Genomic DNA, 56,308 nt, shown 5'->3' with positions numbered 1-56,308 from the left:
GGGGCTCAATCTCGGGTTTGGGGATGCGATGAATCTTGGCTGGAAGCTGGCGTCCACGATCCGGGGCAGCGCGCCGGCCGGTCTGATCGACAGCTATTTCAGCGAGCGGCATCCTGTGGGCGCGCAGATCCTCGACTGGTCACGTGCCCAGGTGGCGATCATGCGGCCGACCGCCAGTACGCGCGCGCTCGAAGCCATCATCCGTGATCTCATCGATACCCGCGACGGTGCCACCTATTTTGCCGAGCGGGTGTGGGGCGTGTCGCTGCGCTACGATCTTGGCGAGAACCACCAGCTGGCGGGGCTTAGCGCTCCGGACTTCGAATTGGCCGACGGGACAAAGCTCGCCGAGCTTCTCAGGATGGGCAAAGGCGTATTCCTGGACTTCGATTCCCAGCCGCAGCGTCGAGCGCTTGCATCTCGTTGGAGCGATCGGATCACCTATGTCGCTGGGGACGCCAGTGAACGGCTCGGGTTGAGCGCCGTGCTGGTGCGCCCCGATGGCGTCGTCGCTTGGGCCACCGAGGTCGCCTCGGACCATGAGGAAGCTGCCAGGGCCATGGCGCGATGGTTCGGTGACCCCCTTGCGTGACGATAGCCCATTGTCGCCGGCCGCCCGCATGGGCGGCGGGTGGCATGCCTGGGATAGTCGCGGCGGTTATTCTCAGATCCGAGAATAGAGGCTCTCGGCGTGTTCGTGTTCATTCAGCACCAGCTTGTGCTCAGCCGGGGGGTGGGCGCGCTGCCCGCAGTCGAGGCGCGGGCAGATGCGGCAGCCTACGCCGATTGCTACGGCCTGGCCGGCATTGGAAACGTCCATGCCATCGGAATAGACCATCTCGGCGGCGTGGGAGATGTGGCAACCCAGGCCGATCGACAGATGGCGTCGTGGGGCATTGTGGCGATGGCCACCCTTTGTCAATGACTTTGCAATGCAGAAATAGCGTGTGCCTTCCGGCATCTGGCTGATCTGGATGTTGATCTGGCCCGGCAGCAGGAAGGCGGCGTAAACGTTCCAGCGCGGGCAGGCGCCGGAATGGCGCGGAATGTGAATGCCCGAGAGCGAGAAACGCTTGGAGATGTTGCCGGCGATGTCGGTACGGATCAGGTGCAGCGGGATGCCGCTGGCGCCGGGGCGCTGCAGCGTGGTCATGCGGTGACACACCTGCTCGAAGCTGGTCTTGAAGCGCCGGGCGATCCTGTCGATGTCATAGCGCGTCTCGCGGCAGGCGGCGAGGAAAGGCTGATAGGGCATGATTACTGCGCCGGCGAAATAGGCGGCCAGGGCATGGCGGGCCAGGGCCGGGGCATCGGCCGGCAAGGCGCCTTCGGTGATAAGATGCTCGATCTCGCGCGAGGCGGCAAGCAGGCCCAGGCGGTGGGCCGCCGTGAAGGTGGCGCTTTCGGGCGAAAGTACGTCCGCGGTCTCGAAGGTTTCCTCGTCCCTGCCGAGGCGCCCGGCCAGGCCCTGGGGCAGGGGAGCCAGCCGCCATTGCACGCCGAACACGTTGGAGAGGTAGAGCTTGAGGCCGGGCTCGAAGGAATCGGAGAGATTGTCGATCTCGCCGCGAATGCGCTCGGCCTGGGCCTCCAGTGCCGGGAAGTAGTTGGCGTTGGCCTGCAGGAAATCGGAGACCGCATCGGTGGCGACGTGATAGCCCGCTTCCTGGGCGGACGTGGCGCCCTGGTTGGCATTGCGCAGCGAACGGAAGCGATCGAACAGATGCACGATGGCCCGCCCGATCTGCGGGTTGGAGCTGGCGAGATCGCGCACGTCCTGATTGGTGACGTCGCTGTCGGCAAAGAGATCGTCGCCGAACAATTCCATCAGGTCGCCAGCCAGGCGCGAATCGTCGTTCTCGGCGAGCTCGGTGGCGTCGACGCCGAAATAGCTGGCCGTCTTCAACAGCAGGGGCACTGTCATGCGCCTGCGATTGTGCTCGATCAGGTTGAGATAGCTCGCCGAAATGCCGAGCGAGCTGGCGAGTTGCGCCTGTGAAATCCGGCTCTGCCGGCGCAGCCTCTGAATCTTGCCGCCGATACGCGGGTCGGCCTCTTGCATGGCGCCTGTCATGGTTCGTTTCCGGTCTCGTCGCTTTGTAAATCTTTACACGATTTACAACATTACAAAATTTTCTTTACAGCACTTTTCCGGTTGACGCCCAGGAAATGCGATACGCCTTGCTTTATTGCGCCGCGGTGTCAATCATTGACTTAACACGAAACGCGGCACGGAGGAACGTGTTATGGACCAGATGCGCCAAAGCAACGATCACGACGAATTCATCACCATCATCGGCGCCAGCATGGCCGAGATCAACGCCGAGTACCACGCTCAGGGCCTGGCAGACCGGGACTTTTCGATCGTGCACAAGATTGGCCGGCATCGCTTCACCCGCGTGGGTGGCGGCGCTTCCGAACACATGTTCGACGGCCAGTCGATGATCGCCGCCACCTTCACCCGCAGCCGGCGCAATTGAGCCGTGGGATCGCCGGCATCGCAGTCACGCCCGCGGATGGTCGTAGCGACAGCCGGGCTTTCCTTGCCAACAGGTGAGGCAGCACCACAGCAATCAAGGATGCTGCCGCCGTCAATGTCTTTACACGTCTACACGTTAGGAATTTTGTGATGCTCGATACCCAGAAGAACCGCCCCGCCGATACCTTCCCCGCCCCCGAATGGGCGCCGGATCGCTGGCGCAACGTCCGCCGCAACTACACGCCGCGCGACGTGGAGCGGCTCGCCGGGTCCCTGCCGATCCGCAATACGCTGGCCGAAAATGGCGCCAGGCGCCTGTGGGAACTCCTGCATAAGCGTGACTATGTGCCGACACTGGGCACCTTCACCGGCAACCAGGCCGTGCAGCAGGTCAAGGGCGGCCTCGAGGCGATCTACCTGTCGGGCTGGCAGGTGGCGGCTGACGCCAACACCTCGGGCAACATGTATCCCGACCAGAGCCTTTACCCGGTCGACAGCGTGCCCTCGGTGGTGCGCCGTATCAACAAGGCCCTGCAGCGCGCCGACCAGATCCAGACCATGGAGCGCGTCGATGGCAAGGGCGGCGAGCAGCTCGATTATTTCGTGCCTGTCATCGCCGATGCCGAAGCCGGCTTTGGCGGCCAGCTCAACGCCTATGAATTGATGAAGGCGATGATCGAGGCCGGCGCCGCCGCGGTGCATTTCGAGGACCAACTCGCCTCGGAGAAGAAGTGCGGCCATCTCGGCGGCAAGGTGCTGGTGCCGACGCGCACCTTCATCAAGACGCTGAACGCGGCGCGCCTTGCGGCTGACGTGATGGGTGTGCCCACCCTGATCATGGCCCGCACCGACGCCGAGGCCGCCCGCCTGATCACCTCCGATGTCGACGAGGCCGACCGGCCCTTCATCACCGGAGAGCGCACGCCGGAAGGCTTCTATGTGCTCAAGGGCGGCTTCGAGGCGGCGATCGCCCGCGGCATTGCCTATGCGCCCTATGCCGACCTGATCTGGTGCGAGACCTCGACGCCGAGCCTGCCCGACGCCAAGCGTTTCGCCGAAGCCGTGCGCAAGGAGCATCCCGACCAGATGCTGGCCTATAACTGCTCGCCCTCGTTCAACTGGGCCAAGCATATGGATCCGGCGGCGATGAAGGCCTTCCAGCGCGAGCTGGGTGCGATGGGCTACAAGTACCAATTCATCACGCTGGCCGGTTTCCACAACACCAGCTTCACCACCTTCGACCTCGCCCGCCGCTACAAGCAGGACGGCATGGCCGCCTATTCGCAGCTCCAGCAGGCCGAGTTCGCCGCCGAGGCCCAAGGCTTCACCGCGACGCGCCACCAGCGCGAAGTCGGCACCTCCTATTTCGACGCCATCGCCACCATCCTCGGCGAAGGCCAGAGTTCGACGACCGCGATGGAGCATTCGACCGAAACGGCGCAGTTCTAAGCCTGAAAACAAGCACAAGCCTCGGCCGATCCCATCGGTCGAGGCTTTTTGCTGTTGGTGATACTGGCAATGCCGTGGTCACCCGGACTGTGGGCCGAAACGGGAGCTGCGGCGCAGAAGGCTCAGCCTTGCCACTCGAAATCGGCGGTGACCGGCAAGGCGTCCTCGCGATCCTGGCTCGCCTCGTAGCCCCGCACGCGCAGGAGCCCCATGGCCGGATTGGCCTCCACGGCCAGACGGGTGATGTCGTAGCGTAGCGGCGGCTTCACCCAGGCGAAGGGAGCGGTGCTCGCGCCAGCGAAGGAGGCGATCGAGGCGCGGCGCTCTGCGCTGTCCTGGCGCGTATCCTCATCCTCGTTTGCGCCCCAGTTCTTGGCTGTGGCGCCGTAATTCCAGGTATTGGCCGCGGTGCTTGGGCCAAGATGGGTGACGAAGTCGCGATGCTTGCGCTCGATCACGCAGGTCTGCCCGGCCGCCGGGCCGACAAGGGTGAAGATGGTCTCGGCCGCGATGGGGGCCTTTTCCAACTCGCGCCGCGCCGTGTCGAAATCCGCCGCCGTTTCGAATACTTGGCGCAGCACATGCATCGGGGGCGGCAAGCCGCCGCCCAATGCAGCGAAATTCGGTAGGCCCATGCCGCCCCAGCCATCCGTCGACGGGCCCTTGTTGATGGAGGCGGCGAAGCGCCCCGGCGCCATGGCCGTGAGAACGCCGACGGCGCCGGGCCAGGTCACGTTGTAGAACTCGCCGGCGGGCCCGCGCTGCCGGACCACCTCGACATGTCGGCCTAGCCCATCGAGATTCCAGTCGAGAGTCCGCAGCAGATGAGCATGGCGCCCGTCCGGTGATGGAGCGGCCAGCGTGGTGCAGCCCCATTCATAGGAGGTGTTGAGCATATAGACACCACTCTCCTTCAGGAGCGCGGCAATGGCATCCAACTCGCCGACATAGGGAGAGCCGCTGGCGCGCAACCAGGAGCGCGCGGCCGAATCGATCCCCGAGGCGCCCCACCGCGCCGTTACGGGCAATGAGGCAAGACAGGTCTGCAACAATTTGCGCATGGTCTCGACGTGCGCCCGCGCATGTTCGACCGGCCCGCCGTCGCGGGCATCGAAAAGCGGGATGTCGGGCAATCGTTCGGTTGCCTCCGCCGGCATGGCGGCAATACCCGCGATGCCGCACCCGATGCCAAATCCTGCTTTGAGAACGTCTCGGCGGTGGAACGGGGACATATGGAGGCGACTTCCTTTTCGAGCGCCGGACAGAAAGGTGGGACAGCAGGCGCTTGCACCTATCGTAACCTAAGTATCTCCCGCCTCGAAACTCGCGCGGTTGATGCCGTATTTCTGCAGCTTGTCGTAAAAGGTCTTGCGCGGGATGCCGAGGGTTTCCAGCGTGGTCCGCACGTCGCCTTTGTGCTTGGCGAGAGCCTCGCGGATCAACTCGGCCTCGTAGCGATCGAGGCGTTCGGGCAGGGAGGCGGTCTCGCCAGCCGGAGACGGCATAGCGGGCCGGCTGGCGGCCAGATCGATTTCGGCCAGGCCCAGCGCCACCCTTTCGGCGAAATGCACGATCTCGCGCACATTGCCCGGCCAGTCATGGCTGGCGAGGTGCTGGCGCATGGCCGGCGTCAGCATCGGCGCCTCGCGCTGGAAGCGCCGGCAGGCCCGGTCGAGATAGACGGCGAACAGCAGGGGGACGTCCTCGCGCCGTTCGCGCAGTGGCGGCAGGCGCAAGGTCACCACATTGAGGCGATGGAACAGGTCCTCGCGGAAGCTTCCCCGGTGCGCGGGGGACCCGAGGTCGCTCTTAGCGGCGGCAACTACGCGCAGGTCGACCTGCCGGGCCGTGTTGGAGCCGAGCGGGGTGATCTCGCGCTGCTCCAAAACGCGCAGCAGGCGGGCCTGGGCGCTGAGCGGCATGCTCTCGATCTCGTCCAGGAACAGGGTGCCGCCGCTCGAATGCTCGATCAGGCCGACGCGCTTCTTCAACGCGCCGGTGAAGGCGCCGCTCTCATGGCCGAACAGCTCGCTTTCCAGCACCGTCTCGGGCAAGGCGCCGCAATTGAGGGCGACCAGACGCCCGCTGCGCCGGCGGCCGAGATGGTGGAGCTGGTCGGCCACCAATTCCTTGCCGGTGCCGGTTTCGCCCACGATCATCACGTCGACATCGGCATCGGCCACGGCTCTCAGCGTTTCACGCAGGCGCTCCATCGCGGGGGCATCGCCGAGCAGAGGCGAGGGGGCGTGGGCCTCTTCCGCCGCTTGGCGCAGACGCCGGTTCTCCATCACCAGCGCCCGCTTTTCGGTGGCGCGCCTCACGCTCTGGATCAACCTGTCGGAGGCGAAGGGCTTGGGCAGGAAATCATAGGCTCCCTCGCGCATTGCCTCGACGGCGGTGGCGATGTCGCCATGGCCGGTGATCATGATCACCGGCAGGTCGGGATCGCGGGCGCGCAGCGTGCGGAACAACTCCATGCCGTCGATACGCGGCATGCGCAGATCGGTGATCACCACACCCGGAAAGCGTTCGTCGATGGCCTTGAGGGCTGCGACGGCGGATTCGAACAGGAAAGGCTCGAAACCGGCAAGCCGCAGCGTCTGCGCATTGGCTTCGCGCAGGACGGCGTCGTCGTCGACGAAAGCAACGGGTGGGGGAGAAGGCGAGGTCATAGGGAGGTGTCCCCGATCGGCGTATCGGATGCGGCCGCAATGGGTTGGCTTGGCGGAATGAAACGCGACCAGCCTTCTCCACGAAGTGGGGACGGTGCCCAAACAAAGTTTGGGCGGATGGGGTGCGGGCCGCTAGCACCACGAATCCGGCTAGGTCGCGATAGCGGGCCACACCCCATCCGTCGGCGCTTCGCGCCGCCACCTTCCCCACTTCGTGGAGAAGGCTGGTCGCACCTAGCCTCAAGCGCGATATGTGGCGTCAATCGATCACTCATCCTTCTTTCTCCGCGCGCTTCAGTGTCACCAGGAAGCGGCAGCCCTGGCCCGGCTGGCTTTCGACCTCGAGGCGGCCGCCGAATTCCTCCACGATATCCTTGGAAATCACCAGGCCGAGGCCAAGACCGCCAGGCTTGGTGGTGGTGAAGGGCGTGAATAGGGCGGCCGTCACCTCTGGTGCGAGTCCGGGGCCGTTGTCGGAGACGGAAAGCCGGACCAGCTCTCCTTCGCTGGTTATGCCGATATGGATAGCCTGGTCAGGTTGTTCTTCCATTGCTTCCAGGGCGTTCTGGAGGAGATTGACCAGCACCTGCTCGAGCCGCACGCGATTGGCTGCCACCCGCAGACCGTCCACAACCGGATCGACCTCGATCTCGGCGCCCTGGCGCCGAGCCCGGATGCCGACCAGCAGAAGCGCACCATCGAGCACGTCGCGCAGGGCGACGGGACCGACATCACCGCTGGCCTTGCGGGCGAAGCGGCGCAATTGCGCGATGATGTCGGCGATCTTCTCGGTCAGCCCGGCAATGATCGCAAGGTTCTGGCGCGCCGGCACCGGTTCGCTGCGATCAAGAAAAATGGCGGCGTTGTCGGCGAAACTGCGTATGGCGGCGACCGGCTGGTTCACCTCATGGGCCAGGCCGGCCGTGATCTGGCCGAGCAAGGCAAGGCGATTGGCCTGCGTGAGTTCGTCTCGCGCGGTTTGCAGCTTGGCCTCGACCTTGCGGCGTTCGTCGATCTCAGCGGAGAGGAGAGCGTTGCTCTGGCTGAGGTCGAGCGTGCGCGCCTCGACGCGATGCTCCAGTTCGATCTGGGCCTCGGTGAGTTCGGCAGTGCGCGCGATCGCGCGCTGGCGCCGGTGCAGGAGAATACCGAGTAGAACCAGCGTGGCGCCGACCAAGGCGAAGGTGATGGAGCGCAAGGTTGCGGCACCCGCGGCGAGGGCGCGCGCGGCCGGCTGGAGAAGGTGCAACTGCCAATTCGTTGAAGGAACCTCGCTTACGCTGGCAAGATGCAGCCCGCTGCCGCGCAGGGAGACGAAGTCCGCGCCCGGCGTGGCCTGGCCGCGCCGGATCGGCAGTACGGCCAGTGGCGAGTCGCCGAATTGCAGCGAAGTGCGAATGTTCGCTGCTTCCTCGGCGGGGATTGAAGCCTGCGCCATGAAACGCCATTCCGGTTGGCTGGTCAGCAGCACGATGCCGCGAGGGTCGGTGACGTAGACGATGGCGCCTGAGCGATGCCAGTCCTCCTCCACCGAGAAGAACTCCACCTTGACCACGATCACGCCCTGCATGCCGCCCGGCCCTTCGATGCGGCGGGCGATGTAGAGGCCGGGGCGCTGACTGACCGTGCCGAGGGCGAAGTGCTCGGTGTCTCCCTTGGCCACTGCCTCGGTGAAATAGGGGCGGAAAGCGTAATTGGTTCCGACGAAACTGATGTCCTCTTTCCAGTTGGAAGAGGCGATCGCCAGGCCCGTGCGGTCGATCAGATAGATCACGGCCGAGCGCGCGCCGGCATTCAGGCTTTCTAGCTTGGCATTCATGGCGCCAATATGGGACCCATCCGGCGCGCTCAGGGTGGCGAGCACATCAGGATCACGCGATAGCACCAGGGAGAGCGTGCGCTGCTTCTCCAGTTCGCTGCGCAGCACGGCGATATCCAGCGTAGCGCTGCCGGCGGCCTGGGCCCTGAGCGCCTCGGCCGCCTGGCGCGTGCCGTAATTGCCGGCGAACCAGACGGCGAGCGCCAGGCTTACCAGGCTCAGGCCGGCGAAAATCAGCCATTCGATCCGTCGCCTCTGCCGTCTTTGTGTTGCTCCGCTCATCGGTCTCCTGCTGCCATCGTTCACAGTCAAGCATGTGCGGAAATCCGCACATGGGCAAGGCCGCTGTGCGGACCTCCGCTCAGGTGGGGCTGGCGATGCCACTGGACGCGAACTATGAAATCAAGCAATATCAATAGCATAAGATCTTGGCACGAGACTTGCTGTCTATTGAGCAGCCGCTAGCAGAATGCGGCGTCGAGGAAACCTTTGGGCCAGGCCGCTTGCCGAGGCCCCACGGAGGAACAGATGATCTCCCTCAGCGAGATGCCCAAGGCGGAAGCTCCGCGCAAGCGCCCTTTCTATGCAAACCTCTACTTCCAGGTCCTTGTCGCGATCGCGCTGGGTATCCTGCTCGGTCATTTCTACCCCGATCTCGGCAAGTCTCTGAAGCCGCTGGGTGACGCCTTCATCAAGCTGGTGAAGATGGTGATCACCCCGGTGATCGCTCTCACCGTGATCACCGGCATTGCCGGCATGAGCGATCTCAAGAAGCTCGGCCGCGTCGTCGGCAAGGCCTTCATCTATTTTCTTACCTTCTCCACCCTGGCCCTGATCATCGGCCTGCTGGTCGGCAATATCGTGCAGCCGGGCGCGGGTCTGAACATCAATCCGGCCACGCTGGATCCCAAGGCGGTGGCGGATTATGCCGCCAAGGCGCACGACCAGACCATCACCGGCTTCCTGATGAACATCATCCCCAACAACCCGATCAGCGCGCTGGCGGGTGGGGACGTGTTGCAGGTGCTGTTCTTCTCGGTGGTGTTCGGTATTGCGCTGGCCCAGATCGGCAGTGCAGCCGAACCGCTGATGGTCGTGCTGAACTCGGTCTCGCGGGGCATGTTCCGGCTGGTCGCCATCCTGATGAAGGCCGCGCCCATCGGTGCCTTCGGCGCCATGGCCTTCACCATCGGCGCGTATGGCATCGGCTCGGTCGCCAATCTCCTGATGCTGATCGGCACCTTCTATCTGACCTCGCTGCTTTTCGTACTGGTCGTGTTGGGTACGGTCGCCTGGTATAACGGCTTCTCGATCCTCGCCTTGATCCGCTACATCAAGGAAGAACTGCTGCTGGTGCTCGGCACTTCCTCTTCCGAAGCAGCTCTCCCCAGCTTGATGGACAAGATGGAGCGGGCCGGCTGCCGCAAGTCGGTGGTGGGCATCGTCATTCCCACCGGCTATTCCTTCAACCTCGACGGCACCAACATCTACATGACCCTGGCGGCGCTGTTCATCGCGCAGGCCACCGGTATCCAGCTGAGCTGGGGCGACCAGATCCTGCTGCTCCTCGTTGCCATGCTGAGCTCGAAGGGCGCGGCCGGCATCACCGGTGCTGGCTTCATCACGCTGGCGGCGACGCTGGCCGTGGTGCCCGCCGTTCCGGTTGCCGGCATGGCGCTCATCCTCGGCATCGACCGCTTCATGTCCGAATGCCGCGCGCTCACCAACCTGGTCGGCAATGCCGTCGCCACCATCGTGGTGGCCCGCTGGGAGGGCGAACTCGACAAGGCCCAGCTCGCGGCCGCGCTGAGCGGTGACGACGTGCCGCAAACGGTGGCCGCCGCGGCCTGAGATTGCTCGACCGACAAGACAGGAAAGGGGCGGGCCGGTGGTCCGCCCTTTTTTATGACAAAGACGCTGCGCGTTCGTTCGTCACGGGATGATCCTCAGACCTGCAATTCCAGGTCTGCGGTGACAGGGGTGGCGTCGCTGCGATCGAGTGTTGCTTCATAGCCGCGCACACGCAGGCTGCCCTGGCGAGCGTCGGCTTCGACGGCAAGGCGGGTGATGGCGTTGCGCAGGGGCGGCTCCACCCAGGCAAAGGGCGCCATGGCCCGGCCGGCATGGGCAGCGATCGCCAGACGGCGGCTGGGACTGTCGCTTTCGGACAGCGCACCATTGTTCCAGCTGGGCGCGTTGGCCCAATCATTGGCGGCCGCCACTGGGCCGGACTGCGTGACGAAAGCCTCTGGTCTGCGTTCGATCACGCAAGTCTCGGCAGGCGAAAGGCCGGTCAGCGTGAAGATCGTCTCGGCGGCGATCGGTATGCGTTCCATGAGATCCCGCGCGGTGGCGAAATCGGGAGCCTCCTCGAAGGCGCGTCGGAGCAGGTGCATGGCGGGCATCAGGCCACGCCGCACACCGGACAGATCCGGCACGGTGGCGCCGCTGGCGCTTGCCGCGCCGGCCGGCGCTGGGCCCTTGTTGATCGAGGCGGCAAAGCGGCCTGGCGCCAAGGCCGTCAGCACGCCCACCGCGCCCGGCCAGGTCACATTGAGGAACTCACCAGCGGGACCACGCTGCCGCACGACTTCGACAAAACGGCCGAGGCCGTCAAAATCCCAATCGAGCGTCCGTAGCAGCCGGGCGCTGCGTCCGTCCGGCGCCGCCGCTGCCAGCGTGGTGCAGCCCCATTCATAGGCTGCGTTGATCAAGAAAGCGCCCGGCATCGGCAGGAGCGCGGCGATCGTCTCGATCTCGCCGACATAGGGCGAGGGGCTGGCGAGCAGCCAAGCGCGTGCCGCATGGTCGAGCAGATCCACCTCGCCATGGGCGGCGGCCGGGATCGAGACCAGACAGGATCGAAGCAAGCCCCGCATCGCTTCCGGGCGAGCCCGGGCATGGGCGACGGGACCGCCCTCGCGCGCGTCGAAAATCGGAATGGGTGCAAGCGTTGCCCGCTTACTTTCCGGCAGGCCGGCGCGTGGGAAAGGGATGACGCTCATGGGCCCCCCTGAGAACGATCGCCGAAAGTATTCAGGCTTTCGCAGGCATTGTCATCCGGCAATCTTGTTACCGGGCTTCAAAGCCCCGCGACCGCAAATAGAGCGGCCGCCGCCAGGCGGCGGTCGGGAGGATCTTGCATGGGTAAGGTTTTGTACCTGGTAAACCATGTCTCGATCTTGAGTTGACGTAAAAACCCACTGTTACAGGAACGCAACAACCTTGCTGAATTGAGACATCGGCGTGACAGAATCGCGATGAAACGGCGGCGTTGGCCGTTACGAAGGGGTCAATATTCTGGTACGAAGAATCATGAGTTCTAATGAGCCATCCGCAAGCAGTGCTTACTTGCTCGTGGTCTGACAAAAGCAAAAGGCGGCTGAGATTACACAGCCAGACCTGCCCTAACGGCGGGTAATGATATGGGGGAACGAATGCAAAGAAAGACCCAACTCGCATTCCTGCTCATGGCCGGCATTTCGCTTACGGCGAGCCAGGCCTATGCCGGCTCTTTCGCCCTACGCGAGCAGAGCACGATTGGTCTTGGCCAGGGCTTTGCAGGTGTCGCGGCGGGATCGGGCGGTCTCAGCTCCATGTATTGGAACCCTGCCACGATGACCGCCATCCCCGGCTGGCAGTCCCAGTGGTCGGTGAGCGGCATTTTCCCTCAAGTCGACATCACGCCGACGACCGGAACGACCTTGCCTGGTAGGGCATCGTTTGGCGACATCGGCCAAGATGGCATAATCGCAGCGGGATATACCTCTTATCAGGTCAACGATCGCCTGTGGATCGGCCTTGCCACCAACACGCCTTTCGGCTTGGTTACCAAGAATCCTTATGGGTCGCCGGCCCAGACTTACGGGCGTAGTTCGAAGGTCATGTCTTTCGACGTCAATCCGACCATCGCCTATAAAGTGACGGATTGGCTTTCAGTTGGCCTCGGCTTTCAGGCAATGTATTTCAAGACACGCCTTACTTCGGCGCCGTTTCCTGGCCCATCCAATGCCATCCTGAAAGGTGATAGTTGGGGCTACGGCCTAACGGCGGGCGTCATGATCACGCCTATGGAAGGAACGGTAATCGGCATTGGCTACCGTTCTTCCGTTAAGCAAGATTTGGACGGCACTATAGATCTTCCTGCGGGAACCGGATTGCCGGCTGGCCGGTACAAGGTAAACGCCGACCTGACCCTACCGGACCAGATCACAATCGGCATCCGGCAGACCGTGACGCCTGACCTTACGCTCTCGGCGGGCTTTGAATGGACGAAATGGAGCAATCTTGGCGTAATTCCGGTTATCGGAAAATCGAGTGTAGCGGCAGGCCAACAGGTCACCAGCTTGCCGTTTCAATATGACGATGGCTATTTTGCTTCCATCGGTGCGGAGTATTCCTGGAGCCCGGAACTGACGCTGCGCGCGGGCCTCGGCTATGAGTGGTCTCCGATTTCGGATCGCAATCGCGACGTGCGTCTGCCCGACAGCGATCGTATCCATGCGTCGGTTGGCCTTGGCTACAAGATCAACAACAAGCTATCGGTCGATTTTGCCTACTCGCACCTGTTTGCGGTGAACGGAGATATCAAGCTCGATCCCAACAATACGCATTGGAACCCGCGGGTACCGGTTCGCTTCTTTGGCAATGTCGACGCCTCGGTCGACATCGTCTCGGCCAGCTTGACCTATCGCTGGGATGATCCGAGCGAACCCAACCGGCCGGGTATCTTCAAGTAAGACACGGGTACGTCAATAAAAAGCCTTCGCGCAGGGTCCAACCGGCGCGAAGGCTTTTTTGCGTCGTGCTGCAGTTTACGGCTTTGACATCCCGGCACTCTTCGTCTTGTCGGGCAGCGAAGGGCGCCGGGCATTTCTTCTAGCCGGTTGAAAAGTCTCAGGCGCTCCAGGCCACGGTGGTCTGGCGCTGATCGCCGAGCTTCTCGATGCCGAGCGTCATGACATTACCGGGCTTGAGGTAGCGTGGCGGCTTCATGCCCATGCCGACGCCCGGAGGCGTGCCGGTGGTGATGACGTCGCCGGGTTCCAGGATCAGGAACTGCGAGATGTAGTGCACGATGTGGGCGACACCGAAGATCATCGTCTTGGTCGAGCCGGTCTGCACACGCTGGCCGTCGACATCGAGCCACATCGAAAGGTTCTGCACGTCGCCGACCTCGTCGGGCGTGACCAGCCAGGGGCCGAGCGGACCGAAGGTCGGGCAGCCCTTGCCCTTCATCCATTGGCCGGAGCGCTCGATCTGATAGGCGCGCTCGGAGACGTCGTTGCAGACGGCATAGCCGGCGACGTAGGAGAGGGCATCCTTCTCCTCGACATAGGAAGCACGGCTGCCGATGATGATGGCAAGCTCCACTTCCCAGTCCGTCTTCTCCGAGCCGCGCGGAATGACGACATCGTCATTGGGGCCGACCACGCAGGACGGTGCCTTGTTGAACAGCACCGGCTCCTGGGGGATCGGCATGTTGCTCTCGGCGGCGTGGTCGGCATAGTTCAGGCCGACTGCGATGAAGTTGCCGGGCTGGCCGACGCAGGAGCCCAGGCGAGGATTGCCGGTGACTTCCGGCAGCGAGGCTGGCGAGAGAGCGGCGATCCGGGCCAAAGACTGTGGAGACAGGGCATCGCCCTTCCAATCGGCGATATGCGCCGACAAGTCCCTGATCTTGCCATCCGCATCGATCAGGCCGGGCTTTTCCGAGCCCGGCTTGCCATACCGTACCAGCTTCATAGTGGAGTCCTTTGGTCGAGAGCTGCAGCCCTTCGGGCTGTCCTTGAAATCATCGATCATGAAGGCCGGTCTGTATCGGGCGTGCACCCTCGACCGGCCGGGGCGGATCATGCCCGAACGAGGGGACCTATCGCAAGTATTGTCTGAGAAATGCGCGTGATTGTTTCACGGGTGCGCTGGCGTCTTGCCCACTCTTCCTTCTTCCAATGGTGCCCTTCCAAGAGCAGGCTTCCAGCCTATGAGCGCTACCTTTGGGTGGTGGCACCAGATTGGAGGGTCGATCTCCAGATCGACCATCTTGGAAATGTGGAGCCAGATAGAGGACAAAGGTGGTCGATCTCGCTCCATCAATTGATGGAGCTGTGGAGATCGACCCTCCACGCTACCTGCGCCTCCATTCGCAAAAGTTAGCGCCTATGGGCAAGATGCCTGCGCACCCGGCAATAAGAAAGCCCGCGCAGATCGAGCTGCGCGGGCCTCGTCATTATTCGTGGAAAGGACGCCTGGCCTATCAGGCGGAATGGCTGTCGCCGCCGTTGCGAGCGGTGTTGCGCTCGGCCATGAAGCGATCGAACTCTTCCTTGTCGCGGGCGCGGCGCAGATTGGTGACGAATTCGCCGAAGGCGCGGCCTTCTTCCTCGAGGCGTCGACGTTCCTCTTCCAGGCGTCGCAGCGTCTCGCGGCGATAGTCGTCGAAAGCGGCATTGCCCGTGGCTGACCAGCCATGGCCGGCATAGCTACGCTGATCGCGGCCGAAACCGGCGAATTCGGCCTTGGCTCGCTCGAAGCCCTCACGTACCTTTTCCCTAGGGAAACGGTCGCCCCAGATGAAATAGGCCAGCGCCGCCAGGCCGAGCGGCCACCAGATCAGAAACCCGGCGATCACCGCCACGACATGCAGCGGATGCCAGCGGCTACGTGTAGAACAAGAGGTCATTATCCTCTCCCATGTTGCAACCCAGCAATCGAGCAATTGGGGGTGGCGAGGGGCGGCTTCAAGGGTACAAGCCGAAGTTGTGTCCGATTTAATCTTGGCGATCGTCGCAGCCGCGACGGCCCCGTCCCATTCATTGCCTGGCAAATTCATTTGGCGGCGATGGTCTGCCGCAAAGTTGCCGCGATCGAAAGCTCTGTGGGAGTGCGTGCTGGGCCGGGCGCAATCCTTGAGGTGTGGAATGAGTGGCGCTTGCACCGAAGGCGTCGACACAGGCTTTATGACTTTGGGGGTGGCAAAGGTCGCTTTCCTCGGCGTCGTCCAGGGTATCACCGAGCTGATGCCGATTTCCTCGACGGCCCATATGAGACTGGTGCCGGCCCTTCTTGGTTGGCAGGATCCGGGATCAGCCTTCTCCGCGGCCATGCAACTTGCGGCCTTGTGCGCCGTGGTCAGTTATTTCTGGAGGGATATCCGATCGATCACCAGCGGATCGCTGGCGGCCGTGCGGACAGGGGATTGGATGTCGCCGAAATTTCGCCTGGCGGTGGGCGTGGTGCTGGGCACTATCCCGATCGTGGTGGCTGGCTTGCTGCTTGCACCACTTCTCAACCGGTGCGACAGCCCCTTGCGCGCCCTGCCGGTGATCGGTTTTGCCTGCCTTGTCATGGGCGGCCTGCTCGCCGCGGCGGAACTCATGGCCCGTCATGGGCGCAGGGTCGAAGACATGCGGTTGCGCGATGCCCTGATCGTCGGGCTTGCGCAGGTCGGCGCGCTGATCCCCGGTGTGTCCCGGTCCGGCTCGACCCTGACCGCCTCGCTGTTTCGCGGCTTCTCGCGGGATGAGGCCGCGCGCTTTTCCTTCCTTCTCGGCATTCCCGCCATTGCCTTGGCCGGCCTGCACGAAATCACCACGCTTTTGCGGGCTCACCTCTCCACGGAGGGCTGGCTGATCTTGCTGGTCGGCCTGGTGGTCGGAACGATTTCGTCCTTCGCGGCCCTGTGGGGGCTGATGCGTATCCTCGAGCGCTTTTCGACCTGGCCTTTCACCATCTACCGCATCTTGCTCGGTGCCGTCGTGCTGTGGGTCGCCTATCACTAGAGTAGGGGGCGTTCATGAGTGAACGCTTGTTTGCTCTAGTTCTTTGTTTCGGAGCGTCTATGCCATTTGAGGTGATTCAGCCTCCGCGCAAGACGCCGTAAGAGAAAAGGGGACGAAAGAGCATCGATGTCCCATCGGACATATCGCCTGTCATAAAACCATGAACTGAATCGTGTTTGTGACAATCAGGATGCGTCGTCGATTTCGCTGATGTCTGCAGCAAAGCGCATCAAAGCAAGCGCTCTATGCTCTCTTGCTTGTTTCGACGATACGTTTTGGGCCGGTTGAGGATGGTGCCATGAACAGCGAAAGCGAAGGCACGCGCTATCGAGCGCTCTTTATCTCGGATGTGCATCTTGGGACGCGTGGTTGTCAGGCCGATATGCTGCTCGACTTCCTGCGCGCCTATGACGCCGAGACGATCTATCTGGTCGGCGACATTGTCGACGCCTGGCAGCTGAAAAGTGGTTGGTACTGGCCGCAGGCGCATAACGATGTGGTGCAGAAGCTGCTGCGCAAGGCCCGCAAGGGCGCGCGCATGGTCTATATTCCCGGTAATCACGACGAGTTCTTGCGTGATTTCCCCGGGCATCATTTCGGTGGCATCGAGGTGATCGAGCAGACAGTGCACGTGGCTGCTGACGGCAAGCGCTATCTGGTGATGCATGGCGATGCCTTCGACGTGGTGGTGCGCCACGCCAAGTGGCTGGCCTTGCTTGGCGACTGGGCCTATGTCACGGCCTTGGGTGTCAATACCTGGCTGAACGCCATTCGCCGGCGCCTCGGCCTGTCCTATTGGTCGCTGTCCGCCTGGGCCAAGCTCAAGGTGAAGAACGCCGTCAGTTTCATCGGCCATTTCGAAGAGACCCTGGCCAAGGAAGCCAAGCGGCTGAACTGCGACGGGGTCATCTGCGGCCACATCCATCACGCCACGCTACGCGATCTCGATGGCGTCACCTACATCAACTCCGGCGATTGGGTCGAAAGCTGCACGGCTATCGTCGAGCATTTCGATGGTCGTTTCGAACTGGTGCGCTGGAGCGAACTCGTTCGTCAGGCCAACAAGCCGCCGGAACTCCAAGGCGAGACGCTGGTCCCTCAGCGTGCCGCCTGAGCCGGTCCCGTGAAGATCCTGATTGCCACCGACGCCTGGCGCCCGCAGGTCAACGGCGTTGTCCGGTCCCTGGAACAGACGGCTGCGGCAGCCTCGCGTCAGGGCGTTGAGATAGAATTCCTGGCGCCGGACCGCTTCTGGTCGGTGCCGATGCCCTCCTATCCGGAGATTCGGCTTGCCATGCCGCCGCTCGGCGCCATCGAAAGGCATATCGAGGCCGAGAAGCCGGACTATGTCCATATCGCCACCGAGGGGCCGATCGGCCTGCTCACCCGCCGGGTCTGCCTGAAGAAGGGCCGCCCCTTCACCACCAGCTATCACACCCGTTTTCCTGAATATCTCGCCGCGCGTGTCCCGGTGCCGCTCGACTGGAGCTATCGTTGGATCCGGCGTTTCCACAATGCCGGAGCGGGTACCATGGTCTCCACCCCGGCCCTGGAGCGTGAACTGGCTGGTCGCGGCTTCAAGCGGCTGATGCGCTGGTCGCGAGGGGTCGATGCGGAATTGTACAGGCCCAGGCCCGTGCGCGTTTTCGACCTGCCCGGACCCATCTTCCTCTATGTCGGGCGGGTTGCGGTCGAGAAGAACATCGAGGCCTTTCTCGGTCTCGAGCTGCCTGGTTCGAAAGTGGTGGTGGGGAGCGGCCCGGCCTTGGAGATGCTGCGCTCACGCTATCCGGACGTGCACTTCGCCGGCATGCTGGAGGGAGAGGACCTGGCAAAGGCCTATGCTTCGGCGGATGTCTTCGTGTTTCCGAGCCTGACCGACACATTCGGCATCGTCCTGCTCGAAGCGATGGCCAGCGGCCTGCCGGTGGCAGCCTTTCCGGTGACGGGGCCGATCGACGTGATCAGCACCGGCAAAACGGGCATCCTCGACAACGACCTCGCTCGGGCGGCGCTGGCGTGTCTCGAGCTCAAGCCCGCCGATGCGCGTGCAGAGGCGCTGAAATATTCCTGGGACGCTTGCGCCCGCCAATTCGTCGCCAATGTGGTGGAGGCCTGCGGCCGGGCCAAGACCACGCCCGCGCCGTCCGGAGCTGTCAAGCAAGGGCAGGCCAGGCTGCCGGCCTGATCCCAAGGCCGGTAATACCGGCCAGTATTGAGCTCGCAATGATGGGCCAGCAAGTCAAACTCAATGCAGATTGGTCGCGGCCACGACCCCATCCGAATCGCAATACCTCATACCCGCGACAGCAGCAGGCGGATACCGGCGAAGCCGAAAAACAGCGCCAGCGTGGCTTCGATCCAGCGCCGCGCCCTCTGATAGAGGCGAACCATGGGCCGGGCGGAAAAGATCAGGGCATAACCGCCGAAGGTGGTCAGTCCGATCACCGCACAGCCGGCGATGATCGCCAAGGCTGTATGCCCAGGGGCGTCCGACTTGAGGCCGAGCGACATGATGGCGATCCAGGCAAGGATCGACTTCGGATTGGTCAGATGCAGCATCAGGCCACGCCAATAGAGCTGGCGATAATCGATCGGGCCACGTTCTTGCCTTGCCTCATCCTGGCCGGCCTTGAGGGCGGAACGAGCCGATTTGATCGCCAGATAGAGGAGATAGAGGCCGCCGCCGATCTTGATGGCGGTGAGGGCATTGGCATAGGCGGCGAGAAGGGTGGAAACACCGGTGGCCGCCAGCACGGCCCAGATCATCGAGCCCGTCATGATGCCGGCTGCCAGCACCAGCGCCGGCAGGCGCCCCCGTCCCATGGCCACGCCCATGATGGCCATGTTGCTCGGACCGGGGCTGGCTACCGCGATGGTGTAGACCATGTAGACGGCGAGCAAGGCATGGAATTGATGAAACAGGGCGTCGCCCATCGGGAACGTCTCACTGAAACGCCAGGCTTTTGGCAGGTTGGCAAATAATTGACTGACAATAGCGGTACAAGGCTTCCGCGCAAGCGCGGGTTCGGCGCGGCAGCAATGTCGTCGGCCCAAGGAAAAAGGCCCCGAAAACTCGGGGCCTTTTTCATTCTCAACCAAACGGTTGCGGACGGCCGGTTGCCGGCGGTGCTCAGGTGAGCTTGCCGGCCGCATGCGCCAGGATTGTATAGACCTTGCCGGAATCGGCGGTGAGATAGGTCCTTGCCATGTTGCCGCTGCGGTCCTCGCGGTCCACTTCGGCAATGAGCTGCTCGAACTCCTGGACATAGCGGTCCACCGTCGCCTGGAACTCCGCATCGCGGCGATAGCGCCGGCGGATTTCCTCGAAGGCCTGCTGGCCCTGCAGTGTGTAGAGCCGGCGCGAGAAGGCGTTGCGCTCGCCGCGACGGTAGCGATCCCAGACCTCGGCGACAGCGTCATGTTCGACCATCTTGGCGATGTCGACCGAGAGCGTGTCGAGGGAGGATGCCATGACCGCCGGCGTGTTGGCCTGGGGGGCCGCTTCGGGCTCGTCACGCGAGGCGCGCGCCAGCACTTCCGAGAGCCAGCCAGTGCCGCGCCGCTCGCCTCGCGAGGCAGGTGCTGCCACGGCGGTTCCGCGAGCCGGAGCAGCCGGCTTCAGGTCGGGCACCGGGGGCAGCGTGCCGGCGCGCGGCATTTCCGTCCGGCGGGCAGGGGTTTCGGGTGTCACCTCGGCGCGCTCGCGCAACCGGAGTGGGGCAGGGATCGGCCGGTCCGTCGGCTCGGCGATATCGAGCGAGCGGCTGGAGCGGCTGACGATATCGGCGAGGTCGTTCAGGGCCTGGATCTGCTCGGCCACGACGCGGCGCATGGTGGCGGTGGAGTCCGACGTCTCCTTCGGGATCTCCAGCAGGCCGCGCTTGAGCTCGGAGCGGGTGGCTTCCAGCTCCTGCTTCACGGTCTGGGTCATGCCACGCATCTCCTGGGCCACTTCGGCAAAACGCTCGGTGGCGTTGCCGAACAGGCCGGAGATTTCCTGCACTGCCTGCTCATAGGTCGACTTGAGGGCGGTGGAGGTGCGATCGCGCTCCTTGCCGGTAGTGGCACGGATGAGTTCAAACTGATCCGCAATGGCCTGCGCCGTGGTGTTGGCGTTATCGGCGAGCAGGCCACTGGTCTGGCGCGCCTTGCTTTCGGCATTGGCGAGCTTTTCCTCGATCACCTCGGCGAAGGATTTCATCATCGCTTCCATTGCCTCGACCTTGCCGCCCACAGTGGTGACCAGGGCCTCCAGGGTGGCGCGACGTTCATCGAGAGCCTGGTCGACACGCGTCTGCGTATCGGTCAGGACTGCAGCGGCGCTGGTGAGGTGATTGCTTTGTTCCTCCAGGCGGTCGGCCATGGTGCCGACATCGCTGATGACGTGAGAGGCAAGGTCGCGCAGCGTGGAGACCTGATCGCCGACACGATCGGTCGCGCCGCTGGTCTGATCGGCCAGGCTCAGCATGGTCGACTGGAAATCGCGCATGCGACCGGCCAGGCCTCCCTCGATGGCATCGAGTGCCTTGGTGGAACTGTCGAGCGACTCGTGCAGGGCGGTGTTGGTGCCGGCGACCCGATCCAGCAGTCCGCTGATTTCCTCACGCAGTCGTGCCTGCAGCGAGCCGAGGTCACCGATCGCCTGGCTGGCCTTGGTTTCGATGGAGGAGGAGAGGGCCAGCGAAGAGGCCTCCAACGCCTGGCTCAGTTCGGAACGCTTGGTCGAGAGGGCCTCGACCAGGTCGCCGCCCTTCTTGCCGATCAGGTCGGCAAGCTCGCCTGCCCGCTCGTCGAGCGCCTTGGCCACCGTCTGGGCGATATCGCCGAGTTCGCTGGACATGCTGGTGCTGCGCGTGGACAGCGTCTCGACCAGGAACTGGCCGCGCTCGTCGAGAATCCTGGCGATCTCGCCGGAGCGGGCGCCCAGCAGGCTGGCGAGGGCGCTGGTCTTGTCACGCAATTGGGTGCTGACATCGCCCGAGATCTGGTTCAGCGTGTCGATCAACTGCTGACCACGCTCGCTGAGCAGGCCCGCCATGGCGTTGGTGCGGGTATCGAGCAAGGCATTGATCTCGTCCGCACGCTCGCCGAGCTTGGCGCTGACGTCGCCGGACAGGCGGCTGAGCGTCGCGTCGACAGAGGCGACATTCTGCAGGAGATCGACCGAGACGTTCTGTACTCTCTCGCTGAGCGTGTCGGCGATATGCAGTCCGCGCGAGTCGAGGGCGTCCGAGAGATCGGCGAGGCGGCCGAGAACGTCCTGCTCGAAGCGGGTGATCCGCGAGTCGAGGGCATGCGCGATGTCGTCGGCGCGCGTGCCGAGGGCGCGATCGATTTCGCTGACCTTGCTGGACAGCGTGTCCGCGATGGCGGTGGTTTTGCTGTCGAACTGGGCTGCGATCTCGGCGGCCTTGACCGTCAGGTCATTGCTCATCAGCGAAGAGCGGCTGTCGATATGCGAGGTGAGGTCCTCGGCGCGAGCGCTAAGTGTTTCGGTCAGATCGGTACCCTTGTTGCCGAGCGCCACGACGATGTCGTCAGCGCGGCGTGACAGGGTGTCGGTGATCGTGGCGCTGCGGCCGTCGATGAGCGAGGTGATCTCGCGGGCCCGCCCGTCGAGCAGGGTGCCGATCGCCTGGGTCCGCTCGTCGATGAGGGTGCTGATCTGCGTGGCGCGGCCCCCCAGCAACTCGTCGATGGCACTGCTTCGGCCATCCAGGAGATCGCTGATCTGGGAAGCACGGTTGTCGAGCACGCTGCCGATAGCGGCGGCGCGGCCGTCGAGCAGGTCGCTGGCCTCGCGGGCCTTGGCTTCCAGCGTGGCACCGACTTCCTTGCCGCCTTCGCCAAGCAGCTTGGCGAGTTCGAGCGTGCGGGTCGCCAGGGTCTCGTTGAGCGACCGGGCCCGGCTGTCCAGGCCCTGATCGATCCGGGCGAGGCGGCCTTCGATAGTCTGGGCGACGTCGCTCGCCTTGGTGGTCAGGCGGTCATCCAAATCGGCCAGTTGCCCATCGAGCGCCGCCAGCTTCTCTTCCAGCGTATGTGCGACGGAGGCCGTGTGGGTGCCGAAACGGGCATCGAAAGCCTCGAGCTTGCCGCCGAGCAGTTCGGCTGCATGGGCCGTGTGGCCCTGCACCTGATCGGTAAGGCGGGTGCCGTGCAGGCGGATAGAGCTCTCGAAGCCGAGCAGCTTCTGGGCGAGGTCGTCGCTGAGAGCCCGGGAATCGTCGCCGATACGGGCGGCGAGGGCATGGCCGCGGTTGCTGACGATATCGTCGAGCTCGGCAATCTGGCGTTCCAATGACTGGTTCACCTCGCCGATGCGCTGGCTCATGCCTTGCTCGAAGACCTTGAGCTGATTGTCCAGCGTGGCGTGGATGGTGGTCGCGTTCGACTGGAACTTGGTCTCGAAAGTGCTGAGCTTGTCGGCAATCGCGCCATGAATGACGTCGGTATTGGCCGCGACCTGCGCCTGCAGCGTAACCAGGCGCTCGTCGAGCGCATCCTGCAAGGCGGAGGAGTTGTTGAGGAAGTGCGTCTCGAACGAGCCGAAGCGCTGGTCGAGCGAGGAGCGCACCAGGGCCGTGTTGCTGGCGAAGCGCATCTCGAAGGCGGCCAGACTGTCGTCGAGCGCGGCCTGGGTGTTCTGCACATCGCCGTTGAAGCGGCTCTGGAAGTCGCCGAGACGGGCGGCGAGATCGGCCTGGTTGGCTTGCAGCGTATCGCTGAAGCTGGCCTGGAAGTCGCTGATCCGGTTCTCGAAATTCGAGGCCGCCGTCGAGGCCATCAACTGGAAGCGACGCTCGAAATCGTTCAGGCGGGTATCGAGCAAGGCATGGGCATCATTGGCGCTGCCGGCGAAATACTGCTCGAACTGGCTGAGGCGATTGTCGATCACGCCATGCGCATTCTCGGCGCTGGCGCCGAAGCGCTCTTCGAATTCGCCCAGGCGCTTGTCGAGAGCGGACTGAGCACCATTGGCACTGGAGCCGAAACGCAGTTCGAACTCGCCCAGTCGCTTGTCGACCGAGGCCTGGACCTGATCCGCGCTGGCGCCGAAACGCTGCTCGAATTCGCTGATACGCTGCTCGATCGCGGCCTGCGCCTGATCGGTGCTGGCGCCGAAGCGCTGTTCGAAGCCACCCAGTTCGCGGCTGAGCGTTGCCTGGATGTCGCGTGCGCTGGAGCCGAAACGCTTCTCGAACTCGCCCAGATGCTGGTTGAGTGTGGTCTCGATCCCCTGGGCGCCAGAGCCGAAGCGTAGCTCGAACTCACTCATGCGCTGGGCGAGAGCTGTCTGGATATCGCCGGCGCCCGACATGAAGCGCTGCTCGAAATCGCCCAGACGCTGCGAAAGGGTGCTCTGGATGTCCCCCGCACCCGACACGAAGCGCTGCTCGAAATCGCCGAGGCGTTGGCCGAGGGCGGCATGGATGTCGTCGGCACCGGCGCCGAAGCGTTGCTCGAACTCGCCCAGACGCTGGTTGAGCGTGGTGTGGATATCCTCGGCACCGGCGCTGAAGCGCTGCTCGAATTCGCCGAGGCGTTGGCTGAGCGAAGCGTGGATGCTGTCGGCACCCGAGCCGAAACGCTTCTCGAAATCGCCCAGACGCTGATTGAGCGTGGTGTGGATGTCCTCGGCACCGGCGCTGAAACGCTGCTCGAACTCGCCGAGGCGCTGGCTGAGCGAGGCATGGATGCTATCGGCGCCCGAGCCGAAACGCTTCTCGAAATCGCCGAGACGCTGGTTGAGCGACGCGTGAATATCCTCGGCACCGGCGCTGAAGCGTTGCTCGAATTCGCCGAGGCGCTGGCTGAGCGAGGCATGGATGCTGTCGGCGCCCGAGCCGAAACGCTTCTCGAAATCGCCGAGACGCTGGTTGAGCGAAGCGTGGATATCTTCGGCATTGGTGCCGAAGCGCTGCTCGAAATCGCCCAGGCGCTGGCTGAGGGCGCCGTGCGCCTGTTCGGCATTGGCGTTGAAGCGCTGCTCGAAGCCCTTGAGCGTGTCGTCGAGGCCCGAACGGTTGTTCTGGATATTGGTGGCGAAGCGCACCTCGAACTCGCCCAGACGCCGGTCGAGATCGGCATGGGCGAGGGTGGAGAGCGATTTGAAGCGATGCTCGAACTCGGACATGCGGGTGTCGAGCCCGGTATGGATGGTGCCGGCGCTTTCGGCGAAGCGGGCGTCGAAGCCCTTGAGCGTGTCGTCGAGGGCCGAATGCACCTTCTGGGCATGGTCGAGGCTGCGCGCCTCCAGGCCCGACAGGCGCTCGTCGAGGCGCGAATGCAGGCCGTCGGCGATCTCCTGGCTGCGCTTCTCATGGTTATCGAGACGTTCGGCCAGAGCCTTGCCGAAGGCATTGGTCTGGGTTTCGACGGTGTTCTCGAGCCGCGATACGCCGAAATTGATCTGCGAGACGGCGGCGGCGCTGCGCTCGCCGATGACGCGGGTCAGCGTGTCGCCGCCAATGGCGAGAATGCCGGAGGCGTCGCGGGCAGCTGTGCTGATGCGGGTGGAAAGCTGCGTGCCTTCCTCTTCCAGCACGGCCTGCAGGCGCTGTGCGGACGCGGCGACCGCGACCTCGGTTTCGGTGCTGCGTTTTTCGATATTGGCCACGATGGCCTGGCCCGTCGCCGCCAGCCGGCGATCGATGTCGCCGCCGCCGACCACGATGGATTCGTGGATGCGCTCGCCGGTCTGGGTGAGCCGGTCGGCAAGGTCGCCGCCACGCGTCGTGATGATCTCGGCGATCTGGGTGGCCGTGTTCTCGAGCTTGCCGGCGACATCCATGCCGCGGCTCTGCAGGTCGCCGAGAATAGCGTCGCCCGTCGAGCGCAGCGTGCTGTTGACGTCGGCCACGGAGCCGATGATCTGCTCGACCATCTTGGCGCCGGTGTCACGGATGGAACTGACCACCACGTCGGTGCCCTCGGCGAAGGCATTGGTCAGGCCGGATCCGGTGCGCACCAGCGTGTCGTTCACCGCGGTGCCGCGTTCGACGATATCGTCGACAATGCGCTGGCTGCTGGTGGTCAGGGTCTCGTTGAGCTCCAGGGCGCGCGAGGACAGCGTGCTGCTGATCTCGTTGGCGCGGGTGGCGAAGTTCTCGTTGACCTGGTTGGAGGTCGATGTGAGGTGTTCGGTGATCTCGGAGACGCGGCGGTTGAGCTGTTCCGTCACCTGCTCGGACGAGCTCGACAGCGACTTGTTGACGTCCTGGGCGGTCGTCGTCATGCGGTCGATCAGCGAATTGCCGCGATCGGCCATGGCGCCGACCATATGATCGCCAACCTTGGCGAGTTCCGAGGTAAGCTGGCTGCCGCGCTCGCCGAAAGAGCGCATAACCTGCAGGCCGGCCTCGGAGACCTCTGAGGAGATGCGGCCGGCAACCGAGCCGAGCGCCAGGGTCAGGTCGTCATGCGCGACGACGATCGCCGAACGCACCCGGTCGGCATTGCCGACGATGGCTTCGCGCTGGGTCGAGAGATCCTCCACCAGCGAGCGAATGCGCTGCTCGCTCTCCGTATAGGAGCGCTCGAGCATCGAGACCTCGTTGTGCACCATGATCTCGAGTTCGCTGGCGCGGGCAAGAGCGCGATCGATGCCGTCGCCCATGGCCGCGACCTCGCGGCGAATGGCCTGGCCGACGGAGGTGACGGCCTCTGCTGCGGCACCTTCAGGCTCCGCCAGGCGCAGGGCGACCTGCGTCATCGACCGGGTGACGAAACGCATTTCCTGAGCGCGCCAGACCAAGCCCGCCACGGCAAAGAAGAAGAAGGGCGGCAACACCACGGCGAGAATGCCGAGAGCCAGGCCGGGATTGGCCTGATAGGTCGAGGTCTGGAACAGGTTTGACGCCGTGAGATTGCCGAGGAGGCTAAGCAGCAGGGCGCCACCGGCGAGCCAGGCAGCTGAGAGGGCGAGAGCGGTCCAATAAGGCATGCGCGAAGGGCGGCGCTGGAGAGCCTGCAGCAATTGGCCGACATTGGCGCGGTCATCATTGGCGGGCGAGCGAGGTTCGCGGGCGAGCGGGCGGTCGGCAGGCTTGTCTTCGGTGCGAGGCGCAACGGCAGGCGGCTCCTGTGGCTCGGGCTCCACCTCGAAGTTGAAGCCCTCGTCGGCCTTGGGAAGCTGCGCGGGTTCCTTATCGGGCGTTTGTGAAGCAGCTGTGCTCAGATTGAGTGCTTCCTCGATTGCAGACAGGGCGGCGTCCGCCGGATCCTGCATCTTCGATTTGTTCGCCATAATCCGCCTCACGCTACTCAATTCAACGCCGCCCGCCTGGGATCCGGACGACCCCAGGCTGAATTCGCTGCACCTGTTTCAGCCCCCCATTTCAGGCGAAATGGGTTTCGCATCGGTCCGCCTATGCGAAGGACAATGCTGCCAGCTTGAAATCCTATCCTGCACGGAGGGGAATGGGAACCGCTTCGGCACGCTTTCCAGCAGCATCGTTAACGACTTTTTTACCACGTCGAAATCGCGCGAAAATGAGGCAAATTCGAGATTTTACCGGGTTTGAGATGGCGCGAGCCAAAAGTGGCGCGTCCGGAAAGCGCGGTTCGGGAGCGATCCGGACAGTGTCGGACTGGAACCTTGCCAATGCGCTCTATATAGAACGCTTGTCAGAAAGCTGAGATGGACGATGGTCAAAATCATATTCCGAGATCACACCGGTGCAGGCCGGGAAGTTGAGGCCGAGCCGGGCTCGACGGTGATGGAAGCGGCGATCCGCAACGGCATTCCGGGCATCGTGGCCGAATGCGGCGGAGCCTGCGCCTGTGCCACCTGCCATGTCTATGTCGACGAGGCCTTCATGCCTCTGGTCGGTGAACCCGAGCCGATGGAGGAAGACATGCTGGACTTTGCCTTCGACGTGCGCCCGACCTCCAGGCTTTCCTGCCAGATCCGCGTTCGCGACAATCTCGATGGTTTGATCGTGAACACCCCCGAGAAGCAGGCCTGACGCTCACCATGGCCACGCGTCTTTCCCTCGCCGTCGAGCGCTGGCCGCTCGCCAATGTCTTCACCATCGCCCGTGGATCCAAGACCGAGGCCGTTGTGGTCGTCGTGGAGATCGCCCGTGATGGCCTGTTAGGACGCGGCGAATGCGTGCCCTATGCACGCTATGGCGAAACGGTGGAAGGCGTGGTTCAGGCCATCGAGGCACGGCGTCCGGCGATCGAGGCCGGACTGTCGCGTGCCGCTCTCCAGGATCTCGTTCCGGCCGGCGCTGCCCGCAACGCCATTGACTGCGCCTTGTGGGATCTGGAGGCCAAGCTTGCCGGCAAGCCGGCCTGGCGCATGGCGGGCCTGACCGAGCCCGGCCCGGTGACCACGGCTTATACGATTTCGCTGGGCGAGCCGGAGGCGATGGCGGAGGCCGCGGCCAAGGCAGCCCATCGGCCTTTGCTCAAGGTCAAGCTCGGCACCACCGATGACGCCGCGCGCATCGCCGCCGTCCGTCGCTATGCCCCGCGGTCACAATTGATCATCGATGCCAATGAAGGCTGGCGGGCCGACAATCTGGTTGCCAATCTGCGCGCCTGTGCGCAAGCCGGCGTCACCCTGATCGAGCAACCCTTGCCGGCCGGCGATGACGGCGCCCTCGCGCAGGTGGAGCGGATCGTGCCCGTTTGCGCCGATGAATCCTTGCATGATCGCGCATCGCTGCCGGGGCTCAAGGGGCGTTATGACGCCATCAACATCAAGCTCGACAAGGCGGGCGGCCTCACCGAAGCCATCGCGCTGGCCGAGCAGTCCCGTTCCCTGGACCTCGATTTGATGATCGGCTGCATGGTCGGTACGTCCCTGGCCATGGCGCCGGCACTGCTGCTCGCTGGCCAGGCTGTTGTCGTCGATCTCGACGGACCGCTATTGCTCGCCGGCGACCGGGAGCCCGGTCTGCGCTATGACGGCAGCACCGTCTATCCGCCCGAGGCTGGGCTCTGGGGCTGAGCGCCTTGGCGATCAGTTCCTTTGCGCTCGATCGCGCCGGCGAAGACCACCAGGCCGGTGCCGATCATGGCGATCAGGGCCATGGCAAAATAGCCATGGGCCGAGAACAGCCCATATAGCTCGCCCGACAGCACGGTGCCGAGGGTGAGGCCGATGCCGATGACCGAGGCGACCACGCCCTGGCGCGCCGAGGGATTGCGCGTAAAGCGTGCGACCCAGCCCATGGTGGCCAGATGCACGCAGGCGAAGGAAAAGCCGTGCAGGGCCTGAAGTCCCGCCACGGCGAGGCCGTTGGCGGGGGCAAGGCCCAGCAGTATCCAGCGCATGATGCCGATGACGCCACCGAACAGGATCAGCCGGTAGGGACCGAGCCGCCCGGCAATATTGCTCCCGAATAGGAAGATGCTGGTCTCCAGCACTACGCCGATGGCCCAGAGCACGCCGATCTGCAAGGAGGAAAAGCCCTGGTCCTGCCAGATCAGCGTGCCGAAGCTATAGAGAAAAGCGTGAGCGCCCTGCAGGCAGGCGATGCCGGCGACGAAGACGATCATCAACTGGAGCGGCGGCGATGTCCCATCAGACGCCGGGCGCATGATCAGCCGCCGGCCGCGGCTGCGGTCGTCCGGTAGCGACAGGCCCGCGAAAACCGTGAGCGCCGCCAGGATCGCCAGGATCGGCGGCACGGTAGTGATCGGCAGATGTTTCAGCACCAGGCCGGCGGTGAGGCCGGAGACGAGCCAGGCGAGTGAGCCCCATTGCCGGATCTGGCCATATTTATGGCCATGCAGGCTGACGCCGCCGAGAACGATGGTGTCGAGCAAAGGCGTGGTGGCGGCGACGAAGGCAAAGGCGATGGCCAGATTGATGGCAACCGCGGTGAAGCTTTCGGCGAAGGTGAGGCCGGCATAGCCGAAGGCCGCGCAGCAGACCATGAACAGAAAGGTGCGGCGCGGGCCAAGCGGGCCATCGCCGATCCAGGCGAAGGGAGCCGAGCTCACCCGCATCAGCATGGGGATGGCCAGAAGCAGGCCCATATCGCTGGCATTGAAGCCGCGCTCGACCAGCCAGAGCGGAAAGAAGGGCGTGTAGACGCCAGGTCCGGCGAGCAAGAGAGCGTAGGTCACGCTGGCTGCAATCGCAGATTTGCGTGAGGCGCTCCAATCCTTGAAGGAAATCAGCGACATCGGGGGAAAACACCGCTCAGGATTGGCTCCCGGCGGGCGCTTTGGCTTATATGGGGGAAGAATCAAGAGAACGACGATTCGTTGATTCTCTTACGCCCGCCTGTGCCAGTTGACGAGGGCCATTTGATGCAATCGCTTTCGCCCGAACCGCTGCTCAGCGAAGAGGATTACGGCGCCATCGAAGCGGCCGTGATGGAGACAGCGCGGGGGCGCTGGTTCCTGGCCGAATATGCTCGCCGCAACCGCAACGCCGACACCGAAGCCGTGCTGACGGCAATCCGCCGTCTCGAACGCTTTGTCCAGAGCGCCGGAGCTCTGGATGCGCGCGACGAGGTTACACGTGGTATGGCCGACATCGCGCAGGCAATCGCGGCCGCCCAATCGGCACCGGTGACCGTGGATGCCGCCTCCAAGGCGGCATCGGCGTCAGCGCAACCTTTGCCCACAACGCTGGAGCATCATGCCGAAAAGAGGGCGCCGATTTTCGGGAAAAACGATGCGACAATAATGACCGACGGCAACGTATCCGAGCCCCAAATCGGATCGGATGCGGTCGACCTTTCCCCCCGGACGATTGCCGAGCCCGTGCAAGGTGAGCCGGGGATTGGCGCTTCCAAGCCTGTCTTGACAGTCGAGGAAACAGCCCCCGCGGCGGTGGCATTTTCATCTCCCGAACCGAGTTCGATTGAGGCGGATGAGAGGCTGGAGCATCATTCCGAAACGTCGACGCCGATTTTCGGCAAGAATGATGCATCAACAATAGACGACGGCATCGAAGCCGATTCCGAAGTCGGGTCTGATGCCGCCGAGCCTGGAGTCGCCGGAATCGATCGGGGTTGGGAAAGGCTCGAACTCGCGGCGACCGAGATCGCAGCGTTGGGACTGCCGCCGGAACTGGCGAGCCAGGACAGCACCGATGTCTCGTTCGCGCAGGTCACCGACGAGCAGGTTGAGCCCGAGGTCCCGACCGCTGCCACGATGCAAAGCGAGGTTGTTTTCGCGTCCGGCGTCGGTGAGGCGGAGCCTGGCGAACTCTTTCCGATCCTTGAGCTCGACGAGGAGGCAACCGAGGCGCTGCTGACGCTGGACGTGCCGCGCCAGGAACTGATCTTGCCGGCCAATCACCTTGCCACCCAGCGCTGGCACAAGGAATTGGCGGCCGGGGAGGAGACAGCCCGGCATCGTCTCGACAAATGGGCTGCGATCTCAGGCAAGAGCGAAATCGCAGCCGGTTTCTCGACAGGGGAAGGCGATCAGGACAAGGTACTCGATATGGTGGCCGTAGTGGAGGAAGCGCTCGAGCCGGCGCCTCCCTCTGGCCTGGTGACCTTCATCGATGAGGAACCTGTGGAGGAGGAACAGTCGATCTTCACCGCTCCTCTCAGGCTCGAGCCGGAGGCGACGATCGACCACGAAGTCATGGTCGTCGCACACAAGCCCGCCGCCGCAGCGCAGCCACGGGAACTCGCGCCCCGAGTGACCCTTGGCGAAATCGAGGCCATGCCTTTCATCAAGAAGGCGGCCCTGTTCAGCTGAATCTTGCCCTCGCATGTTGCGAGATGTGGGCAGAGTATTGGGTGATTTTTGGATAATCTTTTTATTTCAATCGTTTGCGATTGAAGTTTAACTTAAATTATGAAGCCAAGGATGCCTTGCTCGTCGTCCAGGCCACAATCTCGACCAGCACTTTGCGCAACGCCTGATCGAGAGTGCCGGAAGCCTGCTGACCGCTCAGGCCGGCGGCGGGGACGCGGGCGGAAAACAGATTGGCGGCGACGATGCGCCCCGATTTCTGGCTGACCACGCGAGCGGCAACAGTCACCACGGCAATAGGCGAAGCGCCGGTATCGATCTGGAAATCACGCAGTTCCGTCACCAGCAGGGCATCCGGCGTGAACTTGTCGTCAGGCCGTCCCACCGTGCCGATGCGGTGGGCGTTCTCGAAGGTCTGGATCAGGCGGGCCTGAACCAGAAGGGGCAGGCGATCGGCCCACTGGGCCCCGGGCAGATAGGAGATCTGGCTGTTGGCGCTATGCACCAGGATGCGGTCGCTGTTGATGGCCTGAAGGGCGGTGGGCTCGGCGACCATGATCTGGGCACGGCTGTTGCCGCGCGCTTCGACATCCCGGGGAGCACTGAGGTCATAGGTTGCGGGCGGCGGCGCGCCGGCCAGCGTGGAGCATCCTCCGGCGAGCAGGGCTGCTGACAGGACTAGGGCCTTCGCCGAATGAGCGGGCAGTGAGTCGAAGAGGGAACGCATACTGGCACCACGCATATCATTTACCCTTGTAATCAGGGATATTCGATTTCGGCCCGAAGATCAGCTGTTGTGGATTGCGCTGCAGGCCGTTGAGGGTCCGCTGCAGGTTTTGCAGGGTCTTCTGCCCGTCAACGGCCAATTGCCGATAATCCCGCAGGCCGGCGCCGGTGAACTGATCGAGATTCTTCGCCAATGCCGCGGTACGGGCGTCGAGATTGGTGGCAAATTGGCGAATGGCTTTGGCTGCTTCGGTGATCTCGGCGAACATGCCCTGGCCGCCCTGGCCCGAAGTCATGGCGGTGATGTTCTTCATGATGCCGTCGAGTTGATCGGCCGCGCGGTTGAGCTTCTTGGAGATCTCGCCGGCGTCGGCGACGACCTGGCGGACCTGGGTGCTGGAATCGCCGAGAGTGGCGGCAAACTTGTTCACATTGGTGACGACGTCATCGATCTTGGCCGGATCGATAGCGGTCGCGACCTTGTTGAAGCTGTCGAAGGCGGCTGCGAGCTTGGGTGTCATCGCCGCGAGGTCACCGGAAATCCTGCGGGCATCCTTGACGAAGGCCGTGATTTCGTCGGCGTTCTGGCCGAGCGCGCCGGTGAAGGCGGCGACATTGTCGACCACCTGGTTGACCTTCGCGCTGTCGACCGCAGCGGTGATGCGGTTGATGTTCTCGAGGCCCGCATCGAGCTTGGGTGCCATCGCATTGAGCTGCGCCGTCAACGAGGAGGCGTTGGTGGCGAAGGCCTGCAGCGGCTCGCGGCTGTCGGCCAGCGTCTTGGTGAAGGCGGTAATATTGTCGACGGCAGCCTGCGCCTTGGCGGCGTCGAAGGCCCGCGTGAAGGCGGTTAGCTGGTCGGACGCCTGAGATATATTGGTGACGATATGATCGATCTTCTCGGGCGAGACCGCCTTGATCAAGGCCTGCAGGTCGGATGACATGCCGTTGAGATTGTCAGCCACGCGCTTGATGCTCTTGGCGGCTTCGCCGGTGCTGTGCAGGAATTCGGAAACATTGGCCGAATTGTCGGCAAGCGCCTTGGTGAAGGTCTGGACGTTCTGGATGGTCGCCGTGGCGTTGGCCTCGTTTTGGCTGATCCAGCCATCCAGCCGGTTCATGGTCGAAGCTGCCTGGGTGATGGTGTCGCGCGCGCCGTCCACCAGATTCTGCAATTCCGAGCGCTGGGCCTGGATCACGGCATATTGCTGACCTTCCTTGGGTTTGAGATCCTCCGTATCTGGCTTGCCACCATAGAGCTGGATATTGGCGCCACCAGTGATGCCGGTGAATTCCAGCCGTGCCGAGGTGTCCACTTTCACCGGGGTCTTGTCGCGCACGCTGATGACGGCGATCACACCCGAGGGATTGTTGGGGTTGATCTCAAGCGTTTCGACCTGTCCGACCCGGATGCCATTGAAGGTGACGCTCGATCCGACGGTGAGGCCGGTGACGGAGCCGGCGAAATCCACCTGGAAACGCCTGACGGTCTGGCTCTCGCTGATACGGGCGAACCAGATCACGAAGCCGAGTGCCGCGGCGACGACTGCCAGGGTGAACAGGCCGATCAGGGCATTGTGAGCGCGTGTTTCCATGTTCAGCTCGGATTCTTGGCGCCATTGCTGGCAGTCGCCAGGGCTGCGCGGGCTCGGGGGCCATGAAAATAGGCACGCAGCCAGGGGTGGTCGGAAGCGAGCATGGTCTCCATCGGGCCTTGAGCCAACACGCGGCCCTCGCCAACCGCCACGATGCGATCGCAGATGGTGTGGAGGCTGTCGAGGTCGTGCGTCACCATATAGACGGTGAGGCCGAGTGTCTGCCTGAGCGTGGCGATCAATTCGTCGAATTCACCGGCGCCGATGGGATCAAGGCCGGAGGTTGGTTCGTCGAGAAAAACCAGATCGGGATCGAGGGCGAGGGCGCGCGCTAGCGCCGCGCGCTTGATCATGCCGCCGGATAGTTCGGAAGGTCTTTTGTCCGCGGCGTCCGGCTTCAACCCGACCAGCGCGATCTTCAGCATGGCAAGCTCGTCCAGGAGCTTGGGCGAGAGCTTGAGATATTCGCGCATCGGCACCTGGATGTTCTGCTTCACTGTCAGGGAGGAGAACAGGGCGCCTTGCTGGAACAGCACCCCCCAGCGCCGGGCAATACGTTGCTGGTCGCGTGGGCGCAAGCCGAGATAGTCCTGGCCGAACACCTCGATCTCGCCCGAATAGAGTGGCGCCAGGCCGATGATGGTGCGCATCAGCACGGATTTGCCGGTACCCGAGGCGCCGACGACGCCGAGGATCTCGCCGCGATAGACGTCGAGGCTGAGGCCGTCGAGGATGAAGCGGGTGCCAAAGGTCACCCGCACGTCGCGGGCGGAGATGATGGTCTGGCCGGGGGGATCGGGGGGGGCATGGTCAGAAGTTGATCGAAGTGAAGAACATGGCGAAGATGCCGTCGACCACGATGACGATGAACATCGACTTGACCACCGAGGCAGTGGTCTGACGTCCCAGCGATTCCGCCGATCCTTGCACCTTGAAGCCTTCGATGCAGGCGGTGATGCCGATCATCAGGGCCATGACGGGCGCCTTGATCAGGCCGACCAGGAAAGTGTGCATGGTCATCGAATCTCGCAAATTCTGCAGAAAGGTGGTCGGCGTGATGCCGCCATACCCCCAGGCCACCAACGCGCCGCCGAATGTACCCGCCATTGCCGCCAGAAACGTCAGCATCGGCAGGGCTATGATCAAGGCGAGGATGCGCGGAATGACCAGGACCTCCATGGGATCGATGCCCATGACGTGCATGGCGTCGATCTCCTCGCGCATCTTCATGGAGCCGAGTTCGGCCGTGATCGCCGAACCCGAGCGCCCCGCCACCATGATGGCTGCGAGCAACAGGCCGACCTCGCGGAACATCAACGCGGCCAGGGCGGGGACCACGTAGAGCTGTGCGCCATAATAGCTCAGCTGCAGGATCATCTGCTGGGACAGGATGGCACCGACCAGAAAGGAGATCAGGGCGATGATCGGCACGCCGCGCAGGCCGATCAGCTCGATCTGGTTCACCACCGCGGCCCCGCGAAAGCGCGTACGCGCCGCGATCAGGCGCCCGATCGCGCGCATGGTCTCGCCGAGGAACGCGTTCATGTTCACGGCGTCATGCATGATCCGGCGCATGGATTGGCCGAGATCGGCCAGGAGCTCGATGAGATGATGCGCTTCCGGCGGCTGGGGGAGCGCTGTGATGTTCTGGGCCGCGATCTCCGCCAGCAGGATCGCCTGCTCTTTAGTGGCGTTGGTGATCTCGAGTGTGGAGTTGCGCGCACCGAAGGCTGCCCGGATATTCTCGATGACGACACCGCCGAGCGTGTCGAGCTGGGAGACGCCGGACAGGTCGAATTCCACCACCGTATTGGCGGGCGCGGCCTTGATCATGATGGCGGAGAGCTTTTCCAGATGCCGCGAATTGCGCGCGACCCAGGCGCCCGTCGGGGCCAGCCTGGCAGGACCCGCCTGGGTCAGATCGCTGTTGTCTATGTCCGACTCGGGCTTCAAGTTAGGAAACGGGCTCTTGCGGGGGAATCACTGCAGGTCATACTAATCTCTCAGGCATGATGCGCAAAAAGCCCCGTGTCGCTTTGCCAATATTTCTGTGCAGTCAACAGGATAGCGTGTGAGAGTGCGACCCGGCAACCACTGCGCGCAGGTCTTCAGGAAGGTCGCCGTCCCATGCAAATCGAAAAGCCCTATCTGATGTTCGTCGGCGACGTGGCCGATCAGCTTGCCGCCAAGACTGCGGCGGGTATCGTCGACTGGCGCCGGGATTGGTGTGTCGGCCAGTTGCGCCTGCCCGGGTGCCGGGCGGATCTGGGATTGGAGGACCTCGGCATTGCCGAGGGCGTCGGGCGTGGTGCCCGGACGCTGGTGATCGGCGTGGTCAATGCCGGTGGCGTCCTGCCGGAGCACTGGATCAGCGTGATCGTCGAGGCGCTTGAGGCCGGGCTCGATGTCGCCTCGGGCCTGCATCGCAGGCTGGAGGAGTTTCCGCAGATTGCCGAAGCCGCCCGGCGTCATGGCCGGCAGCTCCACGACGTGCGTATCCCGAGCCGGAGTTTCGCCACCGGCAAGGGCACCAAGCGCAGCGGCCTGCGGCTGCTCACCGTCGGTACCGATTGTTCGGTGGGTAAGAAGTACACTGCCCTCGCGCTGGAGCGGGAGATGCGGGCCCAAGGGCTCGACGCCGATTTCCGCGCTACGGGCCAGACCGGTATCCTGATTTCGGGGCGCGGCGTCGCCGTGGATGCGGTGGTGGCCGATTTCATCTCCGGTGCCGCCGAATGGATCAGTCCGGATGCCGATCCCCATCATTGGGACGTGATCGAAGGGCAGGGCAGCTTGTTTCACCCCTCCTTCGCCGGTGTGACCCTTGGGCTGCTGCATGGTGCCCAGCCCGACGCCTTCGTCGTCTGCCATGAACCGACCCGCAGGACCATGCGCGGCGTGCCTGCCGCCTTGCCGAGCATTCGCGCCGTCATCGACGCTACCATCGCCAATGGCCACCTCACCAATCCGGGCATTCAATGCATCGGCATCGCCGTCAACACCCAGGCCCTGGACGAGGCTGCTGCGAGGTCCTGCCTGGCCGATATCGCCGACGCCGAGGGGCTGCCCACGACGGACCCCGTCAGGTTCGGTGTGGCAGATATCGTCAAGCGGTTGAGGGAAGTGTTCGACTGACTTTCGCTCGCCCGCCCGATGAGCCGGAGCTTTCTCATTAAACCAGGAAGATTTTGCGATGGACTATGTCATTGAACCGCCACCACAGGCCTTCGTTGCGGTCTCCGGTGAAACCGCCGTCTTTCCGGTGCGCCGCATCTGGTGTGTGGGGCGTAACTACGCCGACCATGCCCGCGAGATGGGCGCTGATCCCACGCGCGAGCCGCCCTTCTTCTTCGCCAAGCCTGCCGACACCGTCAATCCGGGCGGCCTGCTGCCGTTTCCGAGCCAGACCGCGGACCTGCATCACGAAATCGAACTGGTGGTGGCCATCGGACGGGCGGGACGGGACGTTCCAGTCGAACGGGCGCTCGACCATGTCTATGGCTATGCCGTCGGCCTCGATATGACCCGCCGGGACATCCAGGCCGAGGCGAAGAAACTGTCCAGGCCCTGGGAACTTGCCAAGGGCTTCGACCAGTCGTGCCCGATCAGCGCCATCGTGCCAGCTGCGCGCATCGGCCACCCCGGCAAGGGCAGGATCGAGGTGGCGGTCAATGGCAAGGTGCAGCAATCGGGAGACCTGTCGCAGATGATCTGGTCGGTGCCGGAGGCCATCGCCTATCTGTCGCGCTATGTGGCGCTGGCGCCCGGCGACCTCCTGATGACGGGCACGCCCGCCGGCGTCAGCTCGGTGAAACCCGGCGACACTCTGCGCGGCAGCTGCGAGGGGATCGGCGAGATCGTCGTGAGCTACGAGGGGTGAGCGGGCGACGGCTTGTTTCCGCCGGATATCTCCCCTGAGAATGGCCACGCCTCAAAGGCGGGCGATCCGTTGCTTCCCACGAGCGAGGCGCGGTTTTTCCGAGCCCCACTTTTTCTCTAACTCAATATTTTCACGCGTCTTTGCGATTTGAAGTGCTTCCGGCAAATGGCAAGATGCGTTGGCAAGGAGTGGTTCGAAATGTCCTTTCCATCCTTCGACGGACTGCCCGATGCGCTGAAAGGCATCCGAACCAAGCCCCTTTTCGTGATCGAGCTCGACGTAGCAAAGCCGATCGGTTTCGGGACGACGCCGAACGGCGATCGGCGTGTCGGTGTCGTCGCTGGCGGCCGTTTCGAAGGCGAGCGATTGTCCGGTGAGGTGCTCGAGGGCGGCAGCGACTGGCAGATCATGCGGCAGGACGGCTGCACGACACTGGACGTGCGATTGATCCTCAAAACCACCGATGGAGCCCTGATCGGCATGTCCTATCGTGGGCTGCGGCACGGTCCTCCTGCCTTGATGGCTGAACTGGCCAAGGGCGGCCGGGTTGACCCGGCCGACTACTATTTCCGCATCAGCGCGGCATTCGAAACCGCTACGCCGAACTACGATTGGCTCAACCGTATCCTTGCCGTGGGTGTCGGCGACCGGCGGCCGGGAGGGCCAGTCTACAGCCTTTTCGAGTTGCTCTGAGCCAGGAGGGCACTACTTCAAGGGCAGGTTCACGGCCGTCAGCCATTCGGAAGGCGGTGCGCCGCGGGGATCGTTGAGATACTCCTCGAAGCAGGGCGCATCGCCCGGCTGACGCCCGGAATGCGGCAGCCAGCTGTGATAGAGATAGGCATAGGCGACATCGAGATCGGCATAGGGCCCCTTGTGCACCAGCCGTGCCACCGGGCCGCCGCCGACCTCGCGCCAGGCCATGTCGGGGCCGAGCGGGCTGTCTTCGGGCACGGCCAAGCCGGCCTCGGAGCGCAATTCGGCGAGAGGCTTGCTGTCGGGATCGTCATAATAGATGCCGATCATCCGCGCTCCCGATCGCAGCAGGCCGTTGCCGCCGGCCCAGGCGAACAGGCGCTCGAAGCTTGCGCCGATCTTCTGATAGTCGCCGCGATGGGGCAGGGTGACCAGCCTCAGTTTCGGAATATCCTCGATGGTGACGTCGTAATGCAGGGCTTCGCGCAAAGCGGTGGCACGGGTCATGGCTTGAGATCCTGAGTGCTGGAGGACCGGGCGCAGATCCTGGCCGGCACGCCGATAGGTGGCTGGCGGCGAGCCATAGGCCGTCGAGAAGGCGCGGGTGAACGCCGCCACCGAGCCATAGCCGGCCCGCGTGGCGATGCGCGCCAGCGTGTGCTGCGAGCGGTTGAGCTCGACGGCGGCACGATGCAGGCGCAACCGCCGCACAGCCTCCGCCACCGTCTCTCCCGTGACCGCGACGAAGATGCGGTGGAAGTGATAGGGCGAGAAGCAGGCAATATCGCTCAAATCGTCGAGTTCGAGCCGATCGTCGAGACGCTCGGCGATATGGCTCATCACCCGCTCGATACGAGCGGCATAAGCGAGGCTGGTTTCGTGTCGGGTCATGATCTGTCTCCGGTGGCCTCACCCTAGCTGCGCTGATTTGATCGCAATTGCGGAGTTGACGAGGCGATGCGCTTCGTTGACTTTGGTCAGCCTTGCTGCCCCATAGCAGGCGCTAAACCACCCATCGGACAGATCATGACTGAGATTATCAAGACCGACGTGCTCATCGTCGGCGCCGGGCCTGTCGGCCTGTTCTCCGTATTCGAACTCGGTCTGCTCGATATCAGGGTGCATGTGGTCGACATTCTCGACAAGATCGGCGGCCAGTGCGCCGAGCTCTATCCGGAAAAGCCGATCTACGACATTCCTGGCTTCCCGATCGTCACAGGACAGGAGCTGGTCGACAATCTGCTCAAGCAGATCGAGCCTTTCTCGCCCGTCTTCCATCTCTCGCGCATGATCTCGACGATCGAGCGCATCGGTGATCCGCTGTTCCGGGTCACCACCGATGCCGGCGACGTCTTCGAGACCAAGACCGTGGTGATCGCTGCCGGTGGCGGCTCCTTCCAACCCAAGAAGCCGCCGATCGAGGGCATCGAAGCCTATGAGGGCAAGTCGGTCTCCTATGCCGTGCGGCAGATGGAGGCTTTGCGCGACCGCTCCGTGCTCATCGTCGGCGGCGGCGATTCTGCCCTCGACTGGACGCTGAACCTGCAGCCCATCGCCAAGCGCGTGACGCTGATGCACCGCCGCGACGCCTTCCGAGCCGCTCCCCACTCGGTGGAGAAGATGCGGGCCCTGGCGGCGGCCGGTGCAATGGACCTGAAATTCGGGCAGGTCGTTGGCCTGGAAGGGGCGGATGGCCAGCTCTCGGGCGCCGTGGTCAAGGAGGATACCGGCAATCTCTATACCCTGCCGGTCGAGCATATGCTGCCCTTCTTCGGCCTGACCATGAAGCTCGGGCCAGTGTCGGATTGGGGCCTCGACCTGCACAACGAGGAATTGGTGCTGGTCTCCACCGAGACCTTCGAGACTTCGCAGCCGGGCATTTTCGCCATCGGCGACATCAACTGGTATCCCGGCAAGCTCAAGCTCATCCTCTCGGGCTTCCATGAAGGCGCGTTGATGGCGCAGAAGGCCTTCCGCTACATCTACCCGGAGAAACGCCTGACCTTCCAATACACAACCTCATCCTCTTCCCTGCAGAAAAAACTCGGCGTGCTCTGAACTTTTCGGCATCCCAGGCGTTTGCATTTCGTCAGGGGGCGCTATATCGATTCATAGCGTTTTGCTATTTGACGGAGGCATTTCAAATCGCAAAGACGCGTCGAACCAAAGAACTGGAGTAAAAGCGGGTTTCTACCAAAACGCGCTTTGCTCTAGGTACAGCCGTCCGATGACGGTCGGGGCGTGCTCTTTCAACTGAGGCGTGACGCCATAGCGTCTATTCTGTTCTGTGCGTCATGCTCGGCCAACGGGAGTAGACAAGATGTTCAAGTCGATCGTTGTTCCTGTCGATATTGCGGATCTGAAATTGGCCAGACTCGCCATCGACAGCGCAGTGAAACTTGCCGATACCGCCGGCGCGACGCTGACCCTGGTCCATGTCGTGCCGATCATGCCTTTGATGATGCTGGATACGGTGCCCGTGAGCTTTGAAGGCGAAGTCGCCGAAAAGGCAAAGGGATCCCTCGCCGATCTGGCCCGTACGGTGTTGCTGCCGGGTGGCCAGGTGCAGAGCGTCGTGCGGATCGGCGGTATCTATCACGAAGTGCTGGCAATTGCCGAGGAGCAGCATGCCGATCTCGTGGTGGTCGGTTCGCATCAACCCAGTGTGGCGACCTACCTGCTCGGCTGCAATGCGAGCGCCATCGTCCGCCATTCCGGTTGCTCGGTGCTGGTCATTCGTGAAGAGAAGCCGCATGCCGAGGAGACCGCCCAGGAGACTGCCGACGTACCGTCGCATTTCGCCTCGGTTGACGATGCCATGCGGGCAGCCTGGGACGCCGATAAGCTACATTGAAGCTTGAGCCGAGGCTCCGAGAGGATTTGGCGTCCTGAGATAGCGGGCGCCCACGCGCCCGCGCATCGCTATTCAAGCGCCGCAGGCAGCCATGGCGTCGTCGAGCGTCTTCGAGGCGCCCTCGGTGGGGACTGCCTCGGAACGGCCGACGGGTTCACCGGCCTTGTTGAGCACGGCAACGGTGAGATTGCCGCTTCTAGGCAGATCCTTGACATCCTTGGCGGCGAGCAGAGCGGCAATGCTCTGTTCGCCATTTCCGGCGGCCCCAACGCTGTCGATTGCAATCTGGCGTCCGGCAATCCTCAGCGAACGGGCCGACACCGCAGCGGCACGCATGCGCTCGAGATCGAGTGGCGCCAGCGCCTTGAAGGAGAGTTCGAGACGTGCCGTCTTGTTGTCGCGGCAGGCGAGGGCGACACGGAATTGCTCGCTGGCAAATTCCGCGGTTGCCGGCAGGCCCACGGCCTGGATGAGGGTCCAGCGGCCATGGTTGGCCGACGGGGTGCCGGGCGAGGTCTTGAGCCCCACGCTCGGCTTGGCGACGGCGGCCATGGGCTGGTCGGTCCCGCCGCCACCAAGCAGGCTGGAAGCCGTGACAGGTTCATCGGAGGCCGGCAGCAGAGCCGTGGCGACCCCGACCGGGATCCACTGGCTTTCGGGCAGGACGTCGAGGCTGTTGAACGGGGTGCGCAGGGTGGTGGTGAAGAAGGCTTCGTTCACCCCCATATTCTTGACGAAATCATAGACGCTGACGACCTCTCGGCCATAGTCGCGCACGATCTGCCCCATTTCGCGGGCATCAAAGCTCTCGCCGTCGGTGAATTGCGGCGAGAATTGATGCACGCCCACCTTCGAGCCGGGCACGACGAAACGCGCCGTGCCGCCAAGCATCACCATGGTGCAGGCTGAGAAGCAGCCCGCCTGATTGAAGACAGCCTGACCGCGCTGAAGGCGTGCCTGGCCGATCACAGTCGTCCACCCGGCCTTGCGGATGCGGCGTCCCATGATCAAGGCAGGCTGCACCTTGCCGCCGATCGATTCGAAGGCAATGACCACCTTCGGCGCATCGGCGGCCGGCAATTGCCCGTCCGCAGGTTCCGCCGGCAGGACGCCGCTCAGGCGGTTCTGCGAGAGGAAGACAGAGAAATTTCGCGAAGTTTCGTCAACGACCTGGCCCGAGGCGTTGATCACCACGCATCCCGGGCAGGATTTGCCGGACGCGACGATGCTGAATTGCATGGGCTGGGACTCATCGCCCGCCTGAACCGTGCCGGTCGCTGCAAACAAGGCGAGAACCGCGAGGCTGGCCGGTGTGCCCGGCCGTGGCATGAATTGTTTCGCAATGGCGGCTGCCTGGCGCAAATCCACGGCCTCTCCGATCCCGTACACAACACTTGGGTGGCAGCCTTCATGGCCGCAAGCGCTGCTTCGTTGCAAGGATGAAATCGGCGAAATTGCCTTGAATCATGAGACGGTTGGAGGGCGTGACAATCCTGCCACAGGCATCTTTCCGGAAAATTGTGCGGCGGGAATCGGCACATCTCGATGTGCCTTTTCGCGCGTTCGATGTGTTAACAAAAAGTGATACTCTGCCAAGGTGGGGCAGGACCGGTCGGACCATGATGATGCGACGTTTTATGTGGAGTCTTTTTTGCTCGCCGGCTTGCTAGTCGGGGGCGAGGCTCTGGCGGCCCAGAAGGCGGCCTTGGTGATCGGCAACAGTGCCTATCGCTCGGTGACGCCGCTGGTGAACCCGGCCAATGACGCCAACGACATGGCGGCGTCGCTGGGGCGGATCGGCTATGCGGTGACCCTGGTCAAGGATGGCGACCTGTCGGCGATGAATGACGGGCTCAGGGCGTTCCTGCGCGATGCCGATCATGCCGACAGCGTGGTGGTGTTCTATTCGGGCCATGGCGTGCAGGTGAAGGGGCGCAATTACCTCGTCCCGGTCTCGGCCAAGATCTCGGACGAGCTCGATCTGGATACCCAGACCCTGTCCTTGGACAAGCTTCTGGAACTGGTCGACAGCGCGGCGCCGAAGGTGAAGATCGTGATCCTGGATTCGTGCCGCGACAATCCCCTGACGCGCCAGCTGACGCGGGGGGCTGGTACACGCGGGCTGGCGCGCATCGATCTCGACGCCTCCTCGGCCAAGGGCACGCTGATCGCCTTTTCGACGGCGCCGGGCTCGGTGGCCCAGGATGGCAGCGGGCGCAACTCGCCCTTCACCACCGCGCTGCTTGCCCATATGGAGACGCCCGGCCTCGACATCCGCCAGATGTTCGGCCAGGTCAGGGCCGATGTCGACCAGTCGACCCAGGGCAGCCAGAACTCCCTGGGTGAACGAGGCCATCATCGGTTCCTTCGCCATGTCCGGAAAGATGGAGACGCCTCAACCTGTCAAGGCGATAACGGTCGAACCTCAGGCGAATTCTCAGTCTGTAACGCAACCCGCTGTCGAGCCTCAACCTCAGCCTCAGGCGCAGCCGGAATTCCAGCAGCAGGCTGCGGTGGAGCCGGTTGACCCCGCACCTGCGCCCCGCAACAGTCAGGTTGAATTCATTTTGCCGGAATCAGGGACCAGGCGATTGAACTGGAACGATATTTCGGGCCTGTCGGGGCAGCAATTGCGCCTAGCCCGCAACGAGATCTATGCGCGCCGTGGGCGCTATATGAAGGACACGCAATTGCGCGCCTATTTCTCCCAATTCTCCTGGTACCGTCCCTGGACCTGGGATATCGAACTCAGCGCCGTCGAGAAAGCCAATGTCGCTCTGATCCAGCGCGCCGAGGCTGGCCAATGAGAAGTGTCATGCGGACGGGAATGCTGGCTTTCGTGATCTCGACGGCCTTTGCGTCGACGGCGATGGCCGATACCGACTTGGATGCCCTGGTGGCGGCCTATCCCGATTTCATCGCCGGCTATGACACCAAGGATCTCATCCTGAAGAACGGCCAGCATATTGCACTTTCGAACGGTCTCGCCAGCAAGACGCCGGAACAGCGCATCGAAAAGGCCGATATCCGCGACATGTTCGCCATGCCCTATACGCTTGGGGTGCATTACAAGCAGCCGGCCACGCCGGCCGACGATCCCGGCCGCGCCCGCAACCAGGCACTGTTCGATGCCATGTATGGAGACTGCACGAAAGGGCAGGTCAAGCTCAAGACAATCCAGTGGCTGCCCGGCTTGGGAGGCGGCACGCTGCGCGTGGCCACAGCCAATGGCGTTGCCGATCGGCTCGAGGCCGTCTCGCGTGATCTCGAGGCCCTGCCGGCCAAATTCCACGTTTATCTCAAGCCTTCGGCCGGAACTTTCAATTGCCGCGTGATCGCCGGCACCTCGCGCATGAGCATGCACGCCTATGCCGCTGCGATCGACATCAATGTGAAGTTCACCGATTATTGGCGCTGGGGCGGTGCCAAGAAGGAGACGGACAAGGTCTCCTACAAGAACCGCATCCCGATGGAGATTGTCGAGGTTTTCGAAAAGCACGGCTTTATCTGGGGCGGGAAGTGGTACCACTACGATACCATGCATTTCGAATATCGGCCTGAAATCATTGCATTGTCGAAGAAATCTTAAGTGATTGATCAATGAAGCGCCTGATGTTGCTGCGGCATGCAAAATCCGATTATCCCGCGGGCGTTTCCGACCATGAACGTCCGCTCGCGTCGCGGGGGCAGCGTGATGCGCCGCGCATGGGGCGGGAGATCGCACGGCGCGGCCTGTGGCCTGATCATGTGATCGCCTCGACCGCGCGCCGCACGCGCGAGACACTGACCCTGATCGAGGGCAGCCTGGGCCCACACACGCTACATTTCGAGCGGGCGATCTATGAGGCTCCGCCGGAAGCGATATTGCGCGTCATCCGGACGGTGGCGCCCGAGATAGGGACCCTGCTGGTCGTCGGGCATAATCCCGGCCTGGAGCAGGTCGCGGCTTTCCTGACGAAGGGAGCGGGGACTGTGGCCGATCCGCTCAGCGGCAAATTTCCTACCGCTGCCCTTGCCGTTCTCGACTTCGAGATCGACGACTGGAACGAAATTGCCGGTCATCAGGGCTCTCTAGCCCTGTTTCTCACGCCCAAAGCGCTGGATCGCTAGAGCGTTTTATGTCGAGTAATTTAGCAGCAAGTTCAGTGGATTGGAAGGACAGGCTGATGCGATTGATCGGAAACCTGATCTGGTTCGTCTTTGGTGGTATCTTCCTGGGTATCGCCTGGTTTCTGCTCGGCGTGCTTGCCTTCATTACCATTGTCGGCATTCCGTGGGGGCGGGCCTGCTTGACGATCTCGAACTTCTGTTTCTTTCCGTTCGGGCGCGAGGCGATCAGCCGGCGGGAGCTCTATCAGAAGGACGATATCGGCACCGGCGGCTTCGGCTTGATTGGGAATGTGATCTGGTTCGTCTTCGCCGGCCTCTGGCTGGCGATCGGCCACGTCTGCTCGGCGCTGTTCTGCTTCATCACCATCATCGGCATTCCCTTCGGCATCCAGCACCTCAAGCTTGCCGGCATCGCCATCGCACCGATCGGGCAGACCATCGTCTCCAGGGAGGTGGCCGAGGCCGCCCGGCGCAGCAGCGCGCACGCGCGGGTGGAGATGCTGAGGCGCCGGTAGGCTGGAAATGCCGATAATGTTCGCTATGGCAGGGCTTTAGTCGAACTCTTTCAGAAACTCGCTCACGCGAGTGAGGCCCTCCCGCAGGACCGTGCTGCCATTGGCGTAGCCGATGCGCAGATATCCCTCCATGTCCATGGCGCTGCCGGGCGTGAACAACACACCGGTGCGTTCCAGTAGGCGGATGCAGAAGGCTTCCGAGGCGACGGGAAGGTCGTATTTCAAGAGCGCCGTGGTGCCCGAGCGCGGCTTGAGATAGCTGATCCGCGGCTGCTCCGCGACCCAGGCATCGAGGATGGCGAGGTTGCCGCGCACGATCGAACGGCTGCGCGCCAGGACCTTGTCACGGTTCTCCAGCGCCATGGTAGCGAAATGATCGTCGATCATGCCGACACTGATGGTGTTGTAGTCGCGGTGGATGGAGACGGCGTGGATGAGGTCGACGGGGCCAGCGATCCAGCCGAGGCGCAGGCCCGCCAGCGAATAGGCCTTGGACATGCTGGCGGTGCTGATGCCCTTCTCATAGAGATCAGCCATGGAGGCGGTGAAGCCGTCGCCCTCCTGGTCGATGCCGCGATAGACCTCGTCACATAGCACATAGGCGCCGCAAGCACGGGCGATGGCGGCGATCTCGGTCAGGAAGGCCTCGTCCATCAGCGCGCCCGTGGGATTGTTGGGATTGTTGATGGCGATCAGCTTGGTGCCGGGCAGGGCGAGGCGACGCAGTTCTTCGAGATCGGGCAGGAAGCCGTTCTCCTCGCGCAGTTTCAGGATCTGCACGTCGGCGCCATAGCTGGCAGGAATCGAATAATGCTGCTGATAGGTCGGCAGCACCGAGATCACGCGGTCGCCGGGCTCGACCAAGGTTTCGTGCACGAGGGCGTTGGCGCCGATCGCGCCGTGGGCCACCACGATATTCTCGATTTTCTGCCTGGCATAGGTCGCCGCAATGCTGGCGCGCAGCCTCTCGCTGCCCTCGATGGCACCATAGGTCATCTTCATGGCCAAGAGGTCGTCGAGCGCGCTCTGGGGCTTGCCGGCGATCTCCAGCAATTGCGCGATCGTCAGGGATTCGACGCAAGTCTCCGCCAGATTGTGCGAACAATGGTTCTCATACCCATTCATCCAGATCTCGACGCCGAAATTGCGAATCTTCATGACCGATTGCCGCCTTGCCTGTTGCGCATTATATTGCTCATCCATATGTGCATTATATTGCGCAGTCAAGGGACGAAGATGGCAGGGATGAGGGTGGAATGACGGACGTGCTCGTCCATGTCGGAGCTAATGTCAGGCGCCTGCGCGCCGCGGCGGGGTTGAGCCAGGCGGCCCTTGCCGAGACCAGCGGCCTCAGCCGGCGGCTGATCGTCGCGGTGGAGGCGGGGGACGCCAATATCTCGCTGGCCAATCTCGACCGGCTGGCCGGAGTCCTCGGCGTGGACTTCGGGGCGATCGTCCGTGATCCTGGCCAGGCCGGCAATCAGCGTGTCGATCAACTCGGCTGGCGTGGGGCGCATCCCGGCAGCAGGGCTGCCTTCTTGGGCGCCGCTCCGGCGCGGCAGGCGGCCGAGCTCTGGATTTGGAGCCTCGGCCCGGGAGACCGCTACAATGCGCTGCCGGACGCCGATGGGTGGCGCGAGATGCTCTATGTCACCGAGGGGACGCTGACGGTCGAGACCGGAGGAGGGAACCAGGTCGTCCCGGCCGGAGATTTCCTCATCTTCGACAGCGCGCAGTCCTACAGCTATGTGAACGCCGGGGAGATCGTCGTGCGTTTCGTGCGCAACGTGGTGTCTTGACAGTCCCCAGCCTGCACGCGCCTGTCTCCACGAGCGGACAAGATGTCCGCGGTCCCGGCCGCGGTGTTTTTGGGCGCGAGCCTTCCTCGGTTTGCGGGGCAATGCCCAGGCTGGGCGACAGCCATGATTGTAGCGTTTCGACTGTCATGCTGGAATTTTGCCGCACTTGCCCCTAAGTGATGCGGACCATGCCGCCACAAGCTCCCTCCTGGATGTCCGTGTTCGACGAAGCGCTGATCGCGGCCAAGAGCCTGGCGGGCTTCGCCGCGTCGAGTTTCAATCCCACCGTCCGCCTCGGCGTCACCGGCCTTTCGCGTGCCGGCAAGACCGTGTTCATCACGGCTTTGGTGCAGGCCCTTGTCGAGGGCGGACGCCTGCCGGTGTTTCGCGCCCAGGCCGAGGGTCGCATCGCCAATTCCTCGCTGTCGCCGCAGCCGGACGATACGGTGCCTCGTTTTGACTATGAGGCCCATCTCACCGATCTCACCGGGCCGGGGCGGCATTGGCCCGATTCTACACGCCAGATCTCGGAACTGCGCCTGGTCATCGATTTCCAGTCGAACCGGCGCTTTGCCACGGGCATGTCGCGGCTGACCCTTGATATCGTCGATTATCCCGGCGAATGGCTGCTCGACCTGCCGCTGTTGAATATGAGCTACGCCGAATGGTCGGCGCAGACGATTGCCGCCAGCCGCGAGGGATCGCGTCTCGCCATCGCCGGTCCCTGGCATGACATGCTGGCCAGGCTCGATCCTGCTGCCGCGGAGAACGAGACCCTGGCGCGCGAGGCGGCGGCGCTCTTCACGGCCTATCTCAAGGCTGGGCGCGACGAGCGCTTCGCACTCTCGACCCTGCCGCCGGGCCGCTTCCTGCTGCCGGGCGATCTCGAAGGTTCGCCGGCCCTGACCTTTGCACCGCTCGATCTTTCCCAGGCCGGGGAAGCACAATCGGGCTCCCTCCATGCCATGATGGAGCGGCGTTTCGAGGCCTATAAGCACAAGGTCGTGCGGCCCTTCTTCACGCATCACTTCGCCCGGCTCGATCGTCAGATCGTGCTGGTCGATGCGCTTTCGGCGCTCAATGCCGGTCCCCAGGCGGTACACGATCTCGAAACCGCCCTGACATCGGTGCTGTCGGCCTTTCGGGTCGGGGCCAATAGCTGGTGGTCGGCGATCTTCCGGCCGCGCATCCAAAAGATCCTGTTCGCGGCGACCAAGGCCGACCATCTGCATCACACCAGCCATGACCGTCTCGAGGCGATCCTGCGCAAGATGGCAGATGGCGCGATCGGCCGGGCCGCCTTTTCAGGCGCCAGCGTGGATGTGGTGGCGCTCGCCTCCATCCGCGCGACGCGGGAAGCCAGCGTCAAGCAGGGCCGCGAAAACCTGCCCTGCATCATTGGCACGCCCATGGCCGGCGAGCGCTCGGCCGACGAGGTCTTTGACGGTGAGGCCGAGATCGCGGTGTTTCCGGGTGAACTGCCCGAGGACCCCGACGCAGTCTTCTCGGGTACTGGCTTCAACGGCCTCGAAAACCTGCGGGAAGGCGGGGTCGACTATCGTTTCATCCGCTTCCGCCCGCCCAGACTGGAAGAAGGACAGATCTTTCCCCATATTCGCCTGGATCGGGCGCTCGAATTCCTGGTCGGCGATAAACTGGCGTGAGTGAATAATGACGGAACCCCGCAAGCCGCGTGCCTTCCGCCTCGACGATCCTAATGTGGTGATGGCCGATACGCCAGTGGCGGCGGCGATGCGGCGCGGCCACGTGGTGGTGACGCCCGAACCGGAGGCGTTCGAGGAGGAAGTTGCCGAACCCGCGCCGCAACGGCCTCGCCGTTCGCGTTGGGGCACCTTGTTCTGGTCGGCCGTGGGCGGACTGGTCTCGCTCACCGTCGGTCTGTCGCTCGCCAAGCTGGTCGACGATCTCTTCTCCTATGCAAGCTGGCTCGGCTGGCTCGGCGCTGCCTTGACCGGGCTTGCGGCGTTGGCTTTCGCGGTCATCGCCATTCGGGAACTGACCGGCCTGATGCGCCTGTCGCGCATCGAGCATCTGCACGATCGGGCGATGCTGGCCATTGCCAAGGATGACCGCGAGGCGGCGCGCGGCCTGTCGCGTGATCTCGTCAAGCTCTATGCCGCCAGTCCCCGCATGGCCCGGGCCCGTGCGGCGGTGGAGGCGGCGGCGGGCGATATCGTCGATGGCGCCGATTTGATCAGGGTCACCGAGCGTGAGCTGATGGGGCCGCTCGATGCGGAGGCCCGGCAGATCATCGCCGATGCGGCCAAGCGGGTGTCGCTGGTCACCGCTGTGAGCCCGCGTGCTCTGGTCGACATGTTTTTCGTGAGCGCGGAGACGCTGCGCGTGATCCGGCGGCTGGCGACGCTCTATGGCGGCCGGCCGGGTGGCCTCGGCATGATGCGGCTCCTGCGCCATGCCCTCGGCAATCTCGCTGTCACCGGCGGAATGGCCGCCGGTGATTCCCTGATCAGCCAGGCGCTTGGCCACGGCCTGGCCTCGCGGATATCAGCCAAGCTGGGCGAGGGGGTCCTGAACGGTATCCTCACGGCGCGCCTCGGACTGGCGGCAATGCTGGCGACACGGCCGATGCCCTTCGATGCCCTGCCGAGGCCGGGCGTGACGGATGTCGCCGGCGGCCTCATTCTAAAGAGCAAGGAGGACGCCACCCCCTAAGCCATGTGCACAACTTTATCGTTTTCAACGAATCGGTGACAACGAAGATCATTGTCGTGGCGCGTCACTGAGACTATAGACCTCTCGCCCAGTAGCGGAGTGTTGGGATTCTTACATGACTTCATTGAGTGTAGATACCAATTATCGGCCGACTGACGACGAGCCTTTCATGAACGAGCGTCAGCGGGACTATTTCCGGCGCAAGCTCAATGCCTGGAAGCTCGACATCCTGCGCGAGGCGCAGGATACCATCGCCAATCTGCAGGCCGAAAACGAGAACCACCCCGATCTAGCCGATCGTGCCTCTTCGGAAACGGATCGCGCCATCGAATTGCGGGCCCGGGATCGTCAGCGCAAGCTGATCTCCAAGATCGAGGCGGCACTTGCCCGCATCGAGGACGGATCCTACGGCTTTTGCGAGGAAACGGGTGAACCGATCTCGCTCAAGCGCCTCGATGCCAGGCCAATCGCGACCTTGTCGCTGGAAGCCCAGGAACGGCATGAGCGTCGTGAGCGTGTCTATCGCGACGACTAGAACGTTCTGCGATCCGGGAACTGACCTGGATCACAGAAGCTGTCGAAACGAGGAGATAGAGCAAGGAAGCGCTACCGTTAAAATGCGCGCTTTGCTCTGGAGCTTTGACGACTGCCGGTCTTCTCGGTGCCATCAAGAGATGGAGCTGAGAAGACCGGCATTTTTGTTTTTCGGGACCCATATCGGCCGGCGCGCGCCTTGATCGCACGGTAGGGACGCTCATTTCTGAGCGCCCCAACCGCGATCGCCCTGCGGCGGCTCATGCGCCACGGCGCCGCCTTGACTTTCAAGCGCCGCTCGGCTGCATATGCCGCCATGGTTCCGTCCCGCCTCGCCCCATTGCTGCGGCAATGTCTTGCCGCACTGCTTGCTCTTGGGCTGCTGCTCAACGGCATGGGTGGCGCCCTCGCGCGGGAGGGCGGCCGGGACGGCGCCGCGACCGTCATCATCGCGGGCACCGTCGTCACCATCTGCCAGTTCGGCGACGGCGATGCCGGTGACAGGGCGCATGGCGGCCATTCCTGTGACCAGTGTGCCCTGCGTCTGGCTCCGACCTTGCCGACGATCCTGGCGGTTGCCAGCATCGTCCGTTTCCCACAGGCCTTCAAATTCCTCCCGACACGGGCATTCCTGGCGCTGGTCCCGCAGGACCGCCGACAGGCCTGGCCACGCGGGCCGCCATTGAGCTGAACGGTTCACCATTTTCGCCAGTCCTTCCCCGCAGCCTGCAAGGCTGTTCGACATCGTTCAGGTTTTTCCATGAAGCTCGTTTCATTTGCTGGCGCCCGGATACTCAGTGTTCTGGTGCTCACCTCCACGCTCGCCTCCGCGGCCCTCGCCCATGACTACAAGGCTGGCACGCTCCAGATCGCCCATCCCTGGACTCGAGCCACCCCGCAGGGGGCGCCGGTCGCAGGCGGCTACACCGCTATCGAGAATACGGGCGATCAACCCGACAGGCTGATCGGCGGCAGTTTCTCGGCATCCTCCGGCTTTTCGATCCACCAGATGTCGAACCAGGATGGCGTCATGAAGATGGCGCCCGTTCAAGGCGGGCTCGAAATTCCCGCTCACGGCAAGGTTGAACTCAGCCCGTCATCCTTCCATCTGATGTTCACCGGGCTCAAGCAGCAGCTCAAGCCCAACCAGTCCATCGACGGCACGCTGGTGTTCGAGAAAGCCGGTACGGTGTCCGTGAAGTTCAAGGTCGAAGCCATCGGTGCCAAGCAGCCGGCCGAGGCCGACCACAGCAACCATTGAGACGGGAGGCGTTCATGACTCTCAAATCCAATCGTCTCCAGTTGGTGGTTCTCGTCGCGCTGCTCGCCGTGCTGGCGGCAGCCGGGGTGCTGGCGCTGCAGAGCATGGGTGGCAAGCCGACAGCCCAGTCCAGCTTCATCGGTGGTGATTTCAGCCTGACCAATCAGGACGGCAAGCCGGTGACCCAGGCCAACTTCCTGGGTAAGCCGACCGCTTATTTCTTCGGCTACACCAATTGCCCTGATGCCTGCCCGACCACGCTGACCGACATGACCGATCGCCTCAAGGCGCTCGGACCGGACGGAGACAAGTTCAACGTGGTGTTCGTCTCGGTGGACCCGGCGCGCGATACACCCCAACTGCTCAAGACCTATCTGGAGAGCTTCGATCCGCGCATCACCGCCGCCACCGGCACCCCCGAGCAGGTGACCGACATCATCAAGAAGTTCCGTGTCTACGCCAAGAAGGTCGGGGAGGGGGACGGCTACACCTTCGACCATTCCACGGCGGTCTATCTGATGAACGCCAAGGGTGAATTGGTGACGCTGATCGACTACCAGGCCCCCCGTGAGGAGGCGCTGGAAAAGATGCGCCGCGCGCTCACCTCGTGAACAGGACTGTCTGGTTCGGCCTGGCCGCGGCGCTTGGTGGTGTCGCGGTCGGGACCTTCATTGCCTTGCGCTCGGCCGGCGAGGTCGCGGCGCCTCCGCCGTCTGCCCAGGTCGTGGCCGACATCCGCCCGCCAGAGGCGACGTTCGACCCGGTGTTCGAACCCTGCGCGCACTGCCATCAGATCGGACGCGGGGCGCGCTCCGCGACGGGACCGATCCTGCAGGGCCTTGCGAACCGCAAGGCCGGCACACTGCCCGGCTATCCCTTCTCGCCGGCGATGCAGGCAAGCGGGCTGACCTGGGACGCCGCCACGCTCGATCGCTTCATCGCGGCGCCGCAGGCCGTGGTACCCGGCACACGCATGATCTATGCTGGGATGGATGATGTCGAACGGCGCAAGGCCCTCGTCGAGTTCATTGTGAGGGCGGGTTCAGGTTCCTGAGGGCAGAGACCGTAAATCGATTCACTGCTTGGTTGCATTTGAACCAACCCCTTGCGCGATGGGCGAGCAGACGCCATCATCTTAGATGGGGCTGGTCGTCCCTCGTCGGGATTCTCCCCCAAGATCAAGACGCTGCAGGCGCACGTTCAGTCTGAGGAGAGTATCTATGACTGTTGCACAGATCCTGAAGGGCAAGGGCCGCGACATCGTCGCTCTGTCGCCGGACGCCACCATTGCCGAAGCTTCGCGGACGCTCGCCGAAAAGCGCATCGGCGCAGTGTTGATCACCCACAAAAATGGCAGCATCGCCGGAATCCTGTCGGAGCGCGATGTCGTGCGCGCATTGGCCAAGGCCTCGGCCGAGGGGTTCGAACATCCCGTATCCAAGCATATGACGGCCAAGGTCGAAACCGTTCACGAGCAGGACACCATTCCCCACATCATGGAGAGGATGACGGCCGGCAAGTTCCGTCACATGCCGGTGGTCGAAAATGGCTTGCCGGTCGGCATCGTCTCGATCGGCGACGTGGTGAAGTTCCGCCTGGCCGAAATGGAAGCGGAAGCCAAGGCGATGCGCGAATATATTACGGCCTAAAGCCAATGTGGTTCACGCAGGCGTCGTCACGCTTGCACCACCTTTGTCATTGCCGGGCCTGATCCGGCAATCCGGTTCCGTGGCTTCTGAATAGCCGGATCAAGCCCGGCTATGACAAATCGGAGTGCCTTCCCCCAAAGTAAACTGCATTGGGCCTTCGCGTTTGCGAGCCGGCGCAATCGTCCCCAAATGCAGGGATGCTTTGAAGGAGCAGACGTCAGCGCGATTTGCTCCGGGATCGTCAGGCGACTTTTTTGGGCAGGAGAGGCTGGCTCAGGCTCTCCCGCATGATCTCGCTCAGCCGGTCGGTGGCAGCATTGTGCTGTGCCTGCGTGCGATGCAATAGCAGCGGTAATGTCGGCAATCGCAACGGCAACCCACTTTCCTCGCCGAGCGTGGCAAGATGGCTCGGCAGGCCGATCTCGGTACGCAAGGTTACGCCCAGTCCACTCGAGATCGCCGCCCATAGACCGGCGAGGCTGGTGCTGGTCACCGCGATGCGCCAGGCAATGCCGGCGCGGTCGAGCGTCTCGGTCGCAACGCTGCGAAACAGGCAGGGAGCCTCGAACATTACCAGCGGCAAAGGTTCATCCGGCCCTGCCTGTCGATCGCCGGGTCGCCACCCGGACAGTCCGTCTCGATGGCCGATCCACCGCATCGCGATGTCGGCGAGATGCTCGCCGGCCATGGCGGCCGGAGCCTCCCTCGTCTGATCGCCCCAGGCGATGGCGAGGTCGAGTTCGGCGCTGGCGATTCGTTTCAACAGGTCGGCATTGCGGGCAAGCCGGGTTTCGATGCGCGTTTTGGGGTGAGCTCGTGCGAAACGGCCGAGAATTTGCGGCAGCAATGTCTCTCCGAGATCCTCCTGCACACCGAAGCGGACATGGCCGGCAAGATCGGCACCGCCCAGAGCCGATACCGCCTCGTCGTTGAGGGCGAGCAGCCGGCGTGCATAGGTCAGCAGCGTCTCGCCAGCCTCGGTCAGCGCCAGGCCGCGGCCGGCCTTGCGGAACAGGGCCGTTCCCGCCTGTTCCTCCAATTTCTTGAGCTGGGCGCTGACAGCGGAGGTGGAACGGCCGAGATGCTCGGCCGCGCGGGCATAGCTGCCCAGTTCCATGCCGGTGACGAAGCTGCGTAGCACGTCGATGTCGAAATTGACCAGGCGCACGATAATCGTCCTATTTTTCAGGATTAAATATCAAATATTTCCTGATTTTCAGGATGAACATGCAATGAGATGATGTGCGGGTCAAGGCAGCAGGCCTTGCAGTTGAGGACATTCGTCATGCCTTTCGCCCGCATCTCGCTCCGCAAGGGAAAATCCCCCGATTATCTCCGCACCCTGTCGGACAATCTGCATCGCGCCTTGGTCGAAGCCTTCGAGGTTCCGCAGGCCGACCGTTTCCAGATCATCGAGCAACTCGATCCGGAAGCGCTGATCTATGATCGCGGCTATTTCAGCGGCGAGCGTTCCGATGATTTCGTGCTCATCGCCATCACGGCGGGGCGCCCGCGCAGCACGGCGGTGAAGCAGCAATTCTACCGGCGTGCGGTGCAGTTGCTCACGCAGGCGCCGGGCCTGCGGCCCGACGACGTCATGATCGTCATCACTACCACCGAGCGAGACGGCTGGTCCTTCAGCAACGGCCTCACGCAGATGGTGGAAGAGGTACCCGCATGAACCCGCCGGGCCTACCCAACGAGATGACCGTAATCCGGGCAGGCGAGGCGATAGAGAACGCGCCGGACAACATCGCATCCGCCCCCTTCCGGGTGGAGCATCTGATCGCGGGCGAGCAGGACGGCGAGCCTACCGCGATGCGTGCCATGCTGGATGCTGGCGTGCGTACGCATTGGCACAGCCATCCTCGGGGGCAATTGCTGCTGGCGGTGAGCGGTAGCGGCCTGGCGCAACGGCGCGACGGCCCGCTCGTCGCACTCAGCCCGGGCGACGCGGTCTGGTTCGCGCCCGGTGAATTGCATTGGCATGGGGCTGGAGAGGCCGATGCCTTCATCTATGTCAGCGTCCAGGCGCTGCAGAATGGCCGTGCCGTGCAATGGCACGAGCCGGTGTGAGGAGGCTCAAATGGAAGCCATGCACTATGTCATCACGTTGCCAGCCGATTACGACATGGGGGGCATCCGTGCCCGCGTAGCCAGCAAGGGCCCCTTGCTCGACGATTTTCCGGGACTGGGGATCAAGGCCTATCTGATCCGGGAAAAGGGCGTGCGCGGCTCTGCCGTCAACCAATATGCGCCCTTCTATCTGTGGGCCTCGCCGGAAGGCATGGGCCGGTTCCTGTGGGACGGCGGCGGCTTTGCCGGCCTTGTCGCTGCCTTCGGCCGGCCGTCGGTGCGGCGCTGGGAAGGCATCTCATGCCTGTCTGGCCCGTCGTCTCTGTCGGAGGCACGCTTTGCAACGCTAAGGGAACAGATGATCGCGGCGGAGATTGATCCGGCTGGCGCCATTGCCGAGGCACGCGAGCGGTTGACCATCGAAGCCGCGCGGGATGGAGGCTGTCTGTCGGCCCTGGCGGTCGATCCCACCGAGTGGAAGCTGGTGGTCTTTCAGCTATGGGCCGGCGAGCCGCCTGAGGAAGCGGGAACGGCCTTTCAAGTGCTGCATCTGTCACGACCCGGTGTTGGCGAACTGACCGCAACCGAATGAGGCCACGGACCATGCTGCTGTCCGTCAGGGCAGGTTTTGGGCGATCACCCTCCCGCCGATGATCTACGCCAAGGCTTCCATGGTTTCCTTGATGTCGTCGAGGGACTTCAAGGTGGCCTCGGCACCCATGTCGATGGCCTCCGCGGCGCGATGGAAGTCGAAGGGCGAGATGCGTCCAAGGCGCGGTCCGATCGAAACATCGGGCGGGTCGCCGGCGAGCCGTGAGCGCGAGATGCGATCCTGGGTGATGTTGAAGGCCTCCATCATCACCGTGTGGATGCCGGGGGAGGTGCGGCGCTGACGCTCCTCGCGCTGTCTGGCGAAGCCGAATCTGCGGCGGACCATCGACGTGGCAGCGCCGAAGCCGTTGCGTTTGGGCACGGGAGGATCGTCCATTTCGGATGAGGTGGCGCCGAAGGTATGGATGACGCCGCCGCGGCCGGTC

General features: G+C 63.5%; 52 protein-coding genes (2 of these 52 running past the window's edge). 33 read left to right on the top strand and 19 right to left on the bottom strand.

Annotated features, from left to right (window positions below; all coding sequences use genetic code 11):
* On the top strand, positions 1–592 hold the 3' end of the coding sequence (locus ACR9ZN_RS12385) for an FAD-dependent monooxygenase (protein WP_481272351.1). Its footprint begins 938 nt before the window's first position; only the last 592 of its 1,530 coding nucleotides appear in the window; the start codon falls outside the window, past its left edge; the stop codon is at positions 590–592.
* Between the two features lie 72 nt (positions 593–664).
* Here ACR9ZN_RS12385 and ACR9ZN_RS12380 read toward each other — a convergent pair whose 3' ends face one another.
* Positions 665–2,074, bottom strand: coding sequence for a helix-turn-helix domain-containing protein (locus tag ACR9ZN_RS12380; protein WP_434956747.1), 1,410 nt, complete (start codon positions 2,072–2,074; stop codon positions 665–667).
* A gap of 172 nt (positions 2,075–2,246) precedes the next feature.
* Between ACR9ZN_RS12380 and ACR9ZN_RS12375 the strand changes: the two genes are divergently transcribed.
* Positions 2,247–2,480 carry a hypothetical protein gene (locus ACR9ZN_RS12375; RefSeq protein WP_149254922.1) on the top strand — a complete coding sequence of 78 codons (234 nt, stop codon included), beginning with the start codon at positions 2,247–2,249 and terminating at the stop codon, positions 2,478–2,480.
* 149 nt (positions 2,481–2,629) lie between these two features.
* Positions 2,630–3,928, top strand: a complete 1,299-nt coding sequence (gene aceA / locus ACR9ZN_RS12370; RefSeq protein WP_481272350.1) for an isocitrate lyase — start codon at positions 2,630–2,632, stop codon at positions 3,926–3,928.
* Between the two features lie 122 nt (positions 3,929–4,050).
* Here the strand turns inward: aceA and ACR9ZN_RS12365 are convergent, their stop codons facing one another.
* The 3 genes from ACR9ZN_RS12365 to ACR9ZN_RS12355 all read right to left on the bottom strand — a co-directional run bounded on the left by ACR9ZN_RS12365 (position 4,051) and on the right by ACR9ZN_RS12355 (position 8,701).
* Positions 4,051–5,160: an Ntn hydrolase family protein gene (locus ACR9ZN_RS12365; RefSeq protein ID WP_481272349.1), complete on the bottom strand. Its 1,110-nt coding sequence runs from the start codon at positions 5,158–5,160 to the stop codon at positions 4,051–4,053.
* Between the two features lie 69 nt (positions 5,161–5,229).
* Positions 5,230–6,600, bottom strand: coding sequence for a sigma-54-dependent transcriptional regulator (locus ACR9ZN_RS12360; RefSeq protein WP_454814174.1), 1,371 nt, complete (start codon positions 6,598–6,600; stop codon positions 5,230–5,232).
* A gap of 271 nt (positions 6,601–6,871) precedes the next feature.
* The gene (locus ACR9ZN_RS12355; RefSeq protein WP_481272348.1) at positions 6,872–8,701 is read right to left on the bottom strand and encodes a sensor histidine kinase; all 1,830 of its coding nucleotides are present in this window, start codon (positions 8,699–8,701) and stop codon (positions 6,872–6,874) included.
* Between the two features lie 246 nt (positions 8,702–8,947).
* Here ACR9ZN_RS12355 and ACR9ZN_RS12350 point away from each other — a divergent pair, with 246 nt between their 5' ends.
* Positions 8,948–10,270: a dicarboxylate/amino acid:cation symporter gene (locus ACR9ZN_RS12350; protein ID WP_434956743.1), complete on the top strand. Its 1,323-nt coding sequence runs from the start codon at positions 8,948–8,950 to the stop codon at positions 10,268–10,270.
* A gap of 95 nt (positions 10,271–10,365) precedes the next feature.
* Here ACR9ZN_RS12350 and ACR9ZN_RS12345 read toward each other — a convergent pair whose 3' ends face one another.
* Entirely contained in the window at positions 10,366–11,424 is a 1,059-nt protein-coding gene (locus ACR9ZN_RS12345; RefSeq protein WP_454814172.1) for an Ntn hydrolase family protein, read from the bottom strand.
* Between the two features lie 432 nt (positions 11,425–11,856).
* On the opposite strand from ACR9ZN_RS12345, the gene ACR9ZN_RS12340 reads away from it, so the two are divergent.
* Positions 11,857–13,158 carry an OmpP1/FadL family transporter gene (locus ACR9ZN_RS12340; protein WP_481272347.1) on the top strand — a complete coding sequence of 434 codons (1,302 nt, stop codon included), beginning with the start codon at positions 11,857–11,859 and terminating at the stop codon, positions 13,156–13,158.
* Between the two features lie 157 nt (positions 13,159–13,315).
* Here the strand turns inward: ACR9ZN_RS12340 and ACR9ZN_RS12335 are convergent, their stop codons facing one another.
* Complete coding sequence (locus ACR9ZN_RS12335) at positions 13,316–14,164, bottom strand: fumarylacetoacetate hydrolase family protein (protein WP_441773954.1); 849 nt, start codon at positions 14,162–14,164, stop codon at positions 13,316–13,318.
* A gap of 511 nt (positions 14,165–14,675) precedes the next feature.
* Positions 14,676–15,101 carry a DUF2852 domain-containing protein gene (locus ACR9ZN_RS12330; protein ID WP_481272346.1) on the bottom strand — a complete coding sequence of 142 codons (426 nt, stop codon included), beginning with the start codon at positions 15,099–15,101 and terminating at the stop codon, positions 14,676–14,678.
* A gap of 238 nt (positions 15,102–15,339) precedes the next feature.
* On the opposite strand from ACR9ZN_RS12330, the gene ACR9ZN_RS12325 reads away from it, so the two are divergent.
* The 3 genes from ACR9ZN_RS12325 to ACR9ZN_RS12315 all read left to right on the top strand — a co-directional run bounded on the left by ACR9ZN_RS12325 (position 15,340) and on the right by ACR9ZN_RS12315 (position 18,388).
* Complete coding sequence (locus ACR9ZN_RS12325; protein ID WP_454814168.1) at positions 15,340–16,200, top strand: undecaprenyl-diphosphate phosphatase; 861 nt, start codon at positions 15,340–15,342, stop codon at positions 16,198–16,200.
* A gap of 298 nt (positions 16,201–16,498) precedes the next feature.
* Positions 16,499–17,314 carry a UDP-2,3-diacylglucosamine diphosphatase gene (locus ACR9ZN_RS12320; protein WP_434956737.1) on the top strand — a complete coding sequence of 272 codons (816 nt, stop codon included), beginning with the start codon at positions 16,499–16,501 and terminating at the stop codon, positions 17,312–17,314.
* 9 nt (positions 17,315–17,323) lie between these two features.
* The gene (locus tag ACR9ZN_RS12315) at positions 17,324–18,388 is read left to right on the top strand and encodes a glycosyltransferase family 4 protein (RefSeq protein ID WP_454814167.1); all 1,065 of its coding nucleotides are present in this window, start codon (positions 17,324–17,326) and stop codon (positions 18,386–18,388) included.
* A 107-nt stretch (positions 18,389–18,495) separates the two neighbouring features.
* Here the strand turns inward: ACR9ZN_RS12315 and ACR9ZN_RS12310 are convergent, their stop codons facing one another.
* Positions 18,496–19,137: a LysE family translocator gene (locus ACR9ZN_RS12310; RefSeq protein WP_481272345.1), complete on the bottom strand. Its 642-nt coding sequence runs from the start codon at positions 19,135–19,137 to the stop codon at positions 18,496–18,498.
* 196 nt (positions 19,138–19,333) lie between these two features.
* Positions 19,334–26,452 carry an apolipoprotein A-IV repeat region-like domain-containing protein gene (locus ACR9ZN_RS12305; protein ID WP_481272344.1) on the bottom strand — a complete coding sequence of 2,373 codons (7,119 nt, stop codon included), beginning with the start codon at positions 26,450–26,452 and terminating at the stop codon, positions 19,334–19,336.
* Between the two features lie 400 nt (positions 26,453–26,852).
* Here ACR9ZN_RS12305 and ACR9ZN_RS12300 point away from each other — a divergent pair, with 400 nt between their 5' ends.
* Positions 26,853–27,173 carry a 2Fe-2S iron-sulfur cluster-binding protein gene (locus tag ACR9ZN_RS12300; protein WP_434956733.1) on the top strand — a complete coding sequence of 107 codons (321 nt, stop codon included), beginning with the start codon at positions 26,853–26,855 and terminating at the stop codon, positions 27,171–27,173.
* An 8-nt stretch (positions 27,174–27,181) separates the two neighbouring features.
* Positions 27,182–28,165 carry an N-acetyl-D-Glu racemase DgcA gene (gene dgcA, locus ACR9ZN_RS12295; protein WP_454814164.1) on the top strand — a complete coding sequence of 328 codons (984 nt, stop codon included), beginning with the start codon at positions 27,182–27,184 and terminating at the stop codon, positions 28,163–28,165.
* On the opposite strand, the gene ACR9ZN_RS12290 is transcribed toward dgcA, so the two are convergent.
* Positions 28,135–29,349, bottom strand: coding sequence for an MFS transporter (locus ACR9ZN_RS12290; RefSeq protein ID WP_481272343.1), 1,215 nt, complete (start codon positions 29,347–29,349; stop codon positions 28,135–28,137). The two genes, dgcA and ACR9ZN_RS12290, sit on opposite strands and share 31 nt — an antisense overlap.
* A gap of 126 nt (positions 29,350–29,475) precedes the next feature.
* Here ACR9ZN_RS12290 and ACR9ZN_RS12285 point away from each other — a divergent pair, with 126 nt between their 5' ends.
* Positions 29,476–30,885, top strand: a complete 1,410-nt coding sequence (locus ACR9ZN_RS12285) for a hypothetical protein (RefSeq protein ID WP_481272342.1) — start codon at positions 29,476–29,478, stop codon at positions 30,883–30,885.
* Positions 30,886–30,982: 97 nt separating this feature from the next.
* Here the strand turns inward: ACR9ZN_RS12285 and ACR9ZN_RS12280 are convergent, their stop codons facing one another.
* Genes ACR9ZN_RS12280 through ACR9ZN_RS12265 form a run of 4 tightly spaced genes read right to left on the bottom strand, consistent with a single transcriptional unit; the run spans position 30,983 to position 35,156 of the window.
* Positions 30,983–31,624, bottom strand: coding sequence for an ABC-type transport auxiliary lipoprotein family protein (locus tag ACR9ZN_RS12280; RefSeq protein WP_481272341.1), 642 nt, complete (start codon positions 31,622–31,624; stop codon positions 30,983–30,985).
* Position 31,625: 1 nt separating this feature from the next.
* Positions 31,626–33,203: an MlaD family protein gene (locus ACR9ZN_RS12275; RefSeq protein ID WP_481272340.1), complete on the bottom strand. Its 1,578-nt coding sequence runs from the start codon at positions 33,201–33,203 to the stop codon at positions 31,626–31,628.
* 2 nt (positions 33,204–33,205) lie between these two features.
* Positions 33,206–33,982, bottom strand: coding sequence for an ABC transporter ATP-binding protein (locus tag ACR9ZN_RS12270; protein ID WP_481274351.1), 777 nt, complete (start codon positions 33,980–33,982; stop codon positions 33,206–33,208).
* 31 nt (positions 33,983–34,013) lie between these two features.
* Entirely contained in the window at positions 34,014–35,156 is a 1,143-nt protein-coding gene (locus ACR9ZN_RS12265) for an MlaE family ABC transporter permease (protein WP_441773964.1), read from the bottom strand.
* 174 nt (positions 35,157–35,330) lie between these two features.
* Between ACR9ZN_RS12265 and dgcN the strand changes: the two genes are divergently transcribed.
* The 3 genes from dgcN to ACR9ZN_RS12250 all read left to right on the top strand — a co-directional run bounded on the left by dgcN (position 35,331) and on the right by ACR9ZN_RS12250 (position 37,776).
* Positions 35,331–36,338 carry an N-acetyltransferase DgcN gene (gene dgcN / locus ACR9ZN_RS12260; protein WP_454814158.1) on the top strand — a complete coding sequence of 336 codons (1,008 nt, stop codon included), beginning with the start codon at positions 35,331–35,333 and terminating at the stop codon, positions 36,336–36,338.
* Between the two features lie 58 nt (positions 36,339–36,396).
* Complete coding sequence (locus tag ACR9ZN_RS12255) at positions 36,397–37,083, top strand: fumarylacetoacetate hydrolase family protein (protein ID WP_454814157.1); 687 nt, start codon at positions 36,397–36,399, stop codon at positions 37,081–37,083.
* A gap of 198 nt (positions 37,084–37,281) precedes the next feature.
* Positions 37,282–37,776: a DUF3237 domain-containing protein gene (locus ACR9ZN_RS12250; RefSeq protein WP_454814156.1), complete on the top strand. Its 495-nt coding sequence runs from the start codon at positions 37,282–37,284 to the stop codon at positions 37,774–37,776.
* Positions 37,777–37,788: 12 nt separating this feature from the next.
* On the opposite strand, the gene ACR9ZN_RS12245 is transcribed toward ACR9ZN_RS12250, so the two are convergent.
* A complete protein-coding gene (locus ACR9ZN_RS12245; protein ID WP_481272339.1) occupies positions 37,789–38,670 on the bottom strand; it encodes an AraC family transcriptional regulator in 882 nt (293 codons plus the stop codon).
* Positions 38,671–38,805: 135 nt separating this feature from the next.
* Between ACR9ZN_RS12245 and ACR9ZN_RS12240 the strand changes: the two genes are divergently transcribed.
* The gene (locus ACR9ZN_RS12240; protein ID WP_434956721.1) at positions 38,806–39,837 is read left to right on the top strand and encodes an NAD(P)/FAD-dependent oxidoreductase; all 1,032 of its coding nucleotides are present in this window, start codon (positions 38,806–38,808) and stop codon (positions 39,835–39,837) included.
* 262 nt (positions 39,838–40,099) lie between these two features.
* On the top strand, positions 40,100–40,633 hold the full coding sequence (locus ACR9ZN_RS12235; protein WP_441773969.1) for a universal stress protein: 534 nt from the start codon (positions 40,100–40,102) through the stop codon (positions 40,631–40,633).
* Positions 40,634–40,705: 72 nt separating this feature from the next.
* Here ACR9ZN_RS12235 and ACR9ZN_RS12230 read toward each other — a convergent pair whose 3' ends face one another.
* Positions 40,706–42,001, bottom strand: a complete 1,296-nt coding sequence (locus tag ACR9ZN_RS12230; RefSeq protein WP_481272338.1) for a COG3904 family protein — start codon at positions 41,999–42,001, stop codon at positions 40,706–40,708.
* A gap of 283 nt (positions 42,002–42,284) precedes the next feature.
* On the opposite strand from ACR9ZN_RS12230, the gene ACR9ZN_RS12225 reads away from it, so the two are divergent.
* Genes ACR9ZN_RS12225 through ACR9ZN_RS12205 form a run of 5 tightly spaced genes read left to right on the top strand, consistent with a single transcriptional unit; the run spans position 42,285 to position 45,258 of the window.
* Positions 42,285–43,160 carry a caspase family protein gene (locus ACR9ZN_RS12225; RefSeq protein WP_481272337.1) on the top strand — a complete coding sequence of 292 codons (876 nt, stop codon included), beginning with the start codon at positions 42,285–42,287 and terminating at the stop codon, positions 43,158–43,160.
* Positions 43,147–43,440: a YARHG domain-containing protein gene (locus tag ACR9ZN_RS12220; RefSeq protein ID WP_481272336.1), complete on the top strand. Its 294-nt coding sequence runs from the start codon at positions 43,147–43,149 to the stop codon at positions 43,438–43,440. The genes ACR9ZN_RS12225 and ACR9ZN_RS12220 overlap by 14 nt, the downstream gene beginning before the upstream one ends.
* 8 nt (positions 43,441–43,448) lie before the next feature.
* Positions 43,449–44,222: a M15 family metallopeptidase gene (locus ACR9ZN_RS12215; RefSeq protein WP_454814152.1), complete on the top strand. Its 774-nt coding sequence runs from the start codon at positions 43,449–43,451 to the stop codon at positions 44,220–44,222.
* A gap of 23 nt (positions 44,223–44,245) precedes the next feature.
* Positions 44,246–44,743: a SixA phosphatase family protein gene (locus tag ACR9ZN_RS12210; protein ID WP_481272335.1), complete on the top strand. Its 498-nt coding sequence runs from the start codon at positions 44,246–44,248 to the stop codon at positions 44,741–44,743.
* A 56-nt stretch (positions 44,744–44,799) separates the two neighbouring features.
* The gene (locus ACR9ZN_RS12205; RefSeq protein ID WP_454814150.1) at positions 44,800–45,258 is read left to right on the top strand and encodes a YccF domain-containing protein; all 459 of its coding nucleotides are present in this window, start codon (positions 44,800–44,802) and stop codon (positions 45,256–45,258) included.
* A gap of 36 nt (positions 45,259–45,294) precedes the next feature.
* Here the strand turns inward: ACR9ZN_RS12205 and ACR9ZN_RS12200 are convergent, their stop codons facing one another.
* Positions 45,295–46,416, bottom strand: a complete 1,122-nt coding sequence (locus tag ACR9ZN_RS12200) for an aminotransferase (RefSeq protein WP_454814149.1) — start codon at positions 46,414–46,416, stop codon at positions 45,295–45,297.
* Positions 46,417–46,514: 98 nt separating this feature from the next.
* On the opposite strand from ACR9ZN_RS12200, the gene ACR9ZN_RS12195 reads away from it, so the two are divergent.
* The 9 genes from ACR9ZN_RS12195 (at position 46,515) to ACR9ZN_RS12155 (ending at position 53,195) form a co-directional block, all read left to right on the top strand.
* Complete coding sequence (locus ACR9ZN_RS12195; RefSeq protein ID WP_454814148.1) at positions 46,515–47,057, top strand: helix-turn-helix domain-containing protein; 543 nt, start codon at positions 46,515–46,517, stop codon at positions 47,055–47,057.
* Between the two features lie 188 nt (positions 47,058–47,245).
* A complete protein-coding gene (locus ACR9ZN_RS12190) occupies positions 47,246–48,721 on the top strand; it encodes a YcjX family GTP-binding protein (RefSeq protein ID WP_454814147.1) in 1,476 nt (491 codons plus the stop codon).
* Positions 48,722–48,728: 7 nt separating this feature from the next.
* Positions 48,729–49,751 (top strand): YcjF family protein, encoded by a 1,023-nt coding sequence (locus ACR9ZN_RS12185; RefSeq protein WP_481272334.1) that lies wholly within the window; start codon positions 48,729–48,731, stop codon positions 49,749–49,751.
* Between the two features lie 115 nt (positions 49,752–49,866).
* Positions 49,867–50,286 (top strand): RNA polymerase-binding protein DksA, encoded by a 420-nt coding sequence (gene dksA, locus ACR9ZN_RS12180; protein ID WP_068290966.1) that lies wholly within the window; start codon positions 49,867–49,869, stop codon positions 50,284–50,286.
* A 315-nt stretch (positions 50,287–50,601) separates the two neighbouring features.
* On the top strand, positions 50,602–50,976 hold the full coding sequence (locus ACR9ZN_RS12175; RefSeq protein WP_454814145.1) for a hypothetical protein: 375 nt from the start codon (positions 50,602–50,604) through the stop codon (positions 50,974–50,976).
* A 69-nt stretch (positions 50,977–51,045) separates the two neighbouring features.
* The gene (locus ACR9ZN_RS12170; protein ID WP_434956709.1) at positions 51,046–51,546 is read left to right on the top strand and encodes a copper chaperone PCu(A)C; all 501 of its coding nucleotides are present in this window, start codon (positions 51,046–51,048) and stop codon (positions 51,544–51,546) included.
* A gap of 14 nt (positions 51,547–51,560) precedes the next feature.
* Positions 51,561–52,157, top strand: a complete 597-nt coding sequence (locus ACR9ZN_RS12165; protein WP_441771904.1) for an SCO family protein — start codon at positions 51,561–51,563, stop codon at positions 52,155–52,157.
* Entirely contained in the window at positions 52,154–52,600 is a 447-nt protein-coding gene (locus tag ACR9ZN_RS12160; RefSeq protein ID WP_454814143.1) for a c-type cytochrome, read from the top strand. Before ACR9ZN_RS12165 ends, ACR9ZN_RS12160 begins: the two co-directional genes overlap by 4 nt.
* 166 nt (positions 52,601–52,766) lie before the next feature.
* Positions 52,767–53,195, top strand: a complete 429-nt coding sequence (locus ACR9ZN_RS12155) for a CBS domain-containing protein (RefSeq protein WP_434956707.1) — start codon at positions 52,767–52,769, stop codon at positions 53,193–53,195.
* Positions 53,196–53,436: 241 nt separating this feature from the next.
* Here the strand turns inward: ACR9ZN_RS12155 and ACR9ZN_RS12150 are convergent, their stop codons facing one another.
* Positions 53,437–54,363: a LysR substrate-binding domain-containing protein gene (locus ACR9ZN_RS12150; RefSeq protein ID WP_454814142.1), complete on the bottom strand. Its 927-nt coding sequence runs from the start codon at positions 54,361–54,363 to the stop codon at positions 53,437–53,439.
* 117 nt (positions 54,364–54,480) lie between these two features.
* Here ACR9ZN_RS12150 and ACR9ZN_RS12145 point away from each other — a divergent pair, with 117 nt between their 5' ends.
* From ACR9ZN_RS12145 to ACR9ZN_RS12135, 3 genes are read left to right on the top strand one after another with little or no spacing between them, the layout of a single operon-like run.
* A complete protein-coding gene (locus tag ACR9ZN_RS12145) occupies positions 54,481–54,876 on the top strand; it encodes a tautomerase family protein (protein WP_454814141.1) in 396 nt (131 codons plus the stop codon).
* Positions 54,873–55,271, top strand: coding sequence for a cupin domain-containing protein (locus tag ACR9ZN_RS12140; protein ID WP_481272333.1), 399 nt, complete (start codon positions 54,873–54,875; stop codon positions 55,269–55,271). The genes ACR9ZN_RS12145 and ACR9ZN_RS12140 overlap by 4 nt, the downstream gene beginning before the upstream one ends.
* A 10-nt stretch (positions 55,272–55,281) precedes the next feature.
* Positions 55,282–55,863, top strand: coding sequence for a DUF4865 family protein (locus ACR9ZN_RS12135; protein ID WP_481272332.1), 582 nt, complete (start codon positions 55,282–55,284; stop codon positions 55,861–55,863).
* A 63-nt stretch (positions 55,864–55,926) separates the two neighbouring features.
* On the opposite strand, the gene ACR9ZN_RS12130 is transcribed toward ACR9ZN_RS12135, so the two are convergent.
* Positions 55,927–56,308: the final stretch of a patatin-like phospholipase family protein gene (locus ACR9ZN_RS12130; RefSeq protein WP_434956702.1), read on the bottom strand. It continues 629 nt past the right edge of the window; the window shows 382 of its 1,011 coding nt (coding positions 630–1,011); its start codon lies beyond the right edge, outside the window; its stop codon occupies positions 55,927–55,929.

The sequence above is a fragment of the Labrys sp. HAY1-8F genome, from assembly GCF_056754975.1.
This window is presented reverse-complemented; position numbering and strand designations above follow the sequence as displayed.

Bases quoted from the DNA above. Each gene is read 5' to 3' on its own strand.
- ACR9ZN_RS12360 (WP_454814174.1), bottom strand. From the start codon at position 6,600: ATGACCTCGCCTTCTCCCCCACCCGTTGCTTTCGTCGACGACGACGCC.
- ACR9ZN_RS12320 (WP_434956737.1), top strand. From the start codon at position 16,499: ATGAACAGCGAAAGCGAAGGCACGCGCTATCGAGCGCTCTTTATCTCG.
- ACR9ZN_RS12305 (WP_481272344.1), bottom strand. From the start codon at position 26,452: ATGGCGAACAAATCGAAGATGCAGGATCCGGCGGACGCCGCCCTGTCT.
- ACR9ZN_RS12365 (WP_481272349.1), bottom strand. From the start codon at position 5,160: ATGTCCCCGTTCCACCGCCGAGACGTTCTCAAAGCAGGATTTGGCATC.
- ACR9ZN_RS12300 (WP_434956733.1), top strand. From the start codon at position 26,853: ATGGTCAAAATCATATTCCGAGATCACACCGGTGCAGGCCGGGAAGTT.
- ACR9ZN_RS12375 (WP_149254922.1), top strand. From the start codon at position 2,247: ATGGACCAGATGCGCCAAAGCAACGATCACGACGAATTCATCACCATC.
- ACR9ZN_RS12340 (WP_481272347.1), top strand. From the start codon at position 11,857: ATGCAAAGAAAGACCCAACTCGCATTCCTGCTCATGGCCGGCATTTCG.
- ACR9ZN_RS12210 (WP_481272335.1), top strand. From the start codon at position 44,246: ATGTTGCTGCGGCATGCAAAATCCGATTATCCCGCGGGCGTTTCCGAC.
- ACR9ZN_RS12285 (WP_481272342.1), top strand. From the start codon at position 29,476: ATGCAATCGCTTTCGCCCGAACCGCTGCTCAGCGAAGAGGATTACGGC.
- ACR9ZN_RS12200 (WP_454814149.1), bottom strand. From the start codon at position 46,416: ATGAAGATTCGCAATTTCGGCGTCGAGATCTGGATGAATGGGTATGAG.
- ACR9ZN_RS12155 (WP_434956707.1), top strand. From the start codon at position 52,767: ATGACTGTTGCACAGATCCTGAAGGGCAAGGGCCGCGACATCGTCGCT.
- dksA (WP_068290966.1), top strand. From the start codon at position 49,867: ATGACTTCATTGAGTGTAGATACCAATTATCGGCCGACTGACGACGAG.
- ACR9ZN_RS12190 (WP_454814147.1), top strand. From the start codon at position 47,246: ATGCCGCCACAAGCTCCCTCCTGGATGTCCGTGTTCGACGAAGCGCTG.
- ACR9ZN_RS12350 (WP_434956743.1), top strand. From the start codon at position 8,948: ATGATCTCCCTCAGCGAGATGCCCAAGGCGGAAGCTCCGCGCAAGCGC.
- ACR9ZN_RS12255 (WP_454814157.1), top strand. From the start codon at position 36,397: ATGGACTATGTCATTGAACCGCCACCACAGGCCTTCGTTGCGGTCTCC.
- dgcN (WP_454814158.1), top strand. From the start codon at position 35,331: ATGCAAATCGAAAAGCCCTATCTGATGTTCGTCGGCGACGTGGCCGAT.
- ACR9ZN_RS12185 (WP_481272334.1), top strand. From the start codon at position 48,729: ATGACGGAACCCCGCAAGCCGCGTGCCTTCCGCCTCGACGATCCTAAT.
- ACR9ZN_RS12280 (WP_481272341.1), bottom strand. From the start codon at position 31,624: ATGCGTGGTGCCAGTATGCGTTCCCTCTTCGACTCACTGCCCGCTCAT.
- ACR9ZN_RS12245 (WP_481272339.1), bottom strand. From the start codon at position 38,670: ATGACCCGACACGAAACCAGCCTCGCTTATGCCGCTCGTATCGAGCGG.
- ACR9ZN_RS12240 (WP_434956721.1), top strand. From the start codon at position 38,806: ATGACTGAGATTATCAAGACCGACGTGCTCATCGTCGGCGCCGGGCCT.
- ACR9ZN_RS12170 (WP_434956709.1), top strand. From the start codon at position 51,046: ATGAAGCTCGTTTCATTTGCTGGCGCCCGGATACTCAGTGTTCTGGTG.
- ACR9ZN_RS12135 (WP_481272332.1), top strand. From the start codon at position 55,282: ATGGAAGCCATGCACTATGTCATCACGTTGCCAGCCGATTACGACATG.
- ACR9ZN_RS12335 (WP_441773954.1), bottom strand. From the start codon at position 14,164: ATGAAGCTGGTACGGTATGGCAAGCCGGGCTCGGAAAAGCCCGGCCTG.
- ACR9ZN_RS12195 (WP_454814148.1), top strand. From the start codon at position 46,515: ATGACGGACGTGCTCGTCCATGTCGGAGCTAATGTCAGGCGCCTGCGC.
- dgcA (WP_454814164.1), top strand. From the start codon at position 27,182: ATGGCCACGCGTCTTTCCCTCGCCGTCGAGCGCTGGCCGCTCGCCAAT.
- ACR9ZN_RS12165 (WP_441771904.1), top strand. From the start codon at position 51,561: ATGACTCTCAAATCCAATCGTCTCCAGTTGGTGGTTCTCGTCGCGCTG.
- aceA (WP_481272350.1), top strand. From the start codon at position 2,630: ATGCTCGATACCCAGAAGAACCGCCCCGCCGATACCTTCCCCGCCCCC.
- ACR9ZN_RS12235 (WP_441773969.1), top strand. From the start codon at position 40,100: ATGTTCAAGTCGATCGTTGTTCCTGTCGATATTGCGGATCTGAAATTG.
- ACR9ZN_RS12345 (WP_454814172.1), bottom strand. From the start codon at position 11,424: ATGAGCGTCATCCCTTTCCCACGCGCCGGCCTGCCGGAAAGTAAGCGG.
- ACR9ZN_RS12175 (WP_454814145.1), top strand. From the start codon at position 50,602: ATGGTTCCGTCCCGCCTCGCCCCATTGCTGCGGCAATGTCTTGCCGCA.
- ACR9ZN_RS12355 (WP_481272348.1), bottom strand. From the start codon at position 8,701: ATGAGCGGAGCAACACAAAGACGGCAGAGGCGACGGATCGAATGGCTG.
- ACR9ZN_RS12325 (WP_454814168.1), top strand. From the start codon at position 15,340: ATGAGTGGCGCTTGCACCGAAGGCGTCGACACAGGCTTTATGACTTTG.
- ACR9ZN_RS12275 (WP_481272340.1), bottom strand. From the start codon at position 33,203: ATGGAAACACGCGCTCACAATGCCCTGATCGGCCTGTTCACCCTGGCA.
- ACR9ZN_RS12215 (WP_454814152.1), top strand. From the start codon at position 43,449: ATGCGGACGGGAATGCTGGCTTTCGTGATCTCGACGGCCTTTGCGTCG.
- ACR9ZN_RS12290 (WP_481272343.1), bottom strand. From the start codon at position 29,349: ATGTCGCTGATTTCCTTCAAGGATTGGAGCGCCTCACGCAAATCTGCG.
- ACR9ZN_RS12140 (WP_481272333.1), top strand. From the start codon at position 54,873: ATGAACCCGCCGGGCCTACCCAACGAGATGACCGTAATCCGGGCAGGC.
- ACR9ZN_RS12310 (WP_481272345.1), bottom strand. From the start codon at position 19,137: ATGGGCGACGCCCTGTTTCATCAATTCCATGCCTTGCTCGCCGTCTAC.
- ACR9ZN_RS12330 (WP_481272346.1), bottom strand. From the start codon at position 15,101: ATGACCTCTTGTTCTACACGTAGCCGCTGGCATCCGCTGCATGTCGTG.
- ACR9ZN_RS12250 (WP_454814156.1), top strand. From the start codon at position 37,282: ATGTCCTTTCCATCCTTCGACGGACTGCCCGATGCGCTGAAAGGCATC.
- ACR9ZN_RS12380 (WP_434956747.1), bottom strand. From the start codon at position 2,074: ATGACAGGCGCCATGCAAGAGGCCGACCCGCGTATCGGCGGCAAGATT.
- ACR9ZN_RS12205 (WP_454814150.1), top strand. From the start codon at position 44,800: ATGCGATTGATCGGAAACCTGATCTGGTTCGTCTTTGGTGGTATCTTC.
- ACR9ZN_RS12145 (WP_454814141.1), top strand. From the start codon at position 54,481: ATGCCTTTCGCCCGCATCTCGCTCCGCAAGGGAAAATCCCCCGATTAT.